Origin of the sequence: Streptomyces sp. CBMA152, assembly GCF_014596475.1 — a bacterium.
Taxonomy (GTDB): Bacteria; Actinomycetota; Actinomycetes; order Streptomycetales; family Streptomycetaceae; genus Streptomyces.
In genome coordinates this window covers 115,344-173,014 of the sequence record NZ_MECJ01000025.1, presented here as the reverse complement: position 1 = coordinate 173,014, position 57,671 = coordinate 115,344, and the positions used below count along the sequence as shown (strand labels likewise).

The 57,671-nt window shown below is 70.1% G+C and carries 44 protein-coding genes (2 of these 44 cut by a window edge); 22 read left to right on the top strand and 22 right to left on the bottom strand.

The features are described from left to right. The 8 genes from BG418_RS22175 to BG418_RS22140 form a co-directional block, all read left to right on the top strand. Window positions 1–539: the 3' portion of a tetratricopeptide repeat protein gene (locus tag BG418_RS22175; RefSeq protein ID WP_188275699.1), read on the top strand. 433 nt of this gene lie to the left of the window's left edge; the window shows 539 of its 972 coding nt (coding positions 434–972); its start codon lies off the left edge, out of view; its stop codon occupies window positions 537–539. Between the two features lie 672 nt (window positions 540–1,211). After that, window positions 1,212–1,865, top strand: a complete 654-nt coding sequence (locus tag BG418_RS22170; protein ID WP_188275698.1) for a DUF6230 family protein — start codon at window positions 1,212–1,214, stop codon at window positions 1,863–1,865. Window positions 1,866–1,959: 94 nt separating this feature from the next. Beyond that, window positions 1,960–2,502 (top strand): DUF6114 domain-containing protein, encoded by a 543-nt coding sequence (locus BG418_RS22165; RefSeq protein WP_188275697.1) that lies wholly within the window; start codon window positions 1,960–1,962, stop codon window positions 2,500–2,502. After that, on the top strand, window positions 2,492–3,799 hold the full coding sequence (locus BG418_RS22160) for a hypothetical protein (RefSeq protein WP_188275777.1): 1,308 nt from the start codon (window positions 2,492–2,494) through the stop codon (window positions 3,797–3,799). Before BG418_RS22165 ends, BG418_RS22160 begins: the two co-directional genes overlap by 11 nt. A 442-nt stretch (window positions 3,800–4,241) precedes the next feature. Further along, the gene (locus BG418_RS22155) at window positions 4,242–4,976 is read left to right on the top strand and encodes an FG-GAP-like repeat-containing protein (protein WP_223185240.1); all 735 of its coding nucleotides are present in this window, start codon (window positions 4,242–4,244) and stop codon (window positions 4,974–4,976) included. A 45-nt stretch (window positions 4,977–5,021) separates the two neighbouring features. Then, window positions 5,022–9,515 carry a polymorphic toxin-type HINT domain-containing protein gene (locus BG418_RS22150; protein ID WP_188275695.1) on the top strand — a complete coding sequence of 1,498 codons (4,494 nt, stop codon included), beginning with the start codon at window positions 5,022–5,024 and terminating at the stop codon, window positions 9,513–9,515. Window positions 9,516–9,520: 5 nt separating this feature from the next. Next, a complete protein-coding gene (locus tag BG418_RS22145; protein ID WP_223185239.1) occupies window positions 9,521–10,165 on the top strand; it encodes a hypothetical protein in 645 nt (214 codons plus the stop codon). Window positions 10,166–10,442: 277 nt separating this feature from the next. Next, window positions 10,443–11,639, top strand: coding sequence for a helix-turn-helix domain-containing protein (locus BG418_RS22140; protein ID WP_188275694.1), 1,197 nt, complete (start codon window positions 10,443–10,445; stop codon window positions 11,637–11,639). An 838-nt stretch (window positions 11,640–12,477) separates the two neighbouring features. Here BG418_RS22140 and BG418_RS22135 read toward each other — a convergent pair. The 4 genes from BG418_RS22135 to pta all read right to left on the bottom strand — a co-directional run bounded on the left by BG418_RS22135 (window position 12,478) and on the right by pta (window position 18,786). Next, a complete protein-coding gene (locus BG418_RS22135; RefSeq protein ID WP_188275693.1) occupies window positions 12,478–13,758 on the bottom strand; it encodes a D-alanyl-D-alanine carboxypeptidase family protein in 1,281 nt (426 codons plus the stop codon). A 180-nt stretch (window positions 13,759–13,938) separates the two neighbouring features. Then, window positions 13,939–15,369 carry a pyruvate kinase gene (gene pyk / locus BG418_RS22130; RefSeq protein WP_188275692.1) on the bottom strand — a complete coding sequence of 477 codons (1,431 nt, stop codon included), beginning with the start codon at window positions 15,367–15,369 and terminating at the stop codon, window positions 13,939–13,941. Between the two features lie 106 nt (window positions 15,370–15,475). Beyond that, entirely contained in the window at window positions 15,476–16,702 is a 1,227-nt protein-coding gene (locus tag BG418_RS22125) for an acetate kinase (RefSeq protein ID WP_188275691.1), read from the bottom strand. Continuing rightward, on the bottom strand, window positions 16,699–18,786 hold the full coding sequence (gene pta, locus BG418_RS22120; protein ID WP_188275690.1) for a phosphate acetyltransferase: 2,088 nt from the start codon (window positions 18,784–18,786) through the stop codon (window positions 16,699–16,701). Before pta ends, BG418_RS22125 begins: the two co-directional genes overlap by 4 nt. 379 nt (window positions 18,787–19,165) lie before the next feature. On the opposite strand from pta, the gene BG418_RS22115 reads away from it, so the two are divergent. Continuing rightward, a complete protein-coding gene (locus BG418_RS22115) occupies window positions 19,166–20,191 on the top strand; it encodes an ATP-dependent 6-phosphofructokinase (protein WP_188275689.1) in 1,026 nt (341 codons plus the stop codon). 27 nt (window positions 20,192–20,218) lie between these two features. On the opposite strand, the gene BG418_RS22110 is transcribed toward BG418_RS22115, so the two are convergent. The 6 genes from BG418_RS22110 to BG418_RS22085 form a co-directional block, all read right to left on the bottom strand. Then, on the bottom strand, window positions 20,219–20,869 hold the full coding sequence (locus tag BG418_RS22110) for a helix-turn-helix domain-containing protein (protein ID WP_398999843.1): 651 nt from the start codon (window positions 20,867–20,869) through the stop codon (window positions 20,219–20,221). A 142-nt stretch (window positions 20,870–21,011) separates the two neighbouring features. After that, a complete protein-coding gene (locus BG418_RS22105; RefSeq protein ID WP_188275687.1) occupies window positions 21,012–21,836 on the bottom strand; it encodes a carbohydrate ABC transporter permease in 825 nt (274 codons plus the stop codon). Further along, on the bottom strand, window positions 21,836–22,693 hold the full coding sequence (locus BG418_RS22100; protein ID WP_188275686.1) for a carbohydrate ABC transporter permease: 858 nt from the start codon (window positions 22,691–22,693) through the stop codon (window positions 21,836–21,838). Before BG418_RS22100 ends, BG418_RS22105 begins: the two co-directional genes overlap by 1 nt. Continuing rightward, window positions 22,690–24,045: an extracellular solute-binding protein gene (locus BG418_RS22095; RefSeq protein ID WP_188275685.1), complete on the bottom strand. Its 1,356-nt coding sequence runs from the start codon at window positions 24,043–24,045 to the stop codon at window positions 22,690–22,692. Before BG418_RS22095 ends, BG418_RS22100 begins: the two co-directional genes overlap by 4 nt. Before the next feature lie 104 nt (window positions 24,046–24,149). Further along, the gene (locus BG418_RS22090; RefSeq protein ID WP_188275684.1) at window positions 24,150–24,839 is read right to left on the bottom strand and encodes a response regulator; all 690 of its coding nucleotides are present in this window, start codon (window positions 24,837–24,839) and stop codon (window positions 24,150–24,152) included. Then, entirely contained in the window at window positions 24,836–26,431 is a 1,596-nt protein-coding gene (locus BG418_RS22085) for a sensor histidine kinase (RefSeq protein WP_188275683.1), read from the bottom strand. Before BG418_RS22085 ends, BG418_RS22090 begins: the two co-directional genes overlap by 4 nt. Before the next feature lie 163 nt (window positions 26,432–26,594). Here BG418_RS22085 and BG418_RS22080 point away from each other — a divergent pair, with 163 nt between their 5' ends. From BG418_RS22080 to BG418_RS22070, 3 genes are all read left to right on the top strand, one after another. After that, window positions 26,595–27,995: a cation:dicarboxylate symporter family transporter gene (locus tag BG418_RS22080; protein WP_188275682.1), complete on the top strand. Its 1,401-nt coding sequence runs from the start codon at window positions 26,595–26,597 to the stop codon at window positions 27,993–27,995. A gap of 74 nt (window positions 27,996–28,069) precedes the next feature. Then, entirely contained in the window at window positions 28,070–28,843 is a 774-nt protein-coding gene (locus BG418_RS22075; protein WP_188275681.1) for a DUF2127 domain-containing protein, read from the top strand. 43 nt (window positions 28,844–28,886) lie between these two features. Beyond that, complete coding sequence (locus tag BG418_RS22070) at window positions 28,887–29,255, top strand: hypothetical protein (protein ID WP_188275680.1); 369 nt, start codon at window positions 28,887–28,889, stop codon at window positions 29,253–29,255. Between the two features lie 16 nt (window positions 29,256–29,271). Here BG418_RS22070 and BG418_RS22065 read toward each other — a convergent pair whose 3' ends face one another. After that, window positions 29,272–30,147 carry an aldo/keto reductase gene (locus BG418_RS22065; protein WP_188275679.1) on the bottom strand — a complete coding sequence of 292 codons (876 nt, stop codon included), beginning with the start codon at window positions 30,145–30,147 and terminating at the stop codon, window positions 29,272–29,274. 1 nt (window position 30,148) lies between these two features. Further along, entirely contained in the window at window positions 30,149–31,078 is a 930-nt protein-coding gene (locus tag BG418_RS22060) for an NAD-dependent epimerase/dehydratase family protein (RefSeq protein ID WP_188275678.1), read from the bottom strand. A gap of 45 nt (window positions 31,079–31,123) precedes the next feature. Here BG418_RS22060 and BG418_RS22055 point away from each other — a divergent pair, with 45 nt between their 5' ends. Together BG418_RS22055 and BG418_RS22050 are read left to right on the top strand one after the other, a co-directional pair. Then, complete coding sequence (locus BG418_RS22055) at window positions 31,124–31,639, top strand: Lrp/AsnC family transcriptional regulator (RefSeq protein WP_188275677.1); 516 nt, start codon at window positions 31,124–31,126, stop codon at window positions 31,637–31,639. An 82-nt stretch (window positions 31,640–31,721) separates the two neighbouring features. Further along, on the top strand, window positions 31,722–32,192 hold the full coding sequence (locus tag BG418_RS22050; protein WP_188275676.1) for an NUDIX domain-containing protein: 471 nt from the start codon (window positions 31,722–31,724) through the stop codon (window positions 32,190–32,192). A gap of 18 nt (window positions 32,193–32,210) precedes the next feature. Here BG418_RS22050 and BG418_RS22045 read toward each other — a convergent pair whose 3' ends face one another. Both BG418_RS22045 and BG418_RS22040 read right to left on the bottom strand, forming a co-directional pair. Next, on the bottom strand, window positions 32,211–32,462 hold the full coding sequence (locus BG418_RS22045; protein WP_188275675.1) for a hypothetical protein: 252 nt from the start codon (window positions 32,460–32,462) through the stop codon (window positions 32,211–32,213). Window positions 32,463–32,568: 106 nt separating this feature from the next. Next, on the bottom strand, window positions 32,569–33,045 hold the full coding sequence (locus tag BG418_RS22040) for an NUDIX domain-containing protein (RefSeq protein ID WP_188275674.1): 477 nt from the start codon (window positions 33,043–33,045) through the stop codon (window positions 32,569–32,571). Window positions 33,046–33,158: 113 nt separating this feature from the next. On the opposite strand from BG418_RS22040, the gene BG418_RS22035 reads away from it, so the two are divergent. The 5 genes from BG418_RS22035 to BG418_RS22015 all read left to right on the top strand — a co-directional run bounded on the left by BG418_RS22035 (window position 33,159) and on the right by BG418_RS22015 (window position 37,820). Beyond that, complete coding sequence (locus BG418_RS22035) at window positions 33,159–33,308, top strand: hypothetical protein (RefSeq protein WP_188275673.1); 150 nt, start codon at window positions 33,159–33,161, stop codon at window positions 33,306–33,308. 69 nt (window positions 33,309–33,377) lie between these two features. Beyond that, window positions 33,378–34,592: a helix-turn-helix domain-containing protein gene (locus BG418_RS22030; protein WP_188275672.1), complete on the top strand. Its 1,215-nt coding sequence runs from the start codon at window positions 33,378–33,380 to the stop codon at window positions 34,590–34,592. A 74-nt stretch (window positions 34,593–34,666) separates the two neighbouring features. Continuing rightward, entirely contained in the window at window positions 34,667–35,059 is a 393-nt protein-coding gene (locus BG418_RS22025) for a MerR family transcriptional regulator (RefSeq protein ID WP_188275671.1), read from the top strand. A 5-nt stretch (window positions 35,060–35,064) separates the two neighbouring features. Further along, the gene (trxA, locus tag BG418_RS22020) at window positions 35,065–35,400 is read left to right on the top strand and encodes a thioredoxin (protein ID WP_223185236.1); all 336 of its coding nucleotides are present in this window, start codon (window positions 35,065–35,067) and stop codon (window positions 35,398–35,400) included. A 170-nt stretch (window positions 35,401–35,570) separates the two neighbouring features. Then, on the top strand, window positions 35,571–37,820 hold the full coding sequence (locus BG418_RS22015) for an AAA family ATPase (RefSeq protein WP_223185235.1): 2,250 nt from the start codon (window positions 35,571–35,573) through the stop codon (window positions 37,818–37,820). Here the strand turns inward: BG418_RS22015 and glgB are convergent. The 5 genes from glgB to BG418_RS21990 all read right to left on the bottom strand — a co-directional run bounded on the left by glgB (window position 37,795) and on the right by BG418_RS21990 (window position 47,011). Next, entirely contained in the window at window positions 37,795–40,023 is a 2,229-nt protein-coding gene (glgB, locus tag BG418_RS22010) for a 1,4-alpha-glucan branching enzyme (protein ID WP_317453726.1), read from the bottom strand. The two genes, BG418_RS22015 and glgB, sit on opposite strands and share 26 nt — an antisense overlap. A gap of 144 nt (window positions 40,024–40,167) precedes the next feature. After that, the gene (locus BG418_RS22005; protein ID WP_188275669.1) at window positions 40,168–41,556 is read right to left on the bottom strand and encodes a maltokinase N-terminal cap-like domain-containing protein; all 1,389 of its coding nucleotides are present in this window, start codon (window positions 41,554–41,556) and stop codon (window positions 40,168–40,170) included. Between the two features lie 203 nt (window positions 41,557–41,759). Further along, window positions 41,760–43,487 (bottom strand): maltose alpha-D-glucosyltransferase, encoded by a 1,728-nt coding sequence (treS, locus tag BG418_RS22000; RefSeq protein ID WP_188275668.1) that lies wholly within the window; start codon window positions 43,485–43,487, stop codon window positions 41,760–41,762. After that, complete coding sequence (locus tag BG418_RS21995) at window positions 43,484–45,475, bottom strand: alpha-1,4-glucan--maltose-1-phosphate maltosyltransferase (RefSeq protein WP_223185272.1); 1,992 nt, start codon at window positions 45,473–45,475, stop codon at window positions 43,484–43,486. The genes treS and BG418_RS21995 overlap by 4 nt, the downstream gene beginning before the upstream one ends. Before the next feature lie 324 nt (window positions 45,476–45,799). Further along, entirely contained in the window at window positions 45,800–47,011 is a 1,212-nt protein-coding gene (locus tag BG418_RS21990) for a S8 family peptidase (protein WP_188275666.1), read from the bottom strand. Between the two features lie 262 nt (window positions 47,012–47,273). On the opposite strand from BG418_RS21990, the gene glgP reads away from it, so the two are divergent. Continuing rightward, a complete protein-coding gene (gene glgP, locus BG418_RS21985; RefSeq protein WP_188275665.1) occupies window positions 47,274–49,901 on the top strand; it encodes an alpha-glucan family phosphorylase in 2,628 nt (875 codons plus the stop codon). 92 nt (window positions 49,902–49,993) lie between these two features. Here glgP and BG418_RS21980 read toward each other — a convergent pair whose 3' ends face one another. From BG418_RS21980 to BG418_RS21970, 3 genes are all read right to left on the bottom strand, one after another. After that, window positions 49,994–52,033 (bottom strand): M4 family metallopeptidase, encoded by a 2,040-nt coding sequence (locus tag BG418_RS21980; protein ID WP_188275664.1) that lies wholly within the window; start codon window positions 52,031–52,033, stop codon window positions 49,994–49,996. 473 nt (window positions 52,034–52,506) lie between these two features. Then, a complete protein-coding gene (locus BG418_RS21975; protein ID WP_188275773.1) occupies window positions 52,507–54,384 on the bottom strand; it encodes an ABC transporter ATP-binding protein in 1,878 nt (625 codons plus the stop codon). Between the two features lie 80 nt (window positions 54,385–54,464). Next, window positions 54,465–56,309 (bottom strand): ABC transporter ATP-binding protein, encoded by a 1,845-nt coding sequence (locus BG418_RS21970; RefSeq protein ID WP_188275663.1) that lies wholly within the window; start codon window positions 56,307–56,309, stop codon window positions 54,465–54,467. Between the two features lie 150 nt (window positions 56,310–56,459). Here BG418_RS21970 and BG418_RS21965 point away from each other — a divergent pair, with 150 nt between their 5' ends. Together BG418_RS21965 and BG418_RS21960 are read left to right on the top strand one after the other, a co-directional pair. Continuing rightward, window positions 56,460–57,377, top strand: coding sequence for an ABC transporter ATP-binding protein (locus BG418_RS21965; RefSeq protein WP_188275662.1), 918 nt, complete (start codon window positions 56,460–56,462; stop codon window positions 57,375–57,377). Between the two features lie 3 nt (window positions 57,378–57,380). Then, window positions 57,381–57,671, top strand: the beginning of a protein-coding gene (locus tag BG418_RS21960; RefSeq protein ID WP_188275661.1) for an ABC transporter permease. 483 nt of this gene lie beyond the right edge of the window; only the first 291 of its 774 coding nucleotides appear in the window; it begins with the start codon at window positions 57,381–57,383; the stop codon falls past the right edge of the window.

Genomic DNA, 57,671 nt, shown 5'->3' with positions numbered 1-57,671 from the left:
AGATCCGCGAGACCCTGGACCAGCTGATCCAGGTCGCGGAGGAGCGCTTCGGCCTCACCGGTATCGCGGTCGACGCCGACGCGTCCGCGACCGACGTCGCCGACGCCCCGGTCCCGGCGGGCCCGTACGACGCCCTGCTCGAAGCGGCCGTGACGGCCCTCGACTCCGGCGATCTGGCCGGCGCCGTCCAGGCGTACAAGAACGTACTGGCCGACGACCCCGGCCATCCCGAGGCCAAGCTCGGCCTCGCCCAGGCCGAACTGCTGCGCCGCGTCCAGGGGATGGACGTGCCGCAGGTCCGCAAGGACGCGGCGGAGAAGCCCACCGACGTCACCGCGCAGATCGCCGCGGCGGATCTGGATCTGGTGGGCGGCCATGTCGAGGACGCGTTCGGCCGACTCGTCGAGACGGTCCGCGTCACGGCGGGCGAGGACCGCAACGCGGTGCGCCTGCGCCTTCTCGAACTGTTCGAGGTCGTCGGCGCGGAGGACCCGCGGGTGACGGCGGCGCGGGGCGCGCTGGCGCGGGTGCTGTTCTGACGTCCCTGTCCTGAGCTGGTCGTGGATCGGCCGAGCGGCACATGTGCGCCGCACGTGCCCGGCCCGCGTGACACTCGTGAACCGGCGGTACGCCGCTGACGATTTGGCGACACGGAGACATCCGGCGACCGCGTTTTACCAAAACTTGGTAAACGCGGTCGCTGTTACTCGCAGTAAATTGAACTGCTTCTTACGTCCGCATTGAGACGTCTATTTCCGCTTCTGTCCGGTGACTTGGGGGCACGAAGTGTGGCCACGCGATGCCGGGCTGTCGCGCCACGGTTATCCCTCCGTTACTGGCAAGTAACGAACCCCCTTGCGCCCCTCCTCCGAATGGACAACGATCGGCCACGCTCGGTCCAATAACGCACCAGCCCGACAGCCACTCGGCGCTGCGCGTTTCCTGGGTCCCCACCGAGTCGGCCGGCGGCCAGTGACGCCGACCGTGGACAGGGGGGTCTCTGCCGTACGGCGGAGCCTGTCCAGCAGGTTGTGCGTGATGCGTCAGGCGCGACCAGTGGTTGTCGCTCGGGGGTGATCGCCGGTGATTCGGACGCGGTAAGCGCCTGAAGACTCGGGCGCTCTCCTTCCCGAGGACGTAGCACTTCTCCCATCCCTGGACAGCCTGCGAGGGTCCGTCCCGGAGATGTACGTCCGAGAAGGAGGAAAGTCATGGAGTCCCAAGTACGTGGCGGGACCAGATGGAAGCGGTTCGCTCTGGTCATGGTGCCGAGCGTGGCCGCCACGGCGGCGATAGGCATCGGGCTCGCCCAGGGTGCCCTCGCGGCGTCGTTCAGTGTTTCCGGCGTTGACTTCAAGGTGACGGCGGACCGGTTGGAAGGTGACGACCTCCTTCAGTACGGGTCGATCGCCACCGGCACGGACCTCGACGGCAACAAGGCCGCGCACCCTGTCGTGGTGTCGGGCTTCAGCCACGCCGAGATCTACAACATGTGCCAGTCCGTCGTGACGCCGAAGGTTCCGTTCTTCGGCAACATCACGATGACGATCAACGCGGGCGGCGGCAGCGAGCCGGTGAAGGCGGACAACATCTACCTCGATGTGTCCCAGCTCGACACCGACGCCGAGTTCAAGAACATCGACATCGGTGTCGCGGCCGGCGAGGGTACGACCAACGGCAAGACGAAGATGCAGGGCAACGCGACGCCCAAGTCGAACCCTTACGGTTTCGCGCAGCGCGCCGATCACGCGACCCTGAAGCGGGTCGAGCAGCGTGCGTGGGCGACCACAGCGGGCAGCTTCAAGCTGAGCGGCCTCAAGATCCGCCTGTCCACCGGCGCCAACGAGTGCCAGTTGTCCCACTAGGCGGACTCTCCGGTGGCCGGGGGCGGACGCCGCCCGCGGCCACCGGTATCACCATCTTTCTCACAGCAACAGCGGTACCAGGGAGCTGTTTTCCATGAGCGCCGAGACCACCGGTTCCCGCGGTTTCACCTACTGGCGGCTTCGTTTCCGGGCCTGGCGGGGCAGCCGTCCGTTCTGGGCGGGCCTGTTCACCATGGCGGGCGGGGTGCCCATCGCGTACTTCCCGTACGCCAATATCCACCTCGGGAACATCACGCTGGCCATGTCGACGACGGCGGGCGCGGGTTCGCTGATCATCGGCGTACTGCTCATCACGCTCGGCCTGACGATGTGGTACCACCGGCCCGTGCGGGTGTTTGCCGGCGTGGCCGCGATCCTGCTCGCGCTGATCTCCCTGCCCGTCGCCAACATCGGCGGCTTCCTGATGGGCTTCCTGCTCGCCCTGTTCGGCGGCGCCCTCGCGCTGTCGTGGGTGCCGGCGAAGCCGAAGCGGCGTGACCGGCACGCCAAGGCCGCCGACCCCTCGGACGATGAGCCGGACGGTCAGACCGTCCCCGGCCCGCGCGAGGAGGAGTCCGGAACGGCCGTCACCGAAACGACAGTCGACGCCAATGGCGGGAGGAACAGTGCGGGGTGACGAGACGCAGCTGAACTCGACCGGAGGCGACAACTCCCGTGAGAGAGGCGGGCCGCGCCATGCGGCCCCGAGGAAGTCGCTCTTCACGAAGCTGCACATGCCCGCGGGCAAGGCGATGGCGCTGGCCGCCATGCCGACGGCCATGTTCGTCGGGATGAGCCTCACGCCCAAGCTCGCGATGGCCGACGACAAGACGGACATCCCGTTCGCGCCCGGCCCGTGTGTGACCCGCTCCGACCAGCCGAGCGCGTCGGCGAGCCCGTCGAAGTCGCCGAGCCCGTCGTCGAGCAAGTCGAGCACGCCGACGCCTTCTCCGTCCGGGACGGCGGACAAGAAGCCCGCCGAGCCGACTCCCACCGAGAGCCCGTCGGCGGCGAAGACGCAGTCCCAGACGCAGCCGAAGCCCGCCACCTCGCAGGCGCCCGCCACCAAGCCGACCTCGGACCCGACGCCGACCAAGTCCACCAACCCGCTGGACCCGTTGGGGCTGGGGGACGTACTGGGCGACATCCTGGGCGTACACCCGAGCCAGTCGTCGACGCCGGTGACCCCGAAGCCGTCTACGTCCACGGCTCCGACGACCACGCCGTCCACCAAGGCGTCGACGCCGAGCACGCCCACCAAGAAGCCCACCACCAAGTCGCCCGTGACGACCGCCACCGACCAGGCGGCGCAGGCGATCCGTGACGCGGCCAACCAGGCGGGCCAGAAGGTCGAGGACCTGGCGCCCGGTGCGAAGGGCCTGGACGTCAAGAAGGACACCAACGTCCCCGACGGCGCCAAGCAGCCCTTCCCGTGTCCGACGGCCGACCCGAAGGCGCTCGCCAACGCGAAGCTCGCGTCGGAGGTCCCGCTGCTGCCGGACCAGCCGTGGATCCTCAAGACGTCGAAGCTGACCCTGAGCGGCCTGAACTACGAGGGCATCGTCGAGGTCAAGACGGGCGGCGGCAAGGTCAAGAAGGTCCTCAAGTTCACGGCGAAGTCGGTGGACATCGACAACCTGCACCAGCTGGTGTACGGCCCGGAGCTCAACGGCAAGCCGACGACCGCCCACGTCAAGGCGCGCGCGGGCTCCGAGTCGACGATCCGCAACGGCACCGTGACGATGTACACGGAGGAGCTGAAGGGCAACCTCTTCGGCCTCATCCCGATCACGTTCAGCCCGCAGACCCCGCCCCCGCTGAACATCCCGTACGTCTTCTTCACCAACGCGACGGTCCACCAGGCCGGCCAGTTCGGCGGCACCCTGACGGTCCCGGGCCTCCAGAACTACATCACGGACGGCAACCCCGAGTAGCCGTCCACCATTCAAAGACCCATCCGGGAGCCGCAGTTAGGCCGTGGCCCGCACCGATCTCGGTGCGGGCCACGGTCGTCTCATTTTCATCACTACCTTCACAGGTGGCTCAAATAACCTTCACAGAAATTCGCAACCTTCACTAGAGTGACGGGTGCTGCGGTCGTGGACCCGGCGCGGGGGCATTCATGGGGGAGGCAACGAGCTATTTGGCGTGCCCACGTGCATGTCTGCGCTCGTGACCCCTGTGAGGAGCCCTTTCTTCATGCTGAGTTCAGTCAGTCGCTCGGTCCGCCGGGCGGTGGTGTACGCGACGGCTTTCGCTATAGCCGTTGTTGCGGTGTTGGTAGCGAGATCGACCCTTCCAGCCATCGGGGGCCGGACGGCCGAGACAGCGGCCCAGAAGCCCAACGCGGCCGATCCCCCAGCTCAAACCCCGCAAATGTTCCCGCTGTTCGGGCGGAAGACCAATGGCCATCTCGTCGACTATGAGCCGTCGGGCAACGGCGGCGTCAATGCCGGGGTGGACATGGGCGGTGGGTTCGGCGACATGACGGCCATCGTGCAGGCGAATGTGTCGGCCAACGGTACGGGCAATGACCTCTACTACCGGATGAACGGCAACCTCTACTACACCGCCGAGCGCGGCAACGACACCAAGCTCATCGGTGGCGGCTGGGACATGTTCAATCTCCTGGTCTCGGTGGGGAACATGGGTGGTACCGCCGAGCCCGATCTGATCGGGCGGGACGCCGCCGGACAGCTTTGGCTCTACCAAGGTCGTGCCGACGGGCAGTTGGAGGCAAGGATCAGGATCGGGAGTGGTGGCTGGAACGGAATGGACCGTCTGGTCGGCCGGGGCGACTACACCGGTGACGGCAAAGCCGACCTCATAGCACGCGGCACCGACGGCACGCTCTACATCTACCCGGGCACGGGCAACGCGGTGGCGGACTCGGCTCTGGGGAGCCGCATCACTGTGGGCAAGGGCTGGGACCAGTACGTCCTGCTGGCATCCACCGGCGACAACGACGGTGACGGCAAAGCCGACTTGATCGCCAGCGACAAGGCCGGAGCGCTGTGGCTGTTCAAGGGCACTGGCAACCCGAGTGCCCCCTTTGCTCCCCGGGTGCAGATCGGCACCGGTGGTTGGGAAGGCTTCAACACCCTCTTCTGAGCGCGGCGTTCCCCCTATCCCCACCCAGCAGAAGGCTGATTCCACATGCGTATCAACGCACCCTGGACCAGACGCCGACGCCTCGGCAAATGGTCGAAACTGGCAGCCGCCACGGCCTTGGCCACTTCGGTGGCTGTCACTGTCTCCGGCAGTGGAGTGCAACCCCTCCCGGCCATCCACTCGGCCGCAGCGAGCTCGGACGCACCTGACCAATTCGATCTCAACGCGGCGGCACAGGTCCGTGAGGACCAGTGCAGGCTCGGCTTCGTCCTGCGCAAGGGCGGCGCCGAGATGAAGGCGGTGGCGCGGGCCGGCCTCCACGGCACCGATGCCGAGTTGCATGCCGCTGCGGCCCCGAACTTCTGGGACCACACCCCGCTCAGCTTGGCGTTCGACAAGGACCAGAAGTGGTCCGATGTCAAAATGGCTGAGGTCAACGGCAATTTGCTCGATGCAGATAGCCGCTACACCGCCTGGTCGAAGGAGGTGAGCTTCAACTGGAATGACTGGACGCCGAACTACCCGACCGATCGCCTGGATACTGTCTTCAGCGAGACCGGTTATGGTGGCTGGCTCGCAGCGCAGTTCTGGGCGAACCAGTCAGACTTCTACTCGGATCCTGCTGCACTGGCGAGCAAGGAATCTGTCGAGGCGGCAACTCAGATCGCCAAGGCGCGATACTACCCCGAGTCCTCGGACAACTATGACGATCGGGCTGCTTGGGAAGGGAAGATGTCGGATTCGACAATCAATCCCAAGTATCACGCGGACGACATCCGCATCTTCCTGCAGAACGGCGGATTCCCTACCACTGCGCCTGACCCGGGCTCGCTGGAGTTCCGGATCGACGTCGAAAACCTCAAGGCGCGCTTTGCCTCCTGCACCAGCACGAACCCGCCCGACCCGCACAAGGTTCTCGGTCCTGAGCTGACCATCGCGTCCACCGAATGGCAGGCGGAGATATCCGGCCAGAAGGGCCAGAGCGACGACATCCTCGACGCCGAGGCCAAGGCCAATAAGAATCTTCAGGTGGCCGCGCAGGCGATGGGTGAGGCCATTGCTCAGTCGAGGATCGCGAGTCGACTGACGTACTGGCAGGCTTATTGGACCGGGCAGGATCCGAACACGAATCACGACTACCCCAAGGCGGACCAATTCGCCGAGGTCAAAAGACGTATCGGCAACGCCCAGGCCCGCGCAACCGGCCGGGTGTTCGTCGCCTCACGGGCAGCCTTGGACGCAAAGACCCAAGCAGCCAAGGTGGATGCGGCCCAGCAGGCCGCCTACGCCGTCGCCGACGCCGCCGGGCTACCGCGTGGCCGGGGCCTGATGTACGCGCAGCAGGCCGCCCAGATCACCAAGGCGTCGGCAGCCGCAGCCCTGGCCGCCTCCAAGGCCACGGAGACCGCGATGAACGCGACCCGTGCGTCGGTTGCGGACGGCAAGACACTGAATGCCCTGGCCATGACGCAGGCACACGCGTCCAAGGCGGAGTTCAGGAGGAAGGCGGCAGAGGAGGCGGCATCCCAGGCCAAGGCCGCTGCCGACGGTGCCGCTCTTCAGGCCACCAAGGCCGCCGAGAACGCGACCAAGGCCAAGGCCGCCCAGGCCAAGGCGGAGGCTGCCGAGAAGACGGCCAAGGACGCCGCAGCCGATGCCAAGGCCAAGCGGGCCACCGCCGAGACCGAGCGCGACAACGCCAAGGCACAGAAGGAGATCGCGGCCACCGAGCAGGCCAAGGCCGCTGCCGCCGACAAGCAGGCGCAAGGTCAACGGGACATTGCCGCGTCGAAGTTGAGCGAGGCACAGGCGGCGGGCAAGACGGCAGCCGACAAGAAGGACGCGGCGGTGGCGGCCGAGGGGAAGGCGGCCACGGCACGCAACAATGCTGCGGAAGCCGAAAGCAATCGGGATGTCCTGTCAGCGAAGGCCGACGCCCTTGAGGCGAAGGCCGACGCCGACGACAGCACCGACGCGGCCCAAGCCTCGCGCGATGCGGCGACCCGGGCCCGTACGGCTGCCAATGAGGCGACCACGGCAGCGACCAACGCGCGTGCGGCGGCGGATGATGCCACCAGCGCGGCGGCCAATGCCCGTGAGGCGGCGACGAAGGCGGAAGCTGCTGCGGCGCGTTCCAAGGCGGCGTCCGACGCCGCGCAGCGGGACGTGGCTGTCACACACGCGGCGGTGACGAAGGCGCACGCAGCTGCCGCCGACGCGATCGAGGCATCCGAGGCGGCCGCACAGAACGTCCGGGCGGCCAAGGCGCTCGCCGACACGGCTCAGGCCAGGGCAGCCGAGGCCAAGGCCGATGCCGCCATCGCCCGCACGGAGGCCAACGCGGCGGGCGGGACCTCGATCCAGGCAGCGGGCTTCGCCTATGCCACCGCACAGGCCTCGCTCGCGGCCCGTGACTCGGCGGCACAGGTGGTCCAACCGGCCAACGACGCCATCGAGCTGGGCTCGCCGTACAAGGAGACCGACTCCTCGGCCGGCCTCGCTGTGCTGACTGGTCAGGCCGCCAAGACGGCAGCCGAGCAGCAGCAGGCGGTCGCCAAGGCCAAGGCCGACCAGGCCGCGAAGGCGGCGGCCGACGCCGCCAAGCTCGCCGCACAGGCCGACGCCGACGCCAAGGCCGCGGTCACCGCTGCCGCTCAGGCTGCCGATTCCGCAGCTCAGGCCCTGCTCTCGCTGGCCAAGGCGCAGGCATCGGCCAAGGAAGCGGCGGACGCGGCGAAGGCCGCGAAGAAGGCCGAGGCGAACACCATCGAGTACGACCGCCAGGCGACGGCCGACGCGGCGGCTGCCCTCTCGGCTTCCACCGAGGCGAGCGGTTACGCGAGCGACGCCCGGAGTTCGGCGGACGCCGCCGAGCAGAGCGCGAGCTCGGCTCGCAAGGCTGCCTCTGACGCCGAGAGCGACGCGTCCACCGCACGTGGTGTCGCCGACAAGGCGGAGACCGACGCCACCACGGCGGAGCAGGCGGCCACTCGTGCCCAGCAGGACGCCAAGGACGCCCAGGACGCGGCGACCCGGGCGGAGAACCAGGAGTCCCGCCGGACCATCGACACCGGCGGTGCCACCGCCGTCGCCGGCATGTTCACCAAGCAGGAAGTCACTCCGCTGGAGGACCCCAAGCCCCTGAACGACTGCGTTCTGGGCATGGGCAACAGCGGTTGTGACGTGAAGTTCCGGATGCACTTCAAGCTCACGATCGACTTCTACCTGTGCAACGCCCCGGACGCGGGCGCCGATGTCTCGGCGGCCACGTGCCCGGCGGACGCCATCGTCTGGCTCGGTCGCAACACCACCGAGCGGACGGCCGAGGTCACGAAGCACTTCAGCAACTGGGACATCACGAAGATCGTCGACAAGGCGGTCCTGGCAGCACTGTGGGAAGGGCTCACGCACGACTTCGTCGAATGCGCCAAGGGCAGCATCAGCGGTTGTGCTTGGTCCGCCAGCTGGTTCGTACCGCCGGCCAAGATTGCTGAGGCCGTCGATCTCTTCCGGGCCCTTGATGCCTCCCTCCACACCGGGCTCGGTATCGGGGATGCCTACAAGGCGCTCAAAGTCCTGGGGCTCGACGCCGAAGTGATGGCTGCCATCGAGCGTGAAGTCCTCGTCGTCGAGGATGCACTCACGGTGTGCACTCGCAACAGCTTTCCCGAACACACTCGGGTGCTGATGGCAGATGGATCTCACCGGCCCATCAGCTCACTTCGCTCAGGCGATACGGTCCTCTCGACCGATCCGGATACCGGCGAAAGCCGGGCGGAGCGGGTGAGTTCCACGTTCAAGCACGACACCGAGCGGTTGGTGGATATCGCCTTCGCTGATGGTGGCAATCTCACCAGTACCGCAGGCCATCGCGTGTACGTCTGGGATCGCGGCTGGACGTTCGCATCCGATGTGCATGTTGGAGACCGACTGCGAGGCCCTGAGAGTACCGTTCGCATGGTTAGTGCCCTCAATGACCGCTCCAGTATTGCTCCGGAGACGGTTTATGACCTGACCGTCGATGCGTTCCACACCTTCTACGTAAGTACCGAAGGCGCAAAAACCCAGGATGTTCTTGTCCATAACTGTCTGAATCTCACGCTTCACGAAGGTGACCGGGGTGCACACACAATCCTGGATCACGTCAAAACCACTGCGCAGCGTGCGATACAGAAAGCCAAAGATGAGCTGCTGAAAAACCCTAGATCTCCCGGTGAGACGGGGGTCTGGGCGGACCTTGACACCGCCCAGCGGTCGGTGGATGAGGGATTCAAGAAGTGGCTTACAGGTGGCTCGCCGAAGCAAAACGGCGCAAACCAGAAGAAGCTGGACAACTGGATGAGAAAAACTAGGGCAGATTCGGAGAATCCACTAGACCTCTTCTCCTTTAGGGTCACGCTGGACGATCCCGCCTCGCTCGGGACCGTTTGGAGTCACACCGAGGAGAGCTACCCGGCTGGGAACTCCCTGACCATCACTCTGAAGCGGTCCAAACACAAGCCCGGTTATATCGTCTACACGTCCTATCCGCTTCGGTAGAGGTCATGATGAACGGCAGGCAGGAAATCTGGATCGACTTCGGGCTCAGCGGGCTCACCAAGTGGTTCCACGGGCCATTGAGCATGGAGATGTCGGAGCGCGACCTTGTCGCTGCCGCTGCGGACTGGGGCGACGGCAGCTACGCCCCGACGCTCCTGGAAGACGTCCTCAGGTTGCTGGAGTCCCCGCTTTCCACCGAGGCGATCGACATGCTGTGGTGTGCGGCGACAGGGCGGAGCTATGCTCCGGATCGCTGGGAAACCGGCGGCAGAGACTGGCTCCGCGAGGTCGCGCGGGTCTGCGTGGAACGGATCCGTCAGGACGATCCTGCCTTCGAGCCCGGCCAACCCGGGCCAGTCCCGAACGGGCTCGGAGAAGACGTGCTGTCCGAGATCCGGTCCGTGAGGGCGGCGTTGGAAGCAGCCACCATCCGCGACGGTATCCGGGACGTGGTGCCGACGCTGGAGCAGGTCGTCACGCAGGTCGATCCGGATCTGGGCTTCCGGCTCTTCCTCCGGGTGATGAAGGCGTACCGAGTTCCGATTGGTGAAACGCAGCACGACCGTTACCACGAACTCGGTGAGACGTTCGGCTACAACGAGTTTGTTGTCGACGACGGCGACTTGTATGTGGGGCCTGGCATGGAGTAACAGCACACAGCTCCGAGGGTGGCACGCACGTGATCACGTGCGTGCCACCCTCGGGTGTGCTTCATGCTCACTCCACCCCGGGCTACCGATCACGGATGGGCACTCTGATCAGCTGGATGCCCGGGCCCAGGCACTGGGGCAGCTTCAGACGCCCACACAAAGACCCATCCGGGAGCCGCAGTTAGGCCGTGGCCCGCACCGATATCGGTGCGGGCCACGGTCGTTCTAATTGGCGCTGGGGGTACCGTCGGAGTGTTGCCGCAGAACGGAGTTCGTCGTGCCGCAGAGCGTCGAGGAGCACACCGGTGCGCGGATCGCCCGGATCCGTAAACAGAGGGGTCTGACGCAGCAGGGGTTGGCGATGCGTGCCAATGTCTCCAAGTCGCTGTTGTCGAAGGCCGAGTGCGGGCAGAAGCCGGCCTCTCCGGCGCTCGTCTCCGCCTGTGCCCGCGCGCTGGGGGTCTCGACGTCCGATCTGCTGGGCCAGCCTTATGCCGAAGAGCTGCGCCGCGACCGTATGGACGCGTTGATCCAGCCCATCCGGGAGGGCCTGGAGAACTGGGATGTCGCTCTCGACTGGGAGAGCGCGCCGCGTCCGGCCGCATTGATCCGGGCCGATGTCCAGCAGGCGCTCACGCACCGGCGTCAGGCGCAGTACACGGATATGGTGCGCGATCTGCCGGCGTTGATCGACGAGTCGGTGCACGCGGTGCACACCACCGCCGGTGACGATCAGCGGCTGGCGTACGAGTGCCTGGCGGGGACGTTCCGGTGCGTGTTCACCGTGGCGTGGAACTTCGGTTATGTCGACCTCGCCACCGTCGCGCTGGACCGGCTGGCGTGGACTGCGCCGCGCGCCGATGAGCCCGGTCTCGCCGCCATGCATGCCTACCTGCGAGCGCAGACGACGATGTCGTCCGGGCGGTACGACGTGGGGATGCGGGTCATCGACCGAGGGTTGCGGGATCTCGAAGGCCAGGACGCGCGCCGCCCCGGCGGCCTTGAGGCCATGCGGGGCGTGATGCACCTGCGGGCCGCGGTGCTCGCGGGACGGATGAAGGACCGGGAGCACGCGGACGCCCGGCTTGCCGAAGCCCGCGCTCTTGCCCGGACCACGGGCGAGCTGCCCGACTTCGGCGTGACGTGGGGGCCCACGAACGTCGGAGTCCACGCTGTGGCCATCGCCTCGGAGATGGACGACTTCGGGCGCGCCGTCGAACTGGCCGAGGACGTACGGATTCCGAGTGGCTGGACCCGCTCCCGGGCCGGTCACCACTGGATGGACCTCGGCCGGGCACATGCCTGGGCAGGCCACCCGGAGCAGGCCCTTGACTGTCTGCAACGCGCCCGGCGCATCGCACCGCAGCAGACGCGCTATCACCCCACCGTGCGGGAAAGCGTGCTGGCCCTCAAGCGGCGAGAGCGGGCGCGCAGCAGTTCGTTGGCGCGGTTTGCGGAGTGGGTCGGGATCTAGCAGATCCAGGGCGCGAGGAGTTGCACGGTTCGGTGCAACTGCACGGCGTTGCAGGGCGACAGGCTGACGTCCAGTCAGCACCCCCGCGACCGTGCAACCGGTCCGGGGGCATGGCCAACGCCGATGGGAGCGTCGACATGCCGCACTGTATCGCCCGTACCTTCGAACTGTTGTTGAGGTCGTTGCGTCCCGTGCCGGGCCGTCACCGGACGGCTGCCGGGCCGCCGATCGTGCCGGAACGCATGGACTCGCTGACGCTGCCTCTGCCGCGCGTGCGCGTGGGCCGGTGAGCGCAGTGGGGTACGGGCCCGTGGAGAAGGATGCTAAGCCTCGGGGGCTGTGCTGGGAGGAGACGCCCGGCAATCCGGCCCGCAACTGCACCCTCGAAGACCGCCACGACGGGCATCACTTCCATGAGTACTCCGGTGCTGCTTGGGACCGGAGAGGCACGCTGCTGTGAGCCCGCTTGAGCAGACGCCGTCTGTCGGGCTGACCCTGCGGGTCTCGCGGGACAGCGGCCGGACATGGGGGCCACTGCGGGTGGTCTCCCTCACGGGTCCGCTCGTGCCGCTGTTGACCAGCGAGTGGCCACTGTGCCGGTGTCCCCGGTGCGTCCCGGGATCCCCGAGGGCGTTGCGGATCGTGGCAGGCGCCGTGCCGACGGCCAGTGACAGATGACGCCGGTCGGGTCAGAGACGGCCGCGCGCCTGCTTCGCGGTCCTCAAGGCGACGGGCAGGCGGTCTGTGTCGGGGTCCGGAGTCGTGCCGGAGCACGGTTTCGGACCCGTCCGCATGCCAGGCGCCGTCCATCGGTGCGCGCAGTTCAGGCACCCACCCCCTACCCCCTCCGCCGCCCCCGCACAGGCCGACGCTTCAGCACCACATACACCGCTCCCACCCCCACAATCGCCGCCGCACCCACACCTGTCCACCCCAGGGCGCCCATCGAGCTCGACGAGTCCGTTGAGGCCGCTGCCGTGCCGGGGGACTTCGATGACGACGACGGCTTCTCGGGGTCCAGGGTGCCGATTGACGGGGACTTCGCCGCGATCGCGTTGAAGCCCCAGTCCAGGAGCGCGCGGGTTTCCGTGTAGACCTTGTCGTGCTTGTTCTCCTGGGGGTTCATCACCGTCACCAGGACCGTGTGGCCGTCGCGGGTGGCGGCTTCGGACAGGGTGTTGCCGGCGTGGGTGGTGTAGCCGTTCTTGCCGCCGATCAGGCCGGGGTACTTGGCCACCCCGTCGATGCCGGACAGCATGCGGTTGGTGTTCGAGATCCCGAACGGCTTGCCCTTGGTGTTCGGGCCGCCCGGGAATTTTGCGTCCGCTGTCGAGCAGTATTCCTTGAAGTCCTTGTTGCCCAGGCCTGAGCGGAGGAACAGCGACAAGTCGTACGCCGACGACACCTGGCCCTCCGCGTCGTAGCCGTCGGGGCTGCGTACGTGGGTGTCCTTCGCGCCCAGCACGTCCGCCTTCGCCTGCATGTCCGCGACCGTCTTCGCCACGCCGCCGTTCATCGACGCGAGGACGTGCACCGCGTCGTTGCCCGAGCGCAGGAACACGCCGCGCCACAGGTCCGCGCCCTGGTACGTCTGGCCCGGGACGATGCCGACCGCGCTGCTGCCGTCGCCCATGCCGGTGAGTTCGCCCGGTTCCACCTTGTGGGTGGCCGTGGCCGGGACCGCCGGCAGGACCGTGTCCGCGAAGAGCATCTTGAGGGTGGAGGCCGGTGGCAGTGGCCAGTGCGCGTTGCTGGCGGCCAACACCTGGCCCGTATCCGCGTCCGAGACGATCCAGGAGAGGGCCGATAGACCGGTGGGAAGTGCTGGGGCGCCCGCGCCCGTCTGCGGGCCCGGGCGGCCCAGCTGCTCGCCGCCGACCGTCGACATGTTCGCCGGGGGCTCCTTGGGGGCCCCGGCGCGCGGCACCCCGGGCGTCGGCTTCCCCGGCGCCGACTTCCCCGACGCGGGCGTGCCCGGCTTGGCGGTGTGGGCGGCTTCGGGCGTGCCCGGTCTGACGGTGTGGGCGGCCGCGGGGGCGACACCGGAGACCACCGCCGTCACGGCGAGGGCCGCGGTGGCCAGCGGGCGGCTGAACTGCACAGTTATCGGGGCACGCATGAACGCGAACGTACCCCACGGAATGTGTAGATCCTGTTGCGGGCTCTCCGCGACTGCGCAACGGACCGTAACGGCTGCATCCATGTGCCCCTATGGGCGAGGGCGACACCCCGGGAATCCCTCCGTGGTGCCGCCCTCACATACGTACGTACGCGTACGTATGAACCCGTACGTACGAAATCAGCCCTGCTGGCCGCCGCCCAGGTGGTGCACCCGGACCATGTTCGTGGTGCCGGGGACGCCGGGGGGCGAGCCCGCTGTGATGATCATGGTGTCGCCCTCGGTGTACCGCTTCAGCTTCAGCAGCTCCGCGTCCACCAGGTCCACCATCGCGTCCGTGTTGTCCACGTGCGGGACGACGAACGACTCGACGCCCCAGCTCAGCGCCAGCTGGTTGCGGGTGCCGGCGTCCGTGGTGAAGGCCAGGATCGGCTGGACCGTGCGGTAGCGGGACAGACGGCGGGCCGTGTCGCCCGACTTGGTGAAGGCGACCAGCGCCTTGCCGTCCAGGAAGTCCGCGATCTCGCAGGCCGCGCGGGCCACCGAACCGCCCTGCGTGCGCGGCTTCTTGCCGGGGACCAGGGGCTGCAGGCCCTTGGAGAGCAGCTCCTCCTCGGCGGCCTCGACGATGCGGGACATCGTCTTGACCGTCTCGATCGGGTACGCGCCGACCGAGGACTCGGCGGACAGCATGACTGCGTCCGCGCCGTCCAGGATCGCGTTGGCCACGTCGGAGGCCTCCGCGCGGGTCGGGCGCGAGTTGGTGATCATCGACTCCATCATCTGGGTCGCGACGATCACCGGCTTGGCGTTGCGGCGGCACATCTCCACGAGGCGCTTCTGCACCATCGGGACCTTCTCCAGCGGATACTCCACCGCGAGGTCGCCACGGGCCACCATCACACCGTCGAAGGCGGCGACGACGCCCTCCATGTTGGCGACGGCCTGCGGCTTCTCGACCTTGGCGATGACCGGCACACGGCGGCCGACCTCGTCCATGACCTTGTGGACGTCCTTGACGTCGTCGGCGTCGCGCACGAAGGACAGCGCCACCAGGTCGCAGCCCATCCGCAGCGCGAAGCGCAGGTCGTCCTTGTCCTTCTCGGACAGGGCCGGGACGTTCACCGCCGCGCCGGGCAGGTTGATGCCCTTGTGGTCGGAGATGACACCGCCCTCGATGACGATGGTCTTCACCCGGGGGCCGTCGACCGAGACGACCTTGAGCTCGACGTTGCCGTCGTTGATCAGGACCGGGTCGCCCTTGGAGACGTCGCCCGGCAGGCCCTTGTAGGTGGTGCCGCAGATCGACTTGTCGCCCGGGACGTCCTCGGTGGTGATCGTGAACTCATCACCGCGGACCAGCTCGACCGGACCTTCCGCGAACTTCGCCAGCCGGATCTTCGGGCCCTGGAGGTCGGCGAGCACGCCCACCGCCCGCCCGGTCTCCTCGGCGGCCTTGCGGACCCGGTCGTAGCGGGTCTGGTGCTCGGCCTGGGAGCCGTGGCTGAAGTTGAAACGGGCCACGCTCATGCCGGCCTCGATCAGAGCGACGAGCTGCTCGTGAGAGTCGACGGCGGGGCCCAGTGTGCAGACGATTTTGGAACGGCGCATAAGGCGGATCCTATCGGTTTGTTTCGCTGCGGAATATTCCGTCTGGTGGAATGTACAAATGGGCGGGATGACGCTCAGGTGTCATCCGGACCAACCGGAATTCCGGTCAGGAATTCACCAGGGCATACGTCTGCCGCGCGATCTCCAGCTCCTCGTCCGTCGGTACCACCGCGACGGCCACCCGCGCGTATTCCGGCGAGATCAGCCGCGGTGTGTCGGACCGTACGGCGTTGAGCTCGCCGTCGACCGCCAGGCCCAGCTCCTCCAGGCCCGCCACGGCCGCCTCGCGCACCGGCGCCGCGTTCTCGCCCACGCCCGCGGTGAAGACGACCGCGTCCACCTTGCCGAGCACCGCGTAATAGGCGCCTATGTACTTCTTCAGCCGGTGGATGTAGATGTCGAAGGCGAGCGCGGCCCGCTCGTCGCCCTCGTCGATACGGCGCCGGATCTCCCGCATGTCGTTGTCGCCGCAGAGCCCGACCAGGCCGCTCTTCTTGTTGAGCAGGGTGTCGATCTCGTCCACCGACATCCCGGCGACCCGTTTGAGGTGGAAGGTCACCGCCGGGTCGATGTCGCCGGACCGGGTGCCCATGACCAGGCCTTCGAGCGGGGTCAGACCCATCGAGGTGTCCACGCAGCGCCCGCCCCGGACCGCCGACGCCGAGGCGCCGTTGCCCAGGTGCAGGACGATCACGTTGACCTCGGAGGGGTCCTTGCCCAGCAGCTTCGCGGTCTCGCGCGAGACGTACGCGTGCGAGGTGCCGTGGAAGCCGTAGCGGCGGATGCGGTGGGCGTCGGCGGTCTCCACGTCGATCGCGTAGCGCGCGGCGCTCTCCGGCATCGTCGTGTGGAACGCGGTGTCGAAGACCGCGACCTGCGGCAGGTCCGGGCGCAGGGTCTGCGCGGTGCGGATGCCGGTGATGTTCGCCGGGTTGTGCAGCGGGGCGACCGGGACCAGGCGCTCGATCTCCGCCATGACCTCGTCGGTGATCACGGTCGGCGCGGTGAACTTCAGACCGCCGTGCACCACGCGGTGGCCGATGGCCGCGAGCTCGGGGGAGTCGAGGCCGAGACCGTCGGCGGCGAGCTCCTCGGCGACCGCCTTGAGGGCGGCCGCGTGGTCGGCGATCGGGCCGGTCACCTCGCGCTTGTCGCCACCGGCCGCCAGCGGGCTGTGCACCAGACGCGAGGTGGCCTCGCCGATCCGCTCGACCAGACCGGCGGCCAGGCGCGCCGAGTCGTTCATGTCGAGCAACTGGTACTTCACCGACGACGAGCCCGAGTTGAGCACGAGGACGCGCGACGGCGTCGGGGTCGGGTGGGCGGTGGTCATGCGGAGGTCTCCTGCCCCTGTGCCTGGGCCTGGATGGCCGTGATGGCGACGGTGTTGACGATGTCCTGGACGAGGGCGCCGCGCGAGAGGTCGTTGACCGGCTTGCGCAGACCCTGGAGCACCGGGCCCACGGCCACGGCGCCGGCCGAGCGCTGCACGGCCTTGTAGGTGTTGTTGCCGGTGTTGAGGTCCGGGAAGATCAGTACGGTCGCCTGCCCGGCCACCTCCGAACCCGGAAGCTTGGTCGCGGCCACGGACGGCTCGACGGCCGCGTCGTACTGGATCGGGCCCTCGATCCGCAGGTCCGGGCGGGCCTCGCGGACCAGCTTGGTGGCCTCGCGCACCTTGTCGACGTCGGCGCCGGAGCCGGAGGTGCCCGTGGAGTACGAGAGCATCGCGATCCTCGGGTCCACGCCGAAGCGGGCCGCGGTGGCGGCCGCCTGGACCGCGATGTCGGCCAGCTGCTCGGCGTTCGGGTCCGGGTTGACCGCGCAGTCGCCGTACACGAGGACCTTGTCGGCGAGGCACATGAAGAAGACGGACGAGACGATCGAGGCGTCCGGCTTCGTCTTGATGATCTCGAATGCGGGGCGGATGGTGGCGGCGGTGGAGTGCACCGAGCCGGAGACCATGCCGTCGGCCAGGCCCTCCTGGACCATCAGCGTGCCGAAGTAGTTCACGTCCGCGACCACGTCGTACGCGAGCTCCACCGTCACGCCCTTGTGCGCACGTAGCTCGGCGTACCGCTCGGCGAAGCGCTGGCGCAGTTCGGACGTCTGCGGGTCGATGAGCTCGCACTTGGTGACGTCGATGCCCAGGTCGGCGGCCTTCTTGCGGATGACCTCGACGTCGCCGAGCAGGGTGAGGTCGCAGACGTTGCGGCGCAGCAGGACGTCGGCGGCGCGCAGCACGCGCTCCTCGGAGCCCTCGGGCAGCACGACCCGGCGGCGGTCGGCGCGGGCCGTCTCCAGGAGGTCGTGCTCGAACATCATCGGGGTGACGCGGCCGCTGCGGGCCACCGACATCCGGGCCAAGAGGTCGGCGGTGTCGGTGTGGCGCTCGAAGAGGCCGAGCGCGGTCTCCGCCTTGCGCGGGGTCGCGGCGTTCAACTTGCCCTCAAGGGCGAAGAGTTCCTGCGCGGTGGGGAAGGAGCCGCCGCTCACCGCGACGACCGGGGTGCCGGGCGCGAGCTTGTCGGCGAGCGTGAGGATGGCCTCGCCGGGCCGCTCGTCCAGGGTGAGCACCACGCCCGCTATCGGGGGAGTGCCGGCGCTGTGCGCGGCCAGCGAGCCGACGACCAGGTCGGCGCGGTCGCCCGGGGTCACCACGAGGCAGCCCGGGGTCAGGGCGTTCAGGAAGTTCGGCAGCATCGCGCCGCCGAAGACGAAGTTGAGCGCGTCACGGGCGAGACCCGCGTCATCGCCGAGCAGAACCGTTCCGCCGAGTGCCGAGGTGACCTGGGCGACGGTCGGCGCGGCCAGCGCGGCCTCGTCGGGCAGCACATAGCAGGGCACCGGAAAACGGGCCGAGAGCCGCTCGGCGATCGCGTCGCGGTCCTGCGGATTCACCCGGTTGACCACCATCGCCAGCACATCGCAGCCCAGGACCTCGTACGCGCGGTGGGCGTTGCGCGCCTCGGCCCGCACCGACTCGGCCGTCTGGCCCTTGCCGCCGACCACCGGGATCACGGACGCGCCGAACTCGTTGGCGAGCCGGGCGTTGAGCGCGAGCTCGTCCGGGAGCTGGGTGTCGGCGAAGTCGGTGCCCAGGACGAGGACGACCTCGTAGTCGCGGGCGACCTTGTGGAAGCGGTCGACGAGCTCGGAGACCAGCTCGTCGGTGCCGCGCTCGGCCTGGAGCGCGGACGCCTCGTGGTAGTCCATCCCGTACACGGTCGCCGCGTCCTGCGACAGCCGGTAGCGGGCGCGGAGCAGATCGAACAGCCGGTCGGGGCCGTCGTGCACCAGCGGACGGAACACGCCCACCCGGTCCACCTGGCGGGTCAGGAGCTCCATGACTCCCAGCTCGATGACCTGGCGGCCGTCTCCCCGGTCGATCCCGGTCACGTACACGCTGCGCGTCACGCGTGCTCTCCCGTTCTTCTCTTCGTCGCCTGGCCTCATGGATGGAACCGGCTACATCAGCAGAAAAAGTGCAGATGAGGCACGGTTTCCCTCTTGACAATACCTCTGCGGGTGGTTAGGGCGCCCGCCGGGCCGGGGGTCCGTGCGGAGGCCGGGGCGAAGGTCCCGGAGCGGTGGGACCAACGGCCCGGGGGCCGGTCGGCCGGGAGGCGGTGGGCGGGCGGGGGCTGTGCTGTGCGTGTGACAATCGGGGCGTCGGCGCGGTTGTGGGACGTCTGCGGGATGTCCTGCGGACGTCCTGGCGTACGTCCAGTACGTCTCGTACGTCCATGGCCCGCGCCGCCGAGCACGGCACCGAACGAGCAGGAGACTGAGCACGATGCGCATCGGAGTTCTCACCGCAGGCGGCGACTGCCCCGGCCTGAACGCAGTGATCCGGTCGGTCGTGCACCGGGCCATGACCGGCCACGGCGACGAGGTCATCGGCTTCGAGGACGGCTTCAAGGGCCTGCTCGACGGACACTTCCGCCCGCTCGACCTCAACGCGGTGAGCGGCATCCTCGCGCGCGGCGGCACCATCCTGGGCTCGGCCCGTCTGGAGCGCGCCCGGCTGCGCGAGGCCGCCGAGAACTGCGCGGAACTCGCCCGCCGCTACGGCATCGACGCGCTCATCCCGATCGGCGGCGAGGGCACGCTCACCGCTGCCCGGATGCTGTCGGATGCGGGGATGCCGGTGGTCGGCGTGCCCAAGACCATCGACAACGACATCTCCTCCACCGACCGCACCTTCGGCTTCGACACCGCCGTCATGGTCGCCACCGAAGCCATCGACCGGCTGAAGACGACCGCCGAGTCGCATCAGCGGGTGATGGTCGTCGAGGTCATGGGGCGCCACGCGGGGTGGATCGCGCTGGAGTCCGGGATGGCGGGCGGCGCGCACGGCATCTGTCTGCCGGAGCGGCAGTTCGAGGTCGACGACCTGGTGAAGATGGTCGAGGAGCGGTTCGCGCGCGGCAAGAAGTTCGCGGTCATCTGCGTCGCCGAGGGCGCGCATCCGGCCGAGGGGTCCATGCCGTACGAGAAGGGCGCGATCGACCAGTACGGGCATGAGCGGTTCGCGGGCATCGGCAACCGGCTCGCCGTGGAGCTGGAGCGGCGCCTGGGCAAGGAGGCCCGGCCGGTCATCCTCGGGCATGTGCAGCGCGGCGGTGTGCCGACGGCGTACGACCGGGTGTTGGCGACCCGTTTCGGGTGGCACGCGGTGGAGGCGGTGCACCGGGGCGACTTCGGCAACATGACTGCGCTGCGGGGCACGGACATCGTGATGGCGCCGCTTGCGTCGGCGGTCACGGAGCTGAAGACGGTCCCGACGGACCGGATGTTCGAGGCGGAGTCGGTGTTCTGACCTGATCCGGCCCCCCGGGCGGGTGCGTCACACCTGCGCCAGCGCCCAGAAGTGGTCGACTATGCGGTCCAGGAATTCCCGGCCCGCGTCCCCCGCCGTCTGGTCCGCTGCCGCGCCGCTCGTTCCCCAGCTCATCGTCGACACCATGCGGCCCTGGTAGTCCGTGTGGAGTTGTTCCAGGACGTCCTGGAGGTGGTGGCGGGGGAGGGGGAGGAGTTTGGTGGCGGGGCGGACGTAGGCCTGCCAGCGGGTGGTGACCGCGCTGCGGAGCAGTTCCGCCAGGTCGTCCTCCTGGCCCGTCGCCGTGACGTACTCGCGGAGCGACAGGCCCAGTGCCTCGGACAGGGCTTCCGACTGGCGTTCGTTGCCGCGCCAGCGGCCCGACTCCTCCATCTTCAGATACGCCCCGGCCTCCACTCCGACCCGGCGCGCCAGGTCCTCGGGGCTCAGCCCGCGCGCCATCCGGTGTTCGCGCAGCGTCGCGGCCGCGGCCATCAGGTCGCCCGGCGAGCACCACAGCACCCCCGCGAGCGCGGTGAGCTCACGGGAGTCGGGCGTGGTCAGGCCCCGCTCCCACAGGACGACGGTCTCGGGGGAGACCCGCAGCCCGTACTGGGCGTACAGGCCGTAGGCGACATGGCCGGGCGCCATGCCCAGCGCCTCGCGCAGACGGCGCATGGCGGGGGCGTTGAAGGGCGGGGTGGGGTGCACGGGCACACCGTAGGTGCACAGGGTGACGGGTGACCACGGTGTGTTCGCCCAAATCTGGCAGTCCGTAGGAACGTACGTCTCCATTTATCGGATACGTCACGACGTCCGCTCAGCCCTTGACCGCTCCTGACAGCGCGAATCCGCCGCCCAGGCGCTGCGCGATCGCCACGTACAGAAGGAGCACCGGTGTCGAGTAGAGGATGGAGAACGCGGCGAGTTCGCCGTAGACCACCGAACCGTAGTTGCCGAAGAAAGTGAAGATCGAGACCGAGGCGGGCAGACGGTCGGGGGAGAGCAGGAGCATGAAGGGGACGAAGAAGTTCCCCCACAGCATGATGAAGGTGTAGATCGTCACCACCGTCACGCCCGGCCCCATCAGCGGCAGGATCACCCGCCACAGCGTCTGCGGCATCGACGCCCCGTCGGTCCAGGCCGCCTCTTCCAGGACGCGTGGCACGCCGTCCATGAAGTTCTTCATCAGCCAGATGGCGAACGGGAGTTGGGAGGCGGCGAGGAAGAGCGCCGTGCCGTACGTCGTGTCGATCAGGTTCACCTGCACGAACAGCCCGTACACCGGCACCATGACCGCCGTGATCGGCAGGCACGTGGTGAACAGGATCGTCAGGAGGTACGGGCGGGTCAGGCGCGAGCGGTAGCGCGAGAGCGGATACGCGGCGAGCACCGCGCACGCCACCGTCAGCGCGGTCGCCCCGCCGCACAGGACCAGGCTGTTGAGCATCGGCGTGAACGTGATGCCGTCGGTCCACACCGCCGAGAAGTTGTCCAGGGTCGGCGACTCGGGCAGCCGTACCCGTAGGTCCGCGTCGACGTTCAGGGACGAGAGCACCACCCACAGCAGCGGGAGCGCGAAGGCCGCGGCGACGCCGAGCAGTGCGGTGTCGGCCGCGAGGCGCTGCTTGGTGCGGCGCCGCATCACACCTCCACCCGCATCAGCCGCAGATAGACCACGGAGAACAACGCTCCCACCACAAGGAGCAGTAGGGCAACGGCCGTTCCGTATCCGATCAGGCTCTTCAGGAACGCCTGGTCGTACATGAACACCGGCAGCGTCTGGCTGCGCCGGCCCGGGCCGCCCCGGGTCATCGCCCAGATCAGCCCGAAGACGGAGAGCGTCTGGAGGGTGTTGAGCATCAGGTTGGTGCCGATGGAACGGCGGATCATCGGCAGCGTGATGTGCCACAGGCGCCGGATCCCGCTCGCGCCGTCGACCTCGGCCGCCTCGGTGATCTCCTGCGGGATCTCGGCGAGCGCGGCCGAGTAGATCAGCATCGAGAACGCGGTGCCGCGCCACACGTTGGCGAACGACACCGCGAGGATCGGCAGCCCGAACAGCCAGTTCTGGGTGGGCAGATGGAGCCAGTCGAGGATCGCGTTGAGGGTGCCCTCGCGGCGGAAGAAGGCGTACAGCAGGAACGCCGCGACGATCTCCGGCAGCACCCAGGCCGCGATCACCAGCGCCCCGGTGAGCGTGCGCACCGGCTTCGAGGCGCGCCGCATCAGCGCGGCGAGCGCGAGGCCCAGCGTGTTCTGCCCGACGATCGAGGACAGCACGGTGAACACCAGCGTCAGCCAGACGGCGTTGCGGAACCCGGGGTCGGCGAACGCCCGCCGGAAGTTGGCGAACCCGACGAAGCTGGTGCCGGACGAACCGGTCAACTGCATGTCCGTGAACGCGATGTAGACGCAGTAGCCGATGGGGCCGGCCAGGAAGAGCAGCAGGAGCAGAGTGGCGGGGGCGAGCGGGAGCCAGCGCAGCGGCCGCGCCGTCACCGGGCCGTCACCGCGCCCTGCGTGATCGTCTTCAGTTGGGAGTCGTACGACTTCGCCGCGTCCGCCGCCGAGGAGTCACCCGTGGTCACCGCCTCCATCGCCTCGCCGATCGCGGTCGACACCTGCGGATAGACCGGCAGCGCGGGGCGGTAGCGGGTGTACTTCACCAGACCCGTGAAGAAGTCGATGCCCGGCATCGACTTCAGATACGCGGGGTCCGCCGCCACGTCGTCGCGCACCGCGATCTGCGCGTCGACCACGTCCCACTTCACCGCGTTGACGGGCGTCTGCATCAGCTTGATGAACTCCCAGGCCAGGTCCGGGTTCTTGGCCTTCTGCGGGATCGCCCAGGTGAAGCCGCCGGACAGGGAGATCCGGCCGGGGGCCTGCCCGTCCTTGGTCGGCATCGCGGCCCGGCCGAGCGCGGTCGGCCAGGACGGCCACGGTTTGGCGCCCTTGGCGGTCCAGAACTGGCCCAGCCACGACCCGTCGAGCGCGATCGCGAGCTTGCCCTCGGGCAGCCACTCGGTGGCGACCCGGGTGTTCACATTGGCGTCGAGCGCGTCGGAGACATCGGGGCCGAGCTTCTCCCCGTACACCGTCCGTACGAAGGAGAGCGCGTCCCGGAAGCCCTGCGAGCCGGTGATCCACTTCCGCTCGGTGGGGTCGTACAGCGGGTTCTCGCCCGTGCCGTACAGCAGCATCTCGAAGCCCTGCATCACCGCAGCCTCGCCGACCGCCTTGCCGGTCAGGACGTTGAGCGGGATGACGCCCGGGACCTTCTGCTTGATGGTGCGGGCGGCGGCCAGGATGTCCGCCCAGTTCCTCGGCTGCCAGTCGGTGGGCAGGCCCGCCTTCGCGAAGATCTGCTTGTTGAACCACAGGCCCCGGGTGTCGGTGCCGTCCGGCACCCCGTACGTCTTGCCGTCCTCGGCCTTGGCCGCCGCCTTCGCCGTGGGGACGAAGCGGTTCCAGGAGACCCAGGCGTTCAGTCTGTCGTCCAGCGGTCTCAAGTACCCGGCTTTGATGTCGGAGTTGATACGGAAGGTGTCCTCGTAGACGAGGTCCGGCGCGGTCTTGGAGGACCGCATCATCTGCTGCGCCTTGGTGGCGTAGTCGTTGTCCGGGGCCTGGATCGGGACGAGCTTGACCTTCTTGCCGGGGTTGTCCTTCTCGAACTCCTCCTTCACCGACTGCAGGAAGTCGTCCTTGAAGCGGACCTTGTTGTCGGTCGAGCGGTTGTAGGCGACCTTGAGGGTGCCCGAGTCACCGCCGGAGCCGCCGCAGGCGGCGAGCGAACCGGCGGCGAGCGCGGTGGCGAGGATGAACGGGGCAAGGGCGGTGGGGCGCACGGCACGACCTCCTCTGGCCACGAATGGCTGCCCGGTGAACGTAAAGCCGCCGGTGGGCAGGGTCAATGGGGCCTGGCGGGCGTGACTGGTCGTCAACTGCCCTGTCAGCGGCGGGAGTCGACCCAGCGGTACTGGAGCTCCGGGCGCCCGATCTGCCCGTACTGCGGGGTGCGCTCGGCGCGGCCCGTGTCGACCAGGTGCTCCAGATAGCGGCGGGCCGTGATCCGCGAGATGCCGACCGCCTCGCCCGCCGCCGTCGCCGTGACGCCCGCCGCCGAGGCACGCAGGGTGCGGGTGACGGCCTGGAGCGTGGGCGCGCTGAGCCCCTTGGGCAGGGCGGTGGGCTGCGGCGCGCGCAGCGTGGAAAGGGCCCGGTCCACCTCCTCCTGCCCGCTGGCCTCCCCGGCCGTCGCGCGGAACTCGGCGTAGCGCACCAGCCGGTCGCGCAGGGTGGCGAAGGTGAACGGCTTCAGTACGTACTGGACCACGCCGAGCGAGACGCCCTCGCGGACCATCGTCAGATCGCGCGCCGAGGTCACCGCGATGACATCCGCGCCGTGCCCGGCCGCCCGCAGCGAGCGGACCAGGTGGAGGCCGTGCCCGTCGGGGAGGTAGAGGTCGAGCAGGAGCAGATCGACCTCGACGCGGTCGAGCGCGCGCAGCGCCTCGGCCCGCGAGTGGGCGACCCCGGCGACCGTGAAGCCGGGCACCCGCCCGACGTACAGCCGGTGCGCGTCGGCGGCGACCGGGTCGTCCTCGACGACCAGCACTCTGATGGGGCCTTCGCCGCTCATACCGGCACGGCCTCACTGCGCAGCAGCGGCAGCCGTACGGTGAACTCGGCGCCGCCGTAAGGCCCTTGGGTGAGCTCCACACTGCCGCCGTGCCGTGCCACGGTCAGCCGGACCAGCGCGAGCCCGATCCCGCGCCCGGGGCTCTTGGTGGACCAGCCGCGCTCGAAGACCGCGTCGGCGGCCGCCGGGTCGACACCCGCCCCGCTGTCGGCCACCCGTACGAGAAGTTCCTCGCCCTCGGTGGCGAGCGTGACCGCCACCCGGGCGCCCGCGCTGCCCTGGGCCGCGTCGACCGCGTTGTCCACCAGGTTGCCGAGCACGGTGACCAGGTCGCGCGAGGGCAGGGTCGGCGGCAGCAGACCGTCCTCGATGGCGCTGCCCTCGGTCAGGCTCAGCTCGACGCCGTGTTCGTTGGCCTGCGCGGCCTTGCCGAGCAGCAGCGCGGCGAGCACCGGCTCGCCGACGGCCGTCACCACCTGGTCGGTGAGCGCCTGGGCGAGCTCCAGCTCGGCGGTGGCGAACTCCACGGCCTCCTCGGCCCGGCCCAGCTCGATCAGCGAGACCACGGCGTGCAGCCGGTTGGCGGCCTCGTGCGCCTGCGCCCGCAGCGCCTGGGTGAAGCCGCGCTCGGAGTCCAACTCCCCTGAAAGCGCCTGGAGTTCGGTGTGGTCGCGCAGGGTCACGACCGTGCCCCGGCGGCCGCCGCTGGTGACCGGCCGGGTGTTCACCACCACGATCCGGTCGGCCGTCATATGGACCTCGTCCGCCCTCGGCTCGCTGGCGAGCAGCGCCCCGACGAGCGACGCGGGCAGCCCGAGCCCGGCGACGGACTGCCCCACCGCGTCCTCGCCGAGCCCGAGCAGCTCCCGCCCGCCGTCGTTGATCAGCGCGATCCGGCGCTGCCCGTCCAGCATCAGCAGCCCCTCGCGCACGGCGTGCAGCGCGGCCTGGTGGTAGTCGTGCATCTGGCTGAGCTCGGCCGCGTTCATCCCATGGGTGTGCCGCCGCAGCCGCGCGTTGATCACATACGTGCCGAGGCCGCCGAACGCCAGCACCCCGGAGGCGACCGCGAGCAGCGCCGCGACCTGCTTGCGCACCTGCTCGCTGATCTTGTCGATGGTGATGCCCGCGCTGACCAGGGCGGTGATTCTGCCGTGGTCGAGTACGGGCGCCACGACCCTCACCGAGGGCCCGAGCACGCCCATGTGCGTCTCACTGAACGTTTCTCCCCGCAGCGCGGGCCGGATGTCGCCGAGGTACTTGCGGCCGATCTCGCCGGGCACCGGATGCGTCCAGCGCGTCCCGTCCGGCGCGAGGACCACCACGAAGTCGACGCCCGAGGTGTGCCGCAGCGTCTCCGCGTACGGCTGGAGGACGGCCGTCGGGTCCTTGGAGCGGGCCGCCTCCACGACCGCGGGCGAGGTGGCGACGGCGGTCGCGATCGCGGTGGTCTGGCGCCGCGCGGTCTCCTCGGCCTGCGCCCGGTCCTGTACGTACGAGTAGAGCGCGCAGCCCGCCACGATCGCCGCGACCAGCACCACCTGCATGGCGAAGAGCTGGCCCGCGAGGCTGCGGGGACGGGGAATGCGCATGCCGGACAGTGTGCACCGGCGCAGGTCGCAGTTTGAACAAGGTGCGTGAACGAAATGCACGCAACGGTGACGCGTGTCACAGCCTGGTGGATAGTCGCGGGGATCCACCGGGACGTGGACCGCCGTACGCGGGACGCGTACGGGAAGCAGGAGGAGGCACCCCGTGACCACAGCAGCCGCCAGGCGGGACCGACCCCAGGCCCCCGAGGGCCGGGGGGACCGCCGTACCCACTACCTCTACCTCGCCGTCGTCGGCGCGGTACTGATCGGCATCGCGGTGGGCTTCGCGGCTCCCGGCGTCGCCGTCGAGCTGAAGCCCATCGGCACCGGCTTCGTGAACCTGATCAAGATGCTGATCTCGCCGATCATCTTCTGCACGATCGTGCTCGGCATCGGCTCGGTCCGCAAAGCCGCCAAGGTCGGCGTGGTCGGCGGCCTCGCGCTCGGCTACTTCCTGGTGATGTCGACCGTGGCGCTCGCCATCGGCCTGGTCGTCGGCAACATCCTGGAGCCCGGCTCCGGACTGCACCTGACCGAGGCCACCCGGCACGTGGGCGCCAAGCAGGCGGCCGGCGCCAGCGAGTCGACGGCCGACTTCCTGCTCGGGATCATCCCCAAGACGATGGTCTCGGCGTTCACCGAGGGCCAGGTCCTCCAGACGCTCCTGATCGCCCTGCTCGTCGGCTTCGCGCTGCAGGCCATGGGCAAGGCGGGCGAGCCGGTGCTGCGCGGGATCGGCCACATCCAGAAGCTGGTCTTCCGGATCCTGTCGATGGTGATGTGGGCCGCTCCCGTGGGCGCGTTCGGCGCCATCGCGGCGGTGGTCGGCGAGACCGGCACGGACGCGCTGAAATCGCTGGCCGTCATCATGATCGGCTTCTACATCACCTGCGCGCTCTTCGTCTTCGTGGTCCTCGGCACCCTGCTGCGGCTGCTCGCCGGGGTGAACATCTTCCGGCTCCTGAAGTACCTGGGCCGCGAGTTCCTGCTGATCCTGTCCACCTCGTCCTCGGAGACCGCGCTGCCGCGCCTGATCGCCAAGATGGAGCACCTCGGCGTGAGCCGGGCAGTGGCGGGCATCACGGTCCCGACCGGCTACTCCTTCAACCTCGACGGCACCGCGATCTACCTCACGATGTCCTCACTGTTCATCGCCAACGCGATGGGCGAGCCGCTCAGCGCGGGCCAGCAGATCTCGCTGCTCCTGTTCATGATCGTCGCCTCCAAGGGCGCGGCGGGCGTCACCGGCGCGGGCCTGGCCACCCTGGCCGGCGGTCTCCAGTCGCACCGCCCCGAACTGGTCGACGGCGTCGGCCTGATCGTCGGCATCGACCGCTTCATGAGCGAGGCGCGGGCGCTGACGAACTTCGCGGGCAACGCGGTGGCGACGGTTCTGGTGGGTACCTGGACCAAGGAGATCGACAAGGCGCGCGTGGAGGAGGTGCTGGCGGGCAGGGCGCCGTTCGACGACGTGCTGTTCGCGTCGGGCGACGACCACGGCGGTCCTTCGGTTGAGGATGCTCCGGCCGAAGTCCCTGATCAGCGGGAACCCGCCACCCCCTGAGCGCGTCTGGACAGGCGTCCACTACGGTGCGGGGCGTCCGTCCGGAAGCGGGTGACGGGGAGATGAAGGCGAGCATGAAGATCGACTGGGACCGGCGTACCTGCGCACGGCGCGGCCATGTGACGTACGAGCCGCACGAGGCGCAGCTGAAGCACCGGCTGCGCGCCCACACCGGGCTCGGCGAGGCCTGGCGCTGTCTGCGCTGCGGCGACTTCGCCCTCGGCACCCCGCACGGCTCGGGCCCGGCGGACGACGCGCCGCTGGTGCCGCGCGGAAAGGTGCTGCGGGACCTGTTCATCCTGCGGTTCCTGGCCGTCGAGCGGCTGGTGCGCGGGGTGTTCATCGTCCTGGTGGCGCTCGCCATCTGGAAGTTCAGCAACAGCCAGGACTCGGTGCGCCAGCTCTTCGACGAGAACCTGGACGTCTTCCGCCCGGTCTTCCAGCACTTCCACTACGACCTGGACCACTCGCCGGTCGTCGACTCCATCCGCAAGTCGTTCGGCTACAAGCACTCCACGCTGGTGGCCGTGGCAGCGGCGCTGCTCGTGTACGCGCTGATCGAGCTCGTCGAGGCCGTCGGCCTGTGGCGGGGCGAGCGCTGGGCGGAGTACCTGACGGTGGTGGCGACGGCGGCGTTCCTTCCGCTGGAGATCTACGAACTCACCGAGAAGGTCAGCCCCTTCAAGATCGTCACGCTGGCGCTCAATGTGCTCGCCGTGCTCTGGATCCTGCTCTCCAAGCGCCTGTTCGGCCTGCGCGGCGGACGGGCAGCCTTTGAGGCGGAGCGACACAGCGCGTCGCTGATGGAAGTCGAGGCGACGGCCGGTCTCGCGGTGGGGACGACGTGAAGGGACTCGGACGATGACAACAACGACAACAGCGACGAGGGCAATGAACAACCGAGGTATTCGTAAGGCAGCCGTGGTGCTGTCCCTGCTGCTGGGCGGGGCCCTGATGGCCCCGGCGGCGGCCGAGGCGGCGCCGTCGAGCGCGGTGGTGCGTACGGTGTCGGCGGCGACGTCCACCACGGCTTCCGAGGCGCGCACGACGGGCGCACAGGCGCCCGCCGCGCAGTCCGCGGCGTACGTGACGTACGACAAGTCGGCGCACACCACCCTCGCCAAGCCGAAGAAGAAAAAGAAGAGCTTCCTCAAGAAGCTGGGCATCTTCCTGTTGGTGATCTTCCTGCTCTTCGTCGCGCTGGTGGTCCTGGTGATCTGGTGGATCGTGCGGAAGATCCGCAACCGGCGCCGCCACTGAGCACGGCGCACGGCGGTCAGGGCAACAACGCCAGTTCGTCGTCGTCCAGGACCAGGTCGGCGGCCGCGGCCGAGTCCCGTACGGACTCGGGGCGGCTGCCGCCCGGGATGGGCACGACGTTGGGCGAGCGGCCGAGCAGCCAGGCCAGCGCGACCTGTTGAGGGCTGACGCCGCGTTCGCGGGCCACGGTGTGGAACCCGTCGAACGCGGGGTCGGCCGCGACCGCCGACGCCCCGTCCAGCGAACTGCGCGAGATCCCGCCGAGCGGACTCCAGGGCAGGAAGGCAAGACCCAGCTCGGCGGTGAGACGCAGCTCGGGCTCGGCGTCGCGTACGGCGGCGGAGTACCGGTTCTGCACGGAGACCAGCCGGTCCCCGAGAATGTCCCGCGCCTGCCGGATCTGCGCCTCGTCGACATTGGAGAGCCCGGCGAGCCGGATGACACCCTCGTCGAGGAGTTCGCGCAGCGCGCCGAGGGATTCGGCGAACGGGACGGCGGGATCGGGCTTGTGCAGCTGGTACAGCCCGATGGCGTCGGTGCCGAGCCGCCCCAACGACTCCTTCGCGGCCCGCTTCAGATGCTCCGGCCGCCCGTCGACACTCCAGTCCCCGTCGTCCGTACGCCCCCGCCCGCCCTTCGTGGCGACCAGTACGCCGTCGAGCGAGCTGCCGTACGAGGCGAGCGCGCGGGCGAGCAGTGATTCGTTGTGGCCGGGGTTGCCGCCGGGGGCGTAGTACGAGTCGGCGGTGTCGAGCAGGGTGACGCCCGCGTCGAGGGCGGCGTGAACGGTGGCGAGGGCGCGGCTCTCGTCGGGCCGCCCTTCGATGGAGAGCGGCATGGCGCCGTACCCGATGGCGCTGACCTTCAGATCCCCAAGTGCGCGGTACTGCATGCTAGTTGACTCCTCTGGTCGTGTTCTTGAGGGTTTCGGCCACGGCGTCCGTGAGCCAGTCCTTGGTCTGGGAGAAGGCGAAGCCGAGGCGTTCGGCGCGGGAGTTGTCCATGGCGTACGCGCGACGGAAGGAGAAGGGGGAGACTTCGCCGACGTCGACGGTTTGGTAGATGGCGGGTCGGTTTTCGGCGACGGCGTCGACGATGTCGTGGGTGGTGAGCGGCCCGTGGGAGGCGGCGTTGACGGGTCCGGTGAAGTCCTGTCCGCCGACCCAGAACAGGAAATCGGCGATCTCGTCGACGTTGATGTAGGTGGCGGGCTGGTTGCGGACGGGCACGGCGACGGCTTCGCCGTTACGCATGCGGTCCGCGTAGTGCGCGATACGCCCGGTGAAGTCGTCGGCGCCGCCGAGGACGTGGGCGACGCGGACGGAGACGTACGGGAAGTCGGCGGGGCGTGCGGCGAGGACGGCTTCGGCCTGCCGCTTGCCTTCGCCGTAGTGGGCGTTGAGGAACTCGCGGTCGCCCCAGGGGAGTTCAAGGTCGATGTCGATATGGGCGGGGTCGATGGCGGTTTCTGACACCGGTAGGGGAGAGTCCTCGTACTCGTACACCTCGACGGTGGAGGTCATGACATACCGGCGGGTGCGGTGGGCGAAGACGCGGCGGGCGATGGCGGCCTGGCGCGGGGTGTAGCAGACCTGGTCGAAGACGACGTCGAAGGTGCGGTGCGCGAGGGCGGTTTCGAGGGCGGCCTCGTCGTCGCGGTCGGCGACGAGGTGTTCGGCGCCGGGCGGGGGTGGCGCGGACCCCCGGTTCAGTACGGTGACCCGGTCCCCGGCGCCGAGCAGCCGGGCGATGAGCCGCTTGCCGAAGTAGCGGTTACCGCCGATGACCAGCACGTTTCGTGTCCTTGCCGCCTCTTGTGTCATGTCCACAAGTGTTACGTTGACGGGGCGCGTCCTGAAGGGGGAAACATGGGAGAACTGGTCGCTGTACCAAAGGAATCGCGGAGTTCGAAGGGTCCGGCCAACGATTCCTCACCGACCTTCGATCAGGTCGATCGGCACCTGCTGGAAGTGGTCCAGGCGGAGGGCCGGATCAAGCTGAGTGAGCTGGGCCGCCGGGTGCGGCTGAGCCCGGCGGCGGTGACGGAACGGCTGCGGCGGCTTGAGTCGAGCGGCGCGATCACGGGTTACGGCGCGCGGGTCGACCCGGCCCGCCTCGGCTACGGCATCCAGGCGTTCATCCGCGTCAACCCGCACGGCGGCTACACGCTGAAACACCCCAGGACCCTGGAGCTGATGGCCCGCCAGGAGATCCGCGAGGTCCACCACGTGGTGGGCGAGGACTGCTGGATCATCAAGGTCGCGGTCGCGGACACGGGGCACTTGGAAGAGATCCTGTCGGAGGTGTCGGCGCTGGGCCGCACGACGACGTCGATCGTGCTGTCGTCTCCGGTGGAGGGGAGGGGGTTGGGGCCGGTGGGGTGAGGGCCGCGCGGTGGTACTGGTCGTCCGCGGTCCCGGCGAACCTCCGACCCCGTGGAGGTGACCTCCGTGGCAGGGTGAACTCGTGGCACGGACCGAGTTCTACGACGATCCCGAGGCCCCCGAACCCAACAGCCTGGTGGTGGCGGCCTCCGCCGTGATCACGGACGACGACGGCCGCATCCTGCTCCAGCGACGGCGGGACAACGGCCTGTGGGCGCTGCCGGGCGGCGGCATGGAGATGACCGACTCACTGCCGGGCACGGCGGTGCGGGAGGTCAAGGAGGAGACGGGGCTGGACGTGGAGATCACCGGGCTGGTCGGCACGTACACGGACCCGCGCCATGTGATCGCGTACACGGACGGCGAAGTGCGCCGCCAGTTCAACATCTGCTTCACGGCACGCGTGACCGGGGGAACGCTGGCCCTCTCGGACGAGAGCACAGAACTCCGCTTCGTGGCCCCGGCCGAGCTCAACGCCCTGCCGATCCACCACACCCAGCGGCCGCGGCTCGACCACTTCTTGGCGAATCGGGATACGCCGTATTTGGGGTAGGGGAGCGAGCCGTGGCGGTCACGATGTACGCGGGCGGCCCATCGGCGAAGCGGCGGGACCGGATCCGGCTCGCAGGACCTCCGCGACCTTCTCCGCCAGCCCGGCGGGGATCGCCCCGACGTCGACCCATGGCGTGCCGCGACCACTCACCACCGGCCGCAGCCGCGCCCTGGCGTTGTCCGGTGCGCCGATGGCCCCGAGCGCGTCCTCGAGCGCATCGGTGGCCTCAGCGGCTCTGTCCCAGCCGCCCTTCCACTGCGACATCTCCATGCGGATTCACCCGTCCTGTGTGGCTGCTGATCGTGCTGTGATCTTGCCGTCGCGGGATCGGCGGCCACAGGGACGTAACGGGCTACTTTGGAGGGCTTAGTTGGCCTCAGCTGCCTACGGGCTTGCCGTGTTCGAGGTACACGGGATGCCCGTGTACCCGGGCCGCGGCGGCCTGCTCGACCCGACGGGCGAGTCTCGGGATGAGAAGCCGGTCAAGGTCCTGCACGGGGTGAAACTCCGCGGCCAGCAACTCGTCAGGGGCAAGCCTGAGCGATGCCGCCTCGTCCGCGCTGAGCTCTCCGCCGTCGAAGATGTACAGGACCTTGTCGCCCTCGCGCTCGCTGGGTGCCCAGTCGACGACGAGGAGTGGGCCGATGGGCGGAGTGATGCCCAGCTCTTCCTGAACCTCGCGGCGGCACGCGGCCAGCGGGGACTCGCCTGACTCGACGTAACCACCGGGAATCTCCCACATCGGCTTGTACGAGGGACGGACCAGAAGTACGCGACCCCGGAAGTCCGAGAACACCGCGCCCGCCGCCATGCGCGGCCGTGCCATCCGCTGCTCTTCGTCGTTCTCGGGCACGGCAGGAGCCTACTTGCCCGAATTCGGCGGCTGGAGCCGGTCGTTGACGCGCCGGGTCGGTCTCTTCCCGCACCGTGGCTCGCGGGAGCAAGCGGCCCACTACGCTCGCACGCATGGCAGCGAGTGCGGCGAAGGCCCTGACGGCACACGCCGTGCGGGACGCCGCCGCGCGGCTCGGGGAATGGCAGAGCACGCGCGGCTGGGCGGAGATCGAGGATCTTCAGGACCTCGTGCTCGACGCGCTGCCGGGCGGTGGGAGGTGAGCGCGGCTCCGCCCGTACATCGGTGCATCCCTGCGCGGGACCGGCCGTCGTGACGGTAGCTTCAGACTCATGGCCACTGAGCACCTGGGCGATCGTGTGGCGAGGTTGCGGCGTCTTGCGGATCTGACGCAGGAGGGGCTGGCCGAGCGGTCGGGCGTGTCTGTTGACGTGATTCGGAAGCTGGAGCAGCGGCGTAAGCACAGTGCGCGGCTTCCGACGCTGCACGCCCTGTCCAAGGGGCTCGGGGCCGAGTTGACCGCTCTTCTCGGTGATCCGCCCGGCGTGCCGTCCACCGGGGAGGCCGATCCGCCTCAACTCGTCGCCGTGCGGCGCGCGATCATGCCGCCGCTGTTCGCCCCGCCCCCGGAGCCGTCCGGTGGCGAGCAGCTCTCGTTGCCGCTGCTGCGGGCCGAGCTGTCGCAGGGCTGGACCCTCTATCACGACGCCGAGTTCGTCCGTCTCATGGATGTGCTGCCCGGCATCATCGCGGATGCGCGTCTCATGGCCGCCGTGGGCAGTGCCGATCAACGGGCGGACGGACAGGCCGCGTTGGGCAAGGCCCTGCAACTCGGCGGTCACCTCGCGATTCGGCTCGGCAAGTCCGATCTGGCGCTTTCGGCGCTGGAACGCGCCATAGACGCCGCCGGGCAGTCGTCCGACCCGCTGCTGGCGGCGATGGCGTCCAACTCCGTCGCGTGGGCGTACCAGCGGCAGAACCGTCTCGACGATGCGACCCACCTGGCCGTACATGCCGCCGACGGCGTCGAGCGGGACCACACGCACACCTCGGAGGGGGTACGGGTGTGGGGCGGGCTGCTCATGTCGGCGGCGACCAGTTACGCCCGGCGCGACGACTACGCCACGGCCGACGAGATGATGCGGACCGCCGAGCGGGCGGCCGGCCGTCTGGCGACGCTTCCGCCCCCGGCCGACGGCAAGTTGGTGTCGGTCTTCTCGAAGTCGTCCGTACGTATCGAACGGGTCCGCCTCGCCGTGCAGCACGCACGCCCCGAGGAGGCACTGGCCCTGGCCAAGGGCATGCGCCTCAGTGCCGACACCCCACCGTCGTGGCGCACCTGGCTGCTGCTGGACGTGGCCCGGGCGCACACGGACATCGGGGACGCCGGGGGTGCCGTACGAGCGCTGGAGTCGCTGCGGAAGGTCGCGCCCGCGTGGATGCGGCACCACACCTTCGCGGTCGCGATCGTGTCGGACCTCTGGGCGGGGCCGAACCGCCCACCCGGCCTGCGCAAGCTCGCCGAGTTCCTGGGCATCGCCAACTGAGCGGCGGCCACGGCACACCCCGCCCCCGAAAACCCCCTTGCCTTGACGTCCGCGTCAAGGATTACCGTCGCAGTATGCGAATCGGCGAGCTGGCCGCTCGGGCCGGGACCACCACTCGGGCGCTGCGGTATTACGAGTCGCGGGGGCTGTTGGCCGCGCGGCGTGCGGAGAACGGGTATCGCACGTATGACGAGGAGGACCTGCGGCTGCTTCAGCAGATCCGGACCCTGCAGGACTTCGGGTTCGAGCTGGAGGAGACGCGGCCCTTTGTGGAGTGTCTGCGGGCGGGGCATCCGGCGGGGGACACCTGTCCGGCCTCGCTCGCCGTCTATCGGCGCAAGCTCGCCGAGCTCGACGGGCTGATCGGGCAGCTCGGTGCCGTACGCGATCAGGTCGGTGCGCAATTGGCGCGGGCCGAGCTGGAGGCCGGTTCGCGGGAACCTCGATGTGAGATGACAGGGGAGTGAGTTCAATGGGGCAGGCAGTAGCAGGTGTGGATGTGGTGACCGATGCGACCTTCGCCCGGGAAGTGCTGGAGGCCGATCTTCCCGTTCTCGTGGAGTTCACCGCCGAATGGTGCGGGCCCTGCCGGCAGCTCGCGCCGGTGCTGCGGGACATCGCCTTCGAGGAGGGCGACCGGCTCAAGGTCGTCCAGCTGGATGTTGACAAGGATCCGGAGACGACCGTCAGGTACGGGGTGCTCTCGATGCCGACCCTCATGGTGTTCCGCGCCGGCGAGCCCGTGAAGTCCATGGTGGGGGCGCGCCCCAAGCGCCGTCTGCTTCAGGAGCTCGACGATGTGTTGTGAGGTGACGTGCTGTAGGGGAGTGGGAGAGTAACCCCCTAATACACAACAAACCCCGGTCCGATATTGCGGCCGGGGTTTTTCTCTGCGTATAGTGGGCTCTTCGTGTGTTCGCGCATTAGGAATGCACGTAAAGCCCTTACGAAAAACACTGTATCGCGTCAGGAGCGGAATTGTCAACCGAGGAAATTCGGAAAGAACAGCAATTCATCGACGCGCTCTACGCGCGCCTCGACGACCTGCGCGAGTTGGCCGAGGGGTCGGTCCGGGGCGCGTTGGGGTCGGTCGGGACCGGGCAGCAGGCGCGCCTTGAGCGGGACGTGATCGTCGCCGAGCAGTCGGGGCTGCTCAGCGCGTACCAGGCCGGCGAGAACGGGCTCTGCTTCGGGCGGCTCGACCACGCCGACTCCCGCTCGCACCACATCGGCCGCATCGGCATCCGCCGCGACGACCCCGACCGTACGCCCCTCGTCGTCGACTGGCGGGCCGACGTGGCGCGGCCGTTCTATCTGGCGACCGGGCACACCCCGATGGGGCTGCGCCGCAGGCGTCACATCACCACCGACGGCCGCACGGTCACCGCGCTCCACGACGAGATCCTCGACCTCGCCGACTCGGCCCGCACCGGGCACGAGGGCACGGACGCCGACGACGTACTGCTCGCCGCCCTCGACGCGGCCCGCACCGGCCGCATGCACGACATCGTGCAGACCATCCAGGCCGAGCAGGACCGGATCATCCGCGCCCCGCAGCGCGGCGTCCTGGTCGTCGAGGGCGGGCCCGGCACCGGCAAGACCGCGGTCGCGCTGCACCGCGCCGCGTATCTGCTCTACGCGTACCGCGAGCAGCTGGCCCGGCGCGCCGTCCTGATCGTCGGCCCCAACCCCGCCTTCCTCGGCTACATCGGGGAGGTGTTGCCGTCCCTGGGTGAGACCGGGGTGCTGCTCTCCACCATGGGTGAGCTCTTCCCGGGTGTTGTCGCGACCGGCGTCGACACCCCCGCGGCCGCCGAGACAAAGGGGCGGGCGGCCATGGCCGACGTCCTCGCCCAGGTCGTCCGCGACCGCCAGACCGTCCCGGACGTCGCCGCCGAGATCGACCACGACGGGTACGGGACCCTCCTCCTCGATCGCGCCATGGCCGAGGACGCGCGCCACCGCGCCCGCGAGAGCGGACTGCCGCACAACCTCGCCCGGCCCCACTTCGCCTTCCACATCATCGACGCGCTCACCGCCCAGCTCGCCGAGCGGATCGGCGCCGACCCCTTCGGCGGCGAGAACCTCCTCGGGCCCGACGACCTCGCCCAGCTCGGCAAGGAGATCGCCACCAGCCCGACCGTCCACGCCGCCATCGACGACTTCTGGCCCGACCTCACCCCGCAGCGACTCATCGAGGAGTTCCTTGAGGAGCCCTCCCATCTCGCCGAAGGGGACGGGGAGTTGATTCGGCGCCCGGCCGGATCAGCTTGGACCGTGGCCGACATCCCCCTCCTCGACGAAGCCGCCGAACTGCTCGGTGACGACGACTCCGCCGCCCGCGCCGCCGCCGAGGCTGCGCGGCAGGACCGGATCGCGTACGCGCAGGGCGTGCTCGACCTCTCGGCGGGCTCGGAGAGCTTCGAGTTCGAGGACGAGGAGTCGGAGGTGCTGGCCGCGCACGACATCATCGACGCCGAGCGGTTCGCCGACCGCCACGAGGAGGCCGACCACCGCAGCGCGGCCGAGCGCGCGGCCGCCGACCGGACCTGGGCGTTCGGCCACATCATCGTCGACGAGGCGCAGGAGCTCTCCGCGATGGCCTGGCGGCTGCTGATGCGGCGCTGCCCGACCCGCTCGTTCACGCTGGTCGGCGACCCGGCCCAGACCGCCGAACCGGCCGGTGTCGGCTCCTGGCAGCGGATCCTCGAACCGTACGTGGAGGACCGCTGGGAGCACGTCCGGCTCGGGGTCAACTACCGTACGCCCGCCGAGATCATGGAGGTGGCGGCCCAGGTGTGGCGGGCGGAGGACCCGGCCTTTGAGCCGCCCAGTTCCGTACGGGCCACCGGAGTTCGGCCCTGGGTGCGTGCGGCCGCCGCCGACGACCTCGCCCAGGCCGTCGCCCATGCCGTGAAGGAGGAGACGCCCGAGGTGGGGCGGCTTGCCGTCGTCGCGCCGCGCGGGCTGCATGCGGCGCTCGCCGCCGCGCTGCCGGACATCCCGCCGGGCGAGCCCGATCTGACGTGCCCGGTCGTCCTGCTCGACCCCCGGCAGGCCAAGGGGCTCGAATTCGACACCGTGCTGGTGGTGGAGCCGGGTGAGTACGGCGTGAGTGATCTGTACGTGGCGCTCACCCGGGCCACTCAGCGGCTCGGCGTGCTCCACTCGGCGCCGCTGCCGAAGGCGCTGGCGGACGCGCTCACACCGGCCGCAGCCACACCGTAGCCAGCGGCGGCAGCGTCAGCTGGATGCTGACCTGCTGCCCGTGGCTCGGGACGGAGTCGGGCTTGAGGGGGTCGGGGTTGGCGACGCCGCCGCCTCCGTACCGGGTCGCGTCGGTGTTCAGGACCTCCGTCCAGGCCGGGACGGTGTCGGGGACGCCCAGGCGGTAGTCGTGGCGCACCACCGGGGAGAAGTGGGAGACGGCGAGCAGGGGGGCGCCCGTGGTGTCGTAGCGGAGGAAGGCGAAGACGTTGTCCTCCGCCGCGTCGCCCGCCACCCATGCGAAGCCGCCGGGGTCGGTGTCGCGCTGCCACAGGGGCGGGGCGTCGCGGTAGACCGTGTTCAGGTCGCGGACCAGGTCGCGCACGCCCCGGTGGTCCGGCTCGGCCGCGTACGACGGGTCGAGCAGCCACCAGTCGGGGCCGGTCGTCTCCGACCACTCCGCGCCCTGGGCGAACTCCTGGCCCATGAAGAGGAGTTGCTTGCCGGGGTGCGCCCACATGAAGCCGAGGTAGGCGCGGTGGGTGGCGCGCTGCTGCCACCAGTCGCCGGGCATCTTGGAGACCAGCGAGCGCTTGCCGTGGACGACCTCGTCGTGCGAGATCGGCAGGACGTAGTTCTCGCTGTACGCGTACACCATCGAGAACGTCATCTCGTTGTGGTGGTACTTGCGGTGGACCGGCTCATGGGCCGCGTAGCCCAGCGAGTCGTGCATCCAGCCCATGTTCCACTTCAGGCCGAAGCCGAGCCCGCCGAAGCCGCCGGGGCCCACGTGGTGGGTCGCGCGGGTCACGCCGTCCCAGGCGGTGGACTCCTCCGCGATGGTGATCACGCCGGGGCAGCGGCGGTAGACGGTGGCGTTCATCTCCTGGAGGAAGGCCACCGCGTCCAGGTTCTCCCGGCCGCCGTGCTCGTTCGGCGCCCACTCGCCGTGCTCGCGCGAGTAGTCCAGGTAGAGCATCGAGGCGACCGCGTCCACCCGCAGCCCGTCGATGTGGAACTCCTGGCACCAGTACGTCGCGTTCGCCACCAGGAAGTTACGGACCTCCTTGCGGCCGTAGTCGAATTCGAGGGTGCCCCAGTCGGGGTGCTCGGAGCGGGCCGGGTCCTCGTGCTCGTACAGGGTGCGCCCGTCGAAGGAGGCCAGCGCCCAGTCGTCCTTCGGGAAGTGCGCGGGCACCCAGTCGACGAGCACGCCGATGCCGGCCCGGTGCAGCGCGTCCACCAGGAAGCGGAAGTCGTCGGGGGTGCCCATCCGGGCGGTGGGGGCGTAGAAGCCGGTCACCTGGTAGCCCCACGAGCCGCCGAAGGGGTGCTCGGAGACCGGCAGGAACTCCACGTGGGTGAAGCCCAAGTCTCTTACGTAGGCGGGGAGTTGTTGGGCCAGTTGACGGTACGTCAGCCTTGGGCGCCAGGACGGGAGGTGCACCTCGTACACCGAGAACGGGGACTCGTGGACCGGGCGGTCGCCGCGGGCCGCCATCCACCGCTCGTCCTGCCACTCGTGGTGCGACTCGGTCACGATCGACGCGGTCGCGGGCGGCACCTCGGTGCGCCGGGCCATCGGGTCGGCGCGCAGGGTGTGCGAGCCGTCGGGGCGGGTGATGTCGAACTTGTAGAGCGCGCCGTCGCCGATGCCCGGCAGGAACAGCTCCCACACACCCGACGAGCCGAGCGAGCGCATGGGGTGCGCGGTGCCGTCCCAGTAGCAGAAGTCCCCGGTGACGCGGACGCCCAGCGCGTTGGGCGCCCACACCGTGAACCGGGTGCCCGCGACGCCCTGGTGGGTCATCGGGCGCGCGCCCAGCGCCGTCCACAGCTCCTCGTGGCGGCCCTCGCTGATCAGATGCAGATCGAGGTCGCCGAGCGCGGGCAGGAAGCGGTACGGGTCCTCGGCCTCGATCTCGTTGTCGTCGTAGGTGACCAGCAGCGTGTACTCGGGCACCTCGCGCAGCGGCAGCACCCCGCTGAACAGCCCGTCGCCGTCCTCGTGCAGCTCGGCCCTGAGCCCCTTGGCCAGTACGGTCACGGCCTGCGCGTACGGGCGCAGGACGCGGAAGGCGATGCCGCCGCGCACGGAGTGGGCGCCCAGGAGCGCGTGCGGATCGTGGTGCGCCCCGGCGAGCAGCCGCGCGCGGTCGTCGGCGCCGATCGGCCGTGCGGCCCGTACGCCATGGCTCCCCGCGCGCTTGGCTGTCGGCTTCACCGCAGGAGACTTCGCCGTGGGCCTCGGCTTCTCGGCGGCGCTCTTGCGCGTGCGGCGGTCGGGGGATTGCGGGCTGTCGCCGGTCGGCGGGCGGGCGGTCACGGGTACGGCCTCCTCGGGGTGGGGGGAACGCGGGCGGTGGGGTCAGGTGCCGGCCAGACGGCGGACGGCCGCCATCGGGACGGCCAGCCAGTCGGGGCGGTGGCGGGCCTCGTACAGCACCTCGTACACCGCCTTGTCGGTCTCGTACGCCCGCAGCAGCTCGGGCTCGTCGCGCGGATCGGTGCCGGACGCGGCCGCGTAACCGGCGCAGTAGGCGCTGCGGCAGGACTCGGCCCACTCCAGGCGCCAGGGCTGGGGAGCCCGTTGGGTGTGGCCGGGACCGGGGTCGGGGGCCTGCGGGAGCGTGCGGGCCGCGTAGTCGAAGGAGCGCAGCATGCCCGCCACGTCCCGGACCGGCGGCTGCGGGCGGCGGCGTTCGGTCAGCGGCCGGGCGGGCTCGCCCTCGAAGTCGATGACTGACCACTGCCCGCCCGATGCCCGCAGGGTCTGGCCCAGATGCAGATCGCCGTGGACGCGCTGGGCGGGCCGGGGCCCGCGCACCGCCGTCACCGCGTCGAACGCGGCCCGCAGGCCCGGCACATGGGGCCGCAGCACCGGCACCGCCCGGGCCGCCGCCTCCAGGCGCTCGCGCATCGCGGTGGCCAGGAGCTCGGTCTGCGGGCGGCCGAGCGTGACCACCGGCAGTGCGGCGGCGAGCGCGGTGTGCACCTCGGCGGTGGCCCGGCCGAGCGCGTGCGCCTCGGTGGTGAAGTCGCGTTGCTCGGCGAGGGCGCGCAGCGCGAGCTGCCAGCCGTCCTGCGAGCCGCGCAGAAACGGCTGGAGCACCGCGAGCGTCGCCTCCTCGGGCCGGTCCGTCTGGATCCAGGCCGCGGGCGCGGGCACCCGGTCGCATCCGTGCCGGGCCAGGACCAGCGGAAGTTCCAGGTCGGGGTTGACCCCGAAGTGGATCCGACGAAATACCTTGAGGATGAACGTATCTCCGTACACCAGCGAGGAGTTGGACTGCTCGACGGCCAGCAGACGGGGCGTGAGTCCGGCGGGGACGGGGACGGTCGCGTCGCAGCCGAAGCGCAGCGGCCCCAGGCGCCCCGGGGTGCGCAGCCGTTCCAGCAGGAGCGCGGCGATCTGGGGGTCCTGGAGCGCGTCGTACACGGTGAGCCCGGTCAGCGGTCCGGCGCCGGCGTGCCCGACGAGCGCGGGCGCGAGCGGTGGCGGCAGCACTTTCCGTACGCCGAGCAGCAGCTGGTAGACGTCGCCGGGATCGGGGGCGGGGGTGGCGCTCGGCTGCTCGGCCCGGACGAGAAGGTGCAGACAGCCGGGCAGCAGCTCGGTGACGGAGGTCAGCGAGAAGCCGGTGACCGGGCGGCCCTTGCCCGCGAACCAGCGCTGGCGGGGCAGCCACTCGTGCAGCAGCGGCGCCAGCGAGGGGAGCAGCGCGACGGGAGTCAGGGTGGGTGCGGCCTTGGGCATGGCAGCGCGTCCTTTCCCCGGGCTCACAGCAGGATGTGCGCAGAGTGTCCCGGATTGCGGCAATGGCTGTCCGGCGGCGCGCGGGGCCTCCGGCGTGCCTCTGGGAGAGCGGTCCGGAGCGTCGCTGAGGAGAGTGCCCCGGGCGGGCCGGAGGAAACCGGCCCGCCCGGGGCCGCCCGAAAGGGGCCCTCGGTCTGGTGTCGCTAACCGATCACGATGCAGTCCTTGCGCAGCCGGAACCAGTAGAAGCCGTGCCCCGCCAGGGTGAGCAGGTACGGCCACTGGCCGATGGCCGGGAACCGCACCCCGCCGATCAGCTCCACCGGATGGCGGCCGGCGAACGCCCGCAGGTCCAGCTCGGTGGGCTGGGCGAACCGCGAGAAGTTGTTCACGCACAGCACGAGGTCGTCGCCCCCGCCGTCGACAGCGGGGACCTCCCGCAGGAACGCCAGGACCGCCGGGTTGGACGACTGGAGTTCGGTGTACGAGCCGAGTCCGAAAGCGGGGTTCTGCTTACGGATCTCGATCATCCTGCGGGTCCAGTGCAGCAGCGACGACGGCGATGCCATGGCCGCCTCGACGTTGGTGACCTGGTAGCCGTAGACGGGGTCCATGATCGTGGGAAGGAAGAGGCGTCCTGGATCGCAGGACGAGAAGCCCGCGTTGCGGTCGGGCGTCCACTGCATGGGGGTCCGTACGGCGTCCCGGTCGCCCAGCCAGATGTTGTCGCCCATCCCGATCTCGTCCCCGTAGTAGAGGATCGGCGAGCCGGGCAGCGACAGGAGCAGGGCGGTGAACAGTTCGATCTGGTTGCGGTCGTTGTCCAGCAGGGAGGCGAGCCGGCGCCGGATGCCGATGTTGGCGCGCATCCGGGGATCCTTGGCGTACTCCGCGTACATGTAGTCGCGCTCTTCGTCCGTGACCATTTCGAGGGTCAGCTCGTCGTGGTTGCGCAGGAAGATGCCCCACTGGCAGGTCTTGGGGATGGCCGGGGTCTTGGCGAGCACCTCGGAGACCGGGTAGCGGCTCTCGCGGCGCACGGCCATGAAGATGCGCGGCATCACGGGGAAGTGGAACGCCATGTGGCACTCGTCGCCGCCCGCCGCGTAGTCGCCGAAGTAGTCGACGACGTCCTCGGGCCACTGGTTGGCCTCGGCGAGCAGCACCGTGTCCGGGTAGCTCGCGTCGATCTCGGCGCGCACCCGCTTGAGGAACTCATGGGTGGCGGGCAGGTTCTCGCAGTTGGTGCCCTCCTCCTGGTAGAGGTACGGGACGGCGTCCAGGCGGAAGCCGTCGATGCCCAGGTCCAGCCAGAACCGCAGGGCGGCCAGGATCTCGTCCTGGACGGCCGGGTTCTCGTAGTTGAGGTCCGGCTGGTGGGAGAAGAAGCGGTGCCAGTAGTACTTCTTGCGGACGGGGTCGAAGGTCCAGTTGGAGGTCTCGGTGTCGACGAAGATGATCCGGGCGTCCTGGAACTGCTTGTCGTTGTCGGCCCAGACGTAGTAGTCGCCGTACGGGCCCTCGGGGTCCTTGCGCGACTCCTGGAACCACGGGTGCTGGTCGCTGGTGTGGTTCATGACGAAGTCGATGATCACGCGCATGCCGCGTTGGTGGGCGGCGTCCACGAACTCCACGAAGTCGGCGAGGTCGCCGAACTCGGGGAGTACCGCGGTGTAGTCCGAGACGTCGTAACCGCCGTCCCGCAGCGGGGACTTGAAGAAGGGCGGAAGCCACAGGCAGTCCACCCCCAGCCACTGCAGGTAGTCCAGTTTGGCGGTGATGCCCTTGAGATCCCCGACGCCGTCGCCGTTGCTGTCCTGGAAGGACCGGACGAGCACCTCGTAGAACACCGCTCGCTTGAACCACTCGGGATCGCGGTCCTTGGCGGGAGTGTCCTCGAAGGTGTCGTGGACGGGCTCGTTGACGATCATGGTGTGGGTGACCCTCCGATCGGCGGGGACGGTCGCAGGACCAGGATGTGCGCGGGCGCGCGGCCCGGCTCTAGGCGCACGTAGTTGGCCCTGCCCCAGTGGTAGGTCTCACCGGTGAGCTCGTCGCGCACCGGGACGGTCTCGTGCCATTCGAGGCCGAGTTCCGGCATGTCCAACGAGACCGTGGCCTCCTGGGTGTGGTGGGGGTCGAGGTTGGCGACCACCAGGACGGTGTCGGCCCCCGAGCGCTTGCTGTACGCGATGACCGCGTCGTTGTCGGTGGAGTGGAAGCGGACCGAGCGCAGCCGGCGCAGCGCCGGGTGGTGCCGGCGGATGCGGTTGAGCGCGGTGATCAGCGGGGCGAGAGAACGCCCGTCGCGCTCGGCGGCCGCCCAGTCGCGGGGCCGCAGCTCGTACTTCTCGGAGTGCAGGTACTCCTCGCTGCCGTCGCGCAGGGCGGTGTTCTCGCACAGCTCGTACCCCGCGTACACGCCCCAGCTGGGCGACAGCGTGGCGGCGAGCACCGCCCGCACCTCGAACGCGGGGCGGCCGCCGTGCTGGAGGTAGGCGTGCAGGATGTCCGGGGTGTTCACGAAGAAGTTGGGCCGCATGTACGCGGCGCTCTCACCGGAGAGCTCGGTGAGGTAGTCGGTGAGCTCCTGCTTGGAGTTGCGCCAGGTGAAGTACGTGTACGACTGCTGGAAGCCGACCTTGGCGAGGGTGTGCATCATCGCGGGCCGGGTGAACGCCTCGGCCAGGAAGACCACATCGGGGTCGGTGCCGTTGACCTCGGCCAGCACCTGTTCCCAGAAGACCACCGGCTTGGTGTGCGGATTGTCGACGCGGAAGATCCGTACCCCGTGGTCCATCCAGAACCGCAGCAGCCGCACGGTCTCGGCGACCAGGCCCGGCATGTCGCGGTCGAAGGCGAGCGGGTAGATGTCCTGGTACTTCTTCGGCGGGTTCTCGGCGTACGCGATGGAGCCGTCCACCCGGTGGTGGAACCACTCTGGGTGCTTGTCCACCCAGGGGTGGTCGGGCGAGCACTGGAGCGCGAAGTCGAGGGCGACCTCCATGCGCAGATCGCGGGCGGTCGCCACGAAGTGGTCGAAGTCGTCGAGGGTGCCGAGGTCCGGGTGGATCGCGTCGTGGCCGCCGTCCGGCGAGCCGATCGCCCAGGGCACGCCGACGTCACCGGGCGCCGCCGCCAGGCTGTTGTCGCGACCCTTGCGGAAGGTGGTGCCGATGGGGTGCACGGGCGGCAGATAGACCACGTCGAACCCCATCGCCGCGACCGCGGGCAGCCGCTCGGCGGCGGTCCGCAGTGTGCCGCTCACCGGGGGCTTCCCGGCCTCGACCACCGCGCCCTCGGAGCGCGGGAACAGCTCGTACCAGGAGCCGAAGAGCGCCCGCTCGCGCTCCACGAGCAGAGGCAACGGCTCGCTGGCGCTGACCAGTTCGCGCAGTGGATGCCGGGCCAGCGCCTCGTCGGCCGCCGGGGTCAGGGCCGCGGCGAGCCGGGCGTGCGCCGGGCGGGAGGTGTCGCGCAGCGCGTCCGCGGCGGCCAGCACCGCCTCGCGCCCTTCGTCCTTGGGCACCCCGGGCGCGGCCCGCTCGTACAGCTCGGCGCCCTCCGCGAGCACCAGCTCGGTGTCCAGGCCCGCCGGGATCTTGATACGGGCGTGGTGGCGCCAGGTGGCGACCGGGTCGCTCCACGCCTCGACCGTGTACGACCAGCGGCCCTCGGAATCCGGGGTGACCTCGGCGCCCCACCGGTCGGTGCCGGGGGCGAGCTCGCGCATCGGCGTCCAGGGCCCCGGCCGCCCGTGCGGGTCGCGCAGCACGACATTGGCGGCGACGGCGTCATGGCCCTCGCGGAAGACGGTGGCGGTGACCAGGAACGTCTCTCCGGCCACCGCCTTCGCGGGCCTCGTGCCGCAGTCGACGGCGGGGCGGACGTCCAGGACGGGGATACGGCCGATCGGCATCTTCACGGTCTCACCTGGTGGCTGGGGTGTACGGGGCGTGGCGGGGTCTGCTCTTTGTAGCTCCGCTGACGGTTGACGGGCTGCGGGCATGGCCGCTCCTGTCCGCGTTCACTCGGGTGGCGGGTGACGGGTGTCTCAGACGGCGTCCTACCGGATGAGCCTTCCACAGGGTCCGAGTGCGCATTCCGGTGGTTTGTTAACTACCTGGGCGTAACGGTTCAGGCAACGAAGCGGCCCTCTCTTTCGGTGGAACCGCCCCAGAATTTGCCTACCCACAAGTTCCTTGAGCGTCAGGGGAGTTCAGTGCTGACCGGTCACGGTGGGTCAGTCCTGGCCGGTCACCTGGAGCAGCCGGTCGGGGGAGCCGGGGCCCGCGTCGGTGATCCTCCCGGTGGCCGAGCGGGCCACCAGCGCGTCGCTGACCTCGGCCGGAGTCGCCGACGGGTGGCCGCCCAGATAGAGCGCCGCAGCGCCCGCCGCGTACGGGGCCGCCATCGAGGTGCCGGTCAGGGTCCGGGACGCGGTGTCGTCGGTGTTCCACGCCGAGGTGACCGACACGCCCGGCGCGAACAGGTCGAGCGCCGGACCCCAGTTCGAGAAGGCCGCGCGGGCGCCGGAGCGGTCGCTCGCCCCGACCGTGACCGCCTCCGGGACCCGGGCGGGCGAGTACCGCGCGGCCGGGGCCCCCTCGTTACCGGCGGCGACCGTGAACGTCACCCCGGCCGCGATCGCGTTCCGTACGGCCTGGTCGAGCTCGGGGTTGGCGGCGCCGCCCAGGCTCAGATTGGCGACGGCCGGACGGCGGGCGTTGCGGGCCACCCAGTCGATCCCGGCGATGACCTGTGCGGTGGTGCCGACGCCGTGGTCGTCCAGGACGCGCACCGCGACCACGTCCGCCCGCTTGGCCACGCCGTACGTGGCGCCCGCGAGCGTCGCCGCGACATGCGTGCCGTGCCCGCTGCCGTCCTCGGCGTCCGCGTCGTCGTCGACGAAGTCCCAGCCGCTGCTCGCCCGGCCGCCGAACTCGCGGTGCGTGGTGCGGATGCCGGTGTCGATGACGTACGCGGTGACGCCCGCGCCCTGGCCGGGGGGCCAGTCCGAGGGCTGTTGCGGTGTGGGATCGGGTGGGGCGGTCCGGTCGGCGGGGCCCGCCTCGCCGTCGTCGAGCGAGACCGCCGTGTCCTGGACCACCGACGCCACGGCCGGATCGGCCGCGAGCTCCCCGGCGTGTTCGGCGTCGACGTGGACCGCGTACCCGTTCAGGGCGGTTTCGTACGTACGGCTGATGTGCGCCCCGTACTTGGCGGCGATGCTGCGGCCCGCACCGGTGGGCGCGCCGGTGGAGTCCTTGAGCGTGACGATGTAGCTGCCGCCGACCGCGCCCGGGGCGTCCGCGCCGAGTACGCGCCCCTCGGGCGGCGGGAGTGGTGTGGGCGGTGCGGCCTGTGCGGGCAGCGCGCAGGACAGCGCCGCCGCCGTGACAAGCGCGGTCAGCGCCCCGGCCGCGCGCAGGCGCCCGGTGTGTGTCCGTCCCATGGCGTCTCTTCCCCTCCTCGGTCCGGCGCGCGCCCGGCGGAATCGATCCGCCGGGCCCGGAACCCCCTCCGCGCACGCCGGACGGCCCGCTTGGCAGCCTGCCGCCCGGACGGGAGAGCCCACAAGGGCGCACTCGGGGGGCGCCCGCTTCCGTGCGCCGTGGTTGTGCGGCGCCGTGGCCCACTACCGTCGGGGGTGAAGGACCGACGAACTGAGCGGTACGTGCACCCAGTTGCGTACATCCCCTGCGAAGGTGGAACACGTGAAGGCAATCCGTCGATTCACCGTCCGTCCCGTCCTCCCCGAGCCCCTGCGGCCGCTGAGCGGACTGGCCCGCAATCTGCGCTGGTCCTGGCATACCGAGACCCGCGAACTGTTCGAATCCGTCGACCCCGAGGGGTGGCGGGCGGCCCAGGAGGACCCCGTGCGCCTCCTCGGGGCGGTCTCCGCCGCCCGGCTCGCCGCGCTGGCCGAGGACCGCCGCTTCCTGCGGGCGCTCACCGCCTGCGCCGACGACCTGGCCGACTATCTGGGCGGGCGGCGGTGGTACCAGGAACAGCCCGAGGGGCTGCCGCGCGCGGTCGCCTACTTCTCGCCGGAGTTCGGGATCACGGCCGCGCTGCCGCAGTACTCGGGCGGGCTCGGCATCCTCGCCGGCGACCATCTCAAATCCGCCTCCGACCTCGGCGTACCGCTCGTCGGCGTCGGACTCCTGTACAGACATGGCTACTTCCGCCAGTCGCTCTCGCGCGACGGCTGGCAGCAGGAGCACTATCCCGTCCTCGACCCCAACGAACTGCCACTGGCGCTGCTGCGCGAGAGCGACGGCGAGCCCGCGCGCATCTCGCTGCGGCTGCCCGGCGGGCGCTCGCTGCACGCCGTGGTGTGGATCGCGCGCGTCGGCCGCGTCCCGCTCCTGATGCTCGACTCGGACGTGGAGGAGAACGGGCCCGGCGAGCGGGACGTCACCGACCGGCTGTACGGCGGCGGCAGCGAGCACCGGCTCCTCCAGGAGATGCTGCTCGGCATCGGCGGGGTGCGGGCGGTGCGCGCGTACTGCCGGATCAGCGGCCACCCCGAGCCCGAGGTCTTCCACACCAACGAGGGCCACGCCGGGTTCCTCGGCCTGGAGCGGATCCGCGAACTCGCAGGTGAGGGGCTGGAGTTCGATGCCGCCCTGGAGTCCGTGCGGGCCGGGACCGTCTTCACCACCCACACCCCGGTCCCGGCCGGGATCGACCGGTTCGACCGCGAGCTGGTCGCCCGCCACCTCGGCGACGACGGCGAACTGGAGGGCGTCGACGTCGCCAGGATCCTCCAGCTGGGCATGGAGACCTACCCCGGCGGCGAGCCGAACCTCTTCAACATGGCCGTGATGGGGCTGCGGCTCGCCCAGCGCGCCAACGGCGTCTCGACCCTGCACGGCGCGGTCAGCCGGGGGATGTTCGCGGGCCTGTGGCCGGGGTTCGACCCCGCCGAGGTGCCGATCACCTCGGTCACCAACGGGGTGCACGCGCCGACCTGGGTCGCGCCCGAGGTGTTCCGCCTCGGCGCCCGCCAGGTCGGGGCCGGGCGCGTCGAGGACGCGCTGAGCGTCGGCGGTTCGCCCCGCTGGGACGCGGTCGCCGACATCCCGGACGCGGAGATCTGGGAGCTGCGGCGGGAGTTGCGCGAACAGCTGGTGCTCGAAGTGCGCGAGCGGCTGTACGCGTCGTGGCGCGGGCGCGGCGCCGGGACGGCGGAACTGGGCTGGGTGGACGGGGTGCTCGACCCCTCCGTCCTCACCATCGGCTTCGCCCGCCGCGTCCCCTCGTACAAGCGACTCACCCTGATGCTGCGCGACCGGGACCGGCTGATGGAGCTGCTGCTGCATCCGACCCGGCCGGTGCAGATCGTGGTGGCCGGCAAGGCGCACCCCGCCGACGACAGCGGAAAGCGGCTGGTCCAGGAGCTGGTGCGGTTCGCGGACGATCCCCGGGTGCGTCACCGCATCGTCTTCCTGCCCGACTACGGCATGGCGATGGCCAAGCGGCTCTACCCCGGCTGCGACGTCTGGCTCAACAATCCGCTGCGGCCCCTTGAGGCGTGCGGGACCAGTGGGATGAAGGCCGCGCTCAACGGGTGCCTCAACCTGTCGGTCCTGGACGGCTGGTGGGACGAGTGGTTCGAGCCGGACTTCGGCTGGGCCATCCCGACCGCCGACGGCGCGGCCACCGACGAGGACCGCCGCGACCAGCTGGAGGCGACCGCGCTCTACGACCTGATCGAGGACCGGGTCGCGCCGCGTTTCTACGACCGGGGTGCGGACGGGCTGCCCGGCCGCTGGATCGAAATGGTCCGCGAGACCCTGGCCGCGCTGGGGCCGAAGGTGCTGGCGGGCCGGATGGTGCGGGAGTACGTGGAGCGTCTTTACGCGCCCGCCGCCCGCGCCCATCGCTCCCTGGAGCACGACACCGCCCGGGAGCTCGCGGCCTGGAAGTCCCGGGTGCGGGAGGCCTGGCCGCAGGTCGGCGTCGACCATGTGGAGGCGCTGGCGGCCACCGCCCTCAACGGCAACGCCGAGCTCGGCTCCACGCTGTCGCTGCGGGTGTGCGTCCGGCTCGGCGGGTTGCAGCCCGACGACGTCGAGGTGCAGGCGGTCTCGGGCCGGGTGGACGCCGCCGACACGATCGGGGAGGCCCGCACGGTCGCGCTGAAGCCCGCGGGCGGCCCCGACCTGGAGGGCCGCTGGGTGTACGAGGGCCCGCTGGCCCTGGATCGGACCGGCGCGTACGGCTACACGGTCCGGGTGCTTCCGGCCCACCGCCTGCTCGCCACCGGAGCCGATCTCGGCCTGGTCGCGCTGCCCACGGAGACCACGGGGGAGGGCGCGGGGGTGCTGATGCGCTGAGGCGGAACGTGGCGGTGCCCGGCCCCTTGCGGGGTCCGGGCACCTTCATCACGTTCCGATCAGCCGCCTGACCGAAAGGTGAGCTCCGAAGCTCAGAACGTGAGCTTGAAGTCGGTGATGTAACCGACGTCCTGCCGCGCCTTGTCCTGGACCTTCAGCTTCCAGGTCCCGTTCGCGGCCACCGCCGAGGCGTTGACCGTGTACGTGGTGTCCAGGTTCTGCGTGGAGTCGCCGGAGGAGTTCTTCAGGCGGTAGCTCGTCCCGTTCGGGGCCACCAGGTCGATCTGGAGGTCGCCGATGTAGGTGTGGGTGATCTTCACGCCGACCTTGAGGGCGCTGGGCGCGTTGCCCGTGATGCCGGTGACGTTGACCGACGAGGTCACGGCCGCACCCGGGTAGTCCGGGATGTTGACCTTGGTGCTGTTGTCGAAGACGTTGCCGCTCGGCGGGTTGCCGCCGTCGTGACGGGCGCCGACGTTGATGGCCGCCCACGCGTCGGTGATGTTGTTGACCTCGGCGCTGCCCGCACCGTACAGCTCGGTCGCCGCGGCGATCGTGCCGTCACGCGCGCCCGCGTAGTCGGTGGAGGAGTTGAACTTGGTGGTGAGCGCCTTGTACCAGATCAGCTGGGCCTTCTCGCGGCCGATGCCGGTGACCGGCAGACCGTCGGAGGTCGGCGAGTCGTAGCTGAATCCGTTGATGGTCTTGGCGCCGCTGCCCTCGGAGGCCAGGTAGAACCAGTGGTTCGCCGGGCCCGAGGAGTAGTGGACGTCGAGGTTGCCGACGCCGGAGTACCAGCTGTCCGCGGAGCCGCCGTCCTTGCTCGGCTTGTCCATGTAGCGCAGCGGGGTGCCGTTGCCGTTGATGTTGATCTGCTCGCCGATGAGGTAGTTGCCCGGCGCGCTGGGGTTGTTGGCGTAGAACTCGACCGACGTGCCCATGATGTCGGAGGTCGCCTCGTTCAGACCGCCGGACTCGTCCGCGTAGTTGAGGCCCGCGGTGGCGGCGGTGACGCCGTGCGTCATCTCGTGGCCGGCCACGTCCAGCGAGGTAAGCGGGTCGTTGTCGCCCGAGCCGTCGCCGTACGTCATGCAGAAGCAGCTGTCGTCCCAGAACGCGTTGACGTACGCGTTGCCGTAGTGGACGCGGGAGTAGGCGGCGACGCCGTCGCCGCGGATGCCGCTGCGGCCGAAGACGTTCTTGTAGAAGTCCCAGGTGACGCCCGCGCCGTAGGCGGCGTCGGCGCCGGCGGTCGCGGCGTTGGAGTTGGTCCCGTCGCCCCAGGTGTCGTTGTTCTGCGTGAACAGCGAACCGGTGCCGGACGAGCCGTGGTTCAGGTTGTACGTCTTGTGGCCGCCGCGGCCCGCGTCGTTCAGCGTGTAGCTCGACCCGGACTGCGAGGTGCCCAGGGTGACCTGGCCGCTGTAGTGGGTGTTGCCGATGCCGGTCTCGATGCCCTGCCACTGGTAGAGCTTGGCGCCGGTCACCGCGTCCGTGATGACGTGCAGCTGGTTCGGCGTGCCGTCGTCCTGCACACCGCCGACGACCGTCTCGTACGCGAGGGTCGGCGCGCCCTTGGCCATCCAGACGACCTTGCGCGGGGCGCGGTCGGCGGTGGGCTTCTTGGCGCCCTTGCCGGTGGCGGCCGCCAGCGCCTGCTTCTGGGCGGCGGCCGGGCCCTGCTTGGCGGTGGTGGCGACGTTCTTCAGCTCGGCGCGGTTCGCCTTGATGACGCCCTGGGTGCGCCCGGCGGAGGACGCGTCGACGACCAGGTCGCCGCCGAGGACGGGGAGTCCGGCGTAGGTGCGCTCGTAGCGGGTGTGCGTCGTGCCGTTCTGGTCCTTGATCACATCGCGGACGACGAGCTTCTCCTGCGCGCCGAGGCCGAGCTGCGCGGCGGTCTGCGCCGTCTTGTCGCCGGCCTGGCGGATGAGCTCCGCGCGCTGCGAGGGGGAGAGCTTGGCGGGCAGGGCGCCCGGGTTGCGGACCGCCTGCGCCTTGAGGGCGTTGGTGGCCGCGGAGTCGTCGGGGCGTGCGCTGGCGCTGCCGGACTGGACTCCGACGGAGAGCAGGGCGGCTGCGGAGAGCAGGGCGGCGGTGGCGGTGACACGACGACGGTGCGTGGATCTCACGCGAACTCCTTCTGCGAGGGGGGTACCGGAGGCTGGGTGGGCCGTCCGGGCGGGGCATGCGGAGCAGTGGTGGTGCGTCGATCGGCGGTACTGGGTGGTACTGGGTGGTACGGGATTGGGGAGAGAGTGCCAGGCGTGACGAAGCCCTGTCAGGAGCGCGTCAAGAACTTGGCTGGAATTCGTCCGTTGTCCGGCGGACGCCGTTCGTTAAGCGGACGTTTCCTGGGTCAACACCAGGACGCAACCGGGGTCTTGGAGGCGACCGGATCGACGGGAGTGTCCGGATAAGGACCGTGCTCGACCTCTACGAACAGGGTGTGCGGCGGTCCGTTTGGGCCCCCGCCACATTGGCCTCAATCCGACTCCGCACTTGCCCTGCGGGATGTCCACCACGCGGACGTTGCCCCACCCCGGGGTCCCGTTTTGTCTGCGGATCGTGCTGGGTTGCTCGCGCAGTTCCACCGGAGGGCCCGTCAGACCAGGCTCTCTCTCCACGCCCGGTGCAGGTCCGCGAAGCGGCCCGTTCCTGCGATCAGTTCGGACGGGGTGCCGTCCTCGACGACCCGGCCGTGTTCCATCACCAGCACCCGGTCCGCGATCTCCACCGTCGACAGGCGGTGGGCGATCACCACGGCCGTGCGGCCGTGCAGGACCGTGTGCATCGCGCGCTGTACCGCCCGCTCGCCGGGGATGTCGAGCGACGACGTCGCCTCGTCGAGAATCAGGACGGAAGGGTCGGCGAGCAACGCACGGGCGAACGCGACGAGTTGGCGCTGGCCCGCCGAGATGCGACCGCCCCGCTTGCGTACGTCCGTGTCGTACCCGTCCGGCAGCCGCGCGATGAAGTCGTGCGCGCCGATCGCCTTCGCGGCCCGCTCGATCTCCTCGCGGGTGGCGTCCGGGCGGCCGATCGCGATGTTGTCGGCGACCGTGCCGGAGAAGAGGAACGCCTCCTGGGTGACCATGACCACCCCTCGGCGCAGATCCGCCCCCGCGAGCTCGCGGAGGTCGACCGAGTCGAGCAGGACGCGGCCCTCCGTCGGGTCGTAGAACCGCGCCAGCAGCTTCGCCAGCGTGGACTTGCCCGCGCCCGTCGAGCCGACCACCGCGACCGTCTGCCCCGCCGGGATCGTCAGGTCGAAGCGGGGCAGCACCTCGCCGCCCGTACGGTACGAGAAGCCCACGCCCTCGAACTCGACCGCGCGGCCCGGCAGTTCGGTGCGCCGCTCCGGCAGCGGCCGGGGGTGCTCCGGCTCCGGCACCGTCGGCGTCTGGGCCAGCAGCCCGGCGATCTTCCCCAGCGACGAGACCGCCGACTCGTACGAGTTGAGGAACATCCCCAGCCGGTCGATCGGGTCGTACAGCCGCCGCATGTACAGCACGGCCGCCGCCAGTACGCCGAGCGCGAGCGTGCCGTCCGCGACCCGGTAGGCGCCCCACAGCACCATCGCGGCGACGGCGGTGTTGGCCACGAGCCGGGAGCCGACCACGTACTGGGCCATTTCGAGGATCGCGTCGCCGTTGGCGCGCTCGTGCGTGCGGTTGAGCTGCTGGAACTCCGCGTCGTTGGCGCGCTCCCGGCGGAACGCCTGGACCGGGCGGATGCCGTTCAACGTCTCCGCGAACTTCACGATCACGGCCGCGATCGCCGTCGAGCGGGCGTCGAACGCCACGGACGCCCGGCGCCGGTAGCGCCGGATCAGCAGATGCAGCGGCGCGTACGAGGCCACCGCGACCGCGCCGATGCCCCAGTCGAGCCAGAGCAGCATCGCGCAGATGTAGACGGAGGAGAGCACGACGCCGATGAGCTCCTGGAGCCCCTCGTTGAGGAGTTCGCGGATCGACTCCACGTCGGAGGTGGAGCGGGAGATGAGGCGGCCCGAGGTGTAGCGCTCGTGGAAGTCGACGCTGAGCGCCTGCGCGTGCCGGAAGATCCGGCCGCGCAGATCGAGCAGGACGTCCTGGCCGACCCGGCTGGACGCGCCGATGAACGCGTACTGGAGCAGGCCCGAGCCCACCGCGCAGACCAGGTAGCCGACGGCGACGGCGATCAGCGGCCCGTGGTCGTGCGCCCGGAAGGCGGGCACGCCCCGGTCGATCGCGTACGCGACCAGCAGTGGTCCGGCCTGCACGGCGGCCTGTTGGAGCAGGATGAGCAGGACGGTGACCGCGACGCGGCCCCGCATCGGCCGCAGCAGATCGCGCAGCAGCCCCCGCGTCGCACCGACGGGCGCGGGCAGCTCGTCCCGGTCGAAGGGGTCCCCGGTCGCGGCGGACTTGGCGTCGCCGAGTGCGTCGTCGGTGCCCGATGCGGCGGCTGGGTCGGGCGCGTCCACGACGGCCTTCGCCATCGAAACGGCCCCCGCCGCACCCGATCCCGCCCCCGCCGGTTCCTCCGGATCCGTCTGGCGTTCCGCGCCCGCTGTCGTGGTCATCGGTTCTCCCCCTCGTCGCCCTCGCCCGACATCAGCCAGGCGTACTCGGCGTTGCCGCGCAGTAGTTCCTGATGTGTGCCCACGGCGGTGACGCGGCCGCCGGAGAGCAGTGCGACCCGGTCGGCGAGCATCACCGTCGACGGGCGGTGCGCCACCACCAGCGCGGTCGTGTCGCGCAGCACGTCGCGCAGGGCCGCCTCCACCCGCGCCTCGGTGTGCACGTCGAGCGCGGAGAGCGGGTCGTCGAGGACCAGGAACCTCGGCCGCCCCACCACCGCCCGCGCCAGCGCGAGCCGTTGGCGCTGTCCGCCGGACAGGCTCAGCCCCTGCTCGCCGACCTGGGTGTCGACTCCGTGCGGGAGCTCTCGTACGAACGCGGCCTGCGCGACGTCGAGCGCGCGGTCCAGGTCCTCGGGTCCGCCGCCGCCCATGAGGACGTTCTCGCCGACGGCGGCCGAGAAGAGCGTGGGCTCCTCGAAGGCCACGGCCACGAGTTCGCGCACGCGCTCGCGCGGCATCGTGGCGATGTCGACGCCGTCGAGCGTGATGCGCCCGCCGGTCGCGTCGTACAGCCTCGGCACCAGCGCGGTCAGGGTCGTCTTGCCGGACCCGGTCCCGCCGACGATGGCCATGGTCTCGCCGGAGCGGATGTGCAGATCGATGTGGTCGAGTACGGGGGCGGTGTCGTCGGGTGCGTCCGGGTACCGGAAGCTGACGCCTTCGAACCGCAGCCCGTCCGCGGCGACGGGCGCGCCACCTCGGCGGGGCGCGGGAACGACGGCACCCCCGGAACCGGAACCGGAAGCGGCACCCCCGGAACCGGAAGCCGCCCCCGCCCCCGCCTCCTCTTCCTCCCGCTCGTCCATCGCCTCGAAGAACCGCTCCGTCGCCGTCGCCGCCTCCTGGCTCATCGCGAGGAGGAACCCGATGGAGTCGACCGGCCAGCGCAGGGCGAGCGCGGTGGACAGGAACGCCACCAGCGTCCCCGCCGACAGGTCGCCGTCCGCGACCCGTACCGTGCCGAGCACCAGCGCGGCCCCGATGGCGAGTTCGGGGATCGTGGTGATCAGGCCCCAAAGGGCCGCGAGGAGGCGGGCCTTGTGCAGCTCGGTGCCGCGCAGCCCGCGCGCGTGCTCGGCGAAGGCGCGGGACTGGCTGCGGTGGCGGCCGAAGCCCTTGATGATGCGGATGCCGAGGACGCTCTCCTCGACCACCGTCGTCAGATCGCCCACCTGGTCCTGCGCCTTGCGCGCCGCCAGCGAGTACCGCGTCTCGAAGAGCGAGCACAGGATCATCAGCGGCAGCACCGGGACGATCAGGACCAGACCGAGCGTCCACTCCTGCGACAGCAGGATCACAAACCCGGCCAGGATCGTCACACTGTTGACCAGCAGGAACGTCAACGGGAACGCCAGGAACATCCGGACCAGGCTCAGGTCCGTCGTGCCGCGCGACAGCAGCTGGCCCGACGCCCACCGGTCGTGGAACGCCACCGGCAGCCGTTGCACATGCCGGTACAGATCCGCCCGCATCGCCGCCTCGACCCCCGCGAGCGGCCGCGCCACCAGCCACCGCCGCAGCCCGAAGAGCAGCGCCTCCGCGACCCCGAGCAGCAGCAGGACGAACGCGCCCAGCCACACCCCGCCGGGGTCGCTGTCGCTCACCGGCCCGTCGACGATCCACTTCAGTACGAGCGGGATCACCAGGCCGAGGCAGGAGGCGACGATCGCGACAATTGCCGCGGTGAACAGCCGCGTTCGGATCGGGCGTACGTATGGCCAGAGCCTCAGCAGCGTACGTACGGACGACTGGTTCTTGGTGGGTGCATGTATATCGGGCATCAATCAACGAGCCTAAACTTCGGCACTGACAACTCCCACCGGCTTTTCGGCGGAGGACCAAGGTCGTAGCCGCCATCAACCGATCGGTTGATGCGCGGTCGAGCGCGTTGGGCGATGTGGGGGCACCCCGCCCCCGGCGATTCTCGATGCATGCCCATCATCGAAGTCACTGCACTCCACAAGGCGTACGGCCGCACCAAAGCCGTCGACGGGGTGAGCCTCGCGGTCGAGGAAGGCGAGATCTTCGGCGTCCTCGGCCCCAACGGCGCCGGCAAGACCACCACCGTCGAGTGCGTCGAGGGACTGCGCGTCCCGGACGCCGGTACGGTCCGGGTCGCCGGGTACGACCCCGTCGCGGACCACGCCGAGGTCACCCGCGTCCTCGGCGCCCAGCTCCAGGAGAGCGAGCTCCAGCCCAAGCTCACCGTCCGCGAGGCGCTCGAACTGTACGCCGCGTTCTACCCGGCCCCGGCCGACTGGCGCCCGCTCGCCGAACGCCTCGGCCTCAGCCGCCACTTGAACGCCCGCTTCGGCAAGCTCTCCGGCGGCCAGAAGCAGCGCCTGTCCATCGCGCTCGCGCTCATCGGCAACCCCAAGGTGGTGGTCCTCGACGAGCTGACCACGGGCCTGGACCCGCGCGCCCGGCGCGACACCTGGGAGCTCATCGAGGACGTGCGGCGCGGCGGCGTCACGGTCCTGCTCGTCACCCACTTCATGGAGGAGGCCGAGCGCCTCTGCGACCGGATCGCGGTCATCGACAAGGGCCGCGTCGTCGCCCTGGACACCCCGTCCGGTCTCATCGGCCGTGCGCCCGGCTCGACCGTCGTCTCCTTCATCCCGTCCGCCCCGCTCGACGCGGACCAGCTGCGCGGCCTGCCCGCGGTGTCGGCGGTCGAGCAGAGCGGCGGCCGGTGGACCGTGCACGGCGGCGACGACACGGTCAACGCCGTCCTCACCCTGCTCGCCCGCCTCCACATCACCGCCCACCAGCTCCGCGTCACCGAGGCCACGCTGGACGACGCTTTCCTGGACCTCACCGAGAACACCCCGCACGGAAAGGCCCGTTGAGCCATGTCGACCCTCACCGCCGCCCCTGTTCGTACGCCCTCCGCCACCCGTGCCGTACTCCGCTCCGAACTGCGCCTCTTCCGCCGCGAGCCCGGCGCCCTCTTCTGGATCATGGTGTTCCCGACCCTGCTCCTCACGGTGCTCGGCTCCATCCCGTACTTCCGCGAGCCGGACGCCTCGCTCGGGCAGCTGCGGCCCGTCGACCTGTACGTGCCGGTCAGCGTGCTGCTCGCGATGGTGATGGCCGGGCTCCAGGCGATGCCGCCGGTGCTCACCGGGTACCGCGAGCGCGGC

What these genes read in the sequence shown, in the direction of transcription:
- BG418_RS22170 (WP_188275698.1), top strand. Translation starts at nt 1,212, where the DNA reads ATGGAGTCCCAAGTACGTGGCGGGACCAGATGGAAGCGGTTCGCTCTG.
- BG418_RS22165 (WP_188275697.1), top strand. Translation starts at nt 1,960, where the DNA reads ATGAGCGCCGAGACCACCGGTTCCCGCGGTTTCACCTACTGGCGGCTT.
- BG418_RS22155 (WP_223185240.1), top strand. Translation starts at nt 4,242, where the DNA reads ATGTTCCCGCTGTTCGGGCGGAAGACCAATGGCCATCTCGTCGACTAT.
- BG418_RS22150 (WP_188275695.1), top strand. Translation starts at nt 5,022, where the DNA reads ATGCGTATCAACGCACCCTGGACCAGACGCCGACGCCTCGGCAAATGG.
- BG418_RS22145 (WP_223185239.1), top strand. Translation starts at nt 9,521, where the DNA reads ATGATGAACGGCAGGCAGGAAATCTGGATCGACTTCGGGCTCAGCGGG.
- BG418_RS22135 (WP_188275693.1), bottom strand. Translation starts at nt 13,758, where the DNA reads ATGCGTGCCCCGATAACTGTGCAGTTCAGCCGCCCGCTGGCCACCGCG.
- pyk (WP_188275692.1), bottom strand. Translation starts at nt 15,369, where the DNA reads ATGCGCCGTTCCAAAATCGTCTGCACACTGGGCCCCGCCGTCGACTCT.
- BG418_RS22125 (WP_188275691.1), bottom strand. Translation starts at nt 16,702, where the DNA reads ATGACCACCGCCCACCCGACCCCGACGCCGTCGCGCGTCCTCGTGCTC.
- BG418_RS22115 (WP_188275689.1), top strand. Translation starts at nt 19,166, where the DNA reads ATGCGCATCGGAGTTCTCACCGCAGGCGGCGACTGCCCCGGCCTGAAC.
- BG418_RS22110 (WP_398999843.1), bottom strand. Translation starts at nt 20,869, where the DNA reads ATGCGCCGTCTGCGCGAGGCGCTGGGCATGGCGCCCGGCCATGTCGCC.
- BG418_RS22105 (WP_188275687.1), bottom strand. Translation starts at nt 21,836, where the DNA reads ATGCGGCGCCGCACCAAGCAGCGCCTCGCGGCCGACACCGCACTGCTC.
- BG418_RS22090 (WP_188275684.1), bottom strand. Translation starts at nt 24,839, where the DNA reads ATGAGCGGCGAAGGCCCCATCAGAGTGCTGGTCGTCGAGGACGACCCG.
- BG418_RS22085 (WP_188275683.1), bottom strand. Translation starts at nt 26,431, where the DNA reads ATGCGCATTCCCCGTCCCCGCAGCCTCGCGGGCCAGCTCTTCGCCATG.
- BG418_RS22075 (WP_188275681.1), top strand. Translation starts at nt 28,070, where the DNA reads ATGAAGATCGACTGGGACCGGCGTACCTGCGCACGGCGCGGCCATGTG.
- BG418_RS22070 (WP_188275680.1), top strand. Translation starts at nt 28,887, where the DNA reads ATGAACAACCGAGGTATTCGTAAGGCAGCCGTGGTGCTGTCCCTGCTG.
- BG418_RS22065 (WP_188275679.1), bottom strand. Translation starts at nt 30,147, where the DNA reads ATGCAGTACCGCGCACTTGGGGATCTGAAGGTCAGCGCCATCGGGTAC.
- BG418_RS22060 (WP_188275678.1), bottom strand. Translation starts at nt 31,078, where the DNA reads ATGACACAAGAGGCGGCAAGGACACGAAACGTGCTGGTCATCGGCGGT.
- BG418_RS22055 (WP_188275677.1), top strand. Translation starts at nt 31,124, where the DNA reads ATGGGAGAACTGGTCGCTGTACCAAAGGAATCGCGGAGTTCGAAGGGT.
- BG418_RS22045 (WP_188275675.1), bottom strand. Translation starts at nt 32,462, where the DNA reads ATGGAGATGTCGCAGTGGAAGGGCGGCTGGGACAGAGCCGCTGAGGCC.
- BG418_RS22035 (WP_188275673.1), top strand. Translation starts at nt 33,159, where the DNA reads ATGGCAGCGAGTGCGGCGAAGGCCCTGACGGCACACGCCGTGCGGGAC.
- BG418_RS22030 (WP_188275672.1), top strand. Translation starts at nt 33,378, where the DNA reads ATGGCCACTGAGCACCTGGGCGATCGTGTGGCGAGGTTGCGGCGTCTT.
- BG418_RS22025 (WP_188275671.1), top strand. Translation starts at nt 34,667, where the DNA reads ATGCGAATCGGCGAGCTGGCCGCTCGGGCCGGGACCACCACTCGGGCG.
- trxA (WP_223185236.1), top strand. Translation starts at nt 35,065, where the DNA reads ATGGGGCAGGCAGTAGCAGGTGTGGATGTGGTGACCGATGCGACCTTC.
- BG418_RS22005 (WP_188275669.1), bottom strand. Translation starts at nt 41,556, where the DNA reads ATGCCCAAGGCCGCACCCACCCTGACTCCCGTCGCGCTGCTCCCCTCG.
- treS (WP_188275668.1), bottom strand. Translation starts at nt 43,487, where the DNA reads ATGATCGTCAACGAGCCCGTCCACGACACCTTCGAGGACACTCCCGCC.
- BG418_RS21995 (WP_223185272.1), bottom strand. Translation starts at nt 45,475, where the DNA reads ATGCCGATCGGCCGTATCCCCGTCCTGGACGTCCGCCCCGCCGTCGAC.
- BG418_RS21990 (WP_188275666.1), bottom strand. Translation starts at nt 47,011, where the DNA reads ATGGGACGGACACACACCGGGCGCCTGCGCGCGGCCGGGGCGCTGACC.
- BG418_RS21975 (WP_188275773.1), bottom strand. Translation starts at nt 54,384, where the DNA reads ATGGCGAAGGCCGTCGTGGACGCGCCCGACCCAGCCGCCGCATCGGGC.
- BG418_RS21970 (WP_188275663.1), bottom strand. Translation starts at nt 56,309, where the DNA reads ATGCCCGATATACATGCACCCACCAAGAACCAGTCGTCCGTACGTACG.
- BG418_RS21965 (WP_188275662.1), top strand. Translation starts at nt 56,460, where the DNA reads ATGCCCATCATCGAAGTCACTGCACTCCACAAGGCGTACGGCCGCACC.